This is a genomic window from Bacillus sp. USDA818B3_A (assembly GCF_009928415.1).
Taxonomy (GTDB): domain Bacteria; phylum Bacillota; class Bacilli; order Bacillales; family Cytobacillaceae; genus Neobacillus.
The window spans coordinates 188,565-246,235 of record NZ_JAABNN010000006.1 but is presented as its reverse complement, the minus strand read 5'-3'; the positions used below and the strand labels follow the sequence as shown (position 1 = coordinate 246,235).

58 protein-coding genes and 1 pseudogene (1 of these 59 only partly in view) are annotated in these 57,671 nt (G+C 36.7%); 41 read left to right on the top strand and 18 right to left on the bottom strand.

Annotation, left to right across the window (positions count from 1 at the left end; translation table 11 throughout):
- A protein-coding gene (fdhD, locus tag GXK58_RS13830; protein WP_160723717.1) for a formate dehydrogenase accessory sulfurtransferase FdhD crosses the window boundary here: on the top strand, positions 1-333 show its 3' end. The gene continues 462 nt to the left of window position 1, outside the view; only the last 333 of its 795 coding nucleotides appear in the window; its start codon lies beyond the left edge, outside the window; it ends in the stop codon at positions 331-333.
- A 91-nt stretch (positions 334-424) separates the two neighbouring features.
- Here the strand turns inward: fdhD and GXK58_RS13825 are convergent, their stop codons facing one another.
- On the bottom strand, positions 425-775 hold the full coding sequence (locus tag GXK58_RS13825) for a hypothetical protein (protein ID WP_160723716.1): 351 nt from the start codon (positions 773-775) through the stop codon (positions 425-427).
- On the bottom strand, positions 772-1,053 hold the full coding sequence (locus GXK58_RS13820) for a hypothetical protein (RefSeq protein WP_160723715.1): 282 nt from the start codon (positions 1,051-1,053) through the stop codon (positions 772-774). The genes GXK58_RS13825 and GXK58_RS13820 overlap by 4 nt, the downstream gene beginning before the upstream one ends.
- A gap of 215 nt (positions 1,054-1,268) precedes the next feature.
- Here GXK58_RS13820 and GXK58_RS13815 point away from each other — a divergent pair, with 215 nt between their 5' ends.
- The 3 genes from GXK58_RS13815 to GXK58_RS13805 all read left to right on the top strand — a co-directional run bounded on the left by GXK58_RS13815 (position 1,269) and on the right by GXK58_RS13805 (position 3,108).
- On the top strand, positions 1,269-1,490 hold the full coding sequence (locus tag GXK58_RS13815; RefSeq protein WP_160723714.1) for a hypothetical protein: 222 nt from the start codon (positions 1,269-1,271) through the stop codon (positions 1,488-1,490).
- 20 nt (positions 1,491-1,510) lie between these two features.
- Positions 1,511-2,212, top strand: coding sequence for a hypothetical protein (locus GXK58_RS13810; protein WP_160723713.1), 702 nt, complete (start codon positions 1,511-1,513; stop codon positions 2,210-2,212).
- A gap of 308 nt (positions 2,213-2,520) precedes the next feature.
- Positions 2,521-3,108 carry a hypothetical protein gene (locus GXK58_RS13805; protein WP_160723712.1) on the top strand — a complete coding sequence of 196 codons (588 nt, stop codon included), beginning with the start codon at positions 2,521-2,523 and terminating at the stop codon, positions 3,106-3,108.
- A 163-nt stretch (positions 3,109-3,271) separates the two neighbouring features.
- Here the strand turns inward: GXK58_RS13805 and GXK58_RS13800 are convergent, their stop codons facing one another.
- On the bottom strand, positions 3,272-3,778 hold the full coding sequence (locus tag GXK58_RS13800; RefSeq protein ID WP_237389664.1) for an NUDIX domain-containing protein: 507 nt from the start codon (positions 3,776-3,778) through the stop codon (positions 3,272-3,274).
- Between the two features lie 216 nt (positions 3,779-3,994).
- Between GXK58_RS13800 and GXK58_RS13795 the strand changes: the two genes are divergently transcribed.
- Positions 3,995-4,894, top strand: coding sequence for a DMT family transporter (locus GXK58_RS13795; RefSeq protein WP_160723710.1), 900 nt, complete (start codon positions 3,995-3,997; stop codon positions 4,892-4,894).
- Positions 4,895-5,077: 183 nt separating this feature from the next.
- On the opposite strand, the gene GXK58_RS13790 is transcribed toward GXK58_RS13795, so the two are convergent.
- Positions 5,078-5,950, bottom strand: a complete 873-nt coding sequence (locus GXK58_RS13790; protein WP_160723709.1) for an SPOR domain-containing protein — start codon at positions 5,948-5,950, stop codon at positions 5,078-5,080.
- 238 nt (positions 5,951-6,188) lie between these two features.
- Between GXK58_RS13790 and GXK58_RS13785 the strand changes: the two genes are divergently transcribed.
- Both GXK58_RS13785 and GXK58_RS27550 read left to right on the top strand, forming a co-directional pair.
- Positions 6,189-7,292 (top strand): GerAB/ArcD/ProY family transporter, encoded by a 1,104-nt coding sequence (locus GXK58_RS13785; protein WP_160723708.1) that lies wholly within the window; start codon positions 6,189-6,191, stop codon positions 7,290-7,292.
- The gene (locus GXK58_RS27550) at positions 7,292-7,423 is read left to right on the top strand and encodes a hypothetical protein (RefSeq protein WP_272928149.1); all 132 of its coding nucleotides are present in this window, start codon (positions 7,292-7,294) and stop codon (positions 7,421-7,423) included. The genes GXK58_RS13785 and GXK58_RS27550 overlap by 1 nt, the downstream gene beginning before the upstream one ends.
- Here the strand turns inward: GXK58_RS27550 and GXK58_RS13780 are convergent.
- From GXK58_RS13780 to GXK58_RS13755, 6 genes are all read right to left on the bottom strand, one after another.
- On the bottom strand, positions 7,420-8,586 hold the full coding sequence (locus tag GXK58_RS13780) for a Ger(x)C family spore germination protein (protein ID WP_160723707.1): 1,167 nt from the start codon (positions 8,584-8,586) through the stop codon (positions 7,420-7,422). The genes GXK58_RS27550 and GXK58_RS13780 overlap by 4 nt on opposite strands.
- Positions 8,583-10,274 carry a spore germination protein gene (locus GXK58_RS13775; RefSeq protein ID WP_160723706.1) on the bottom strand — a complete coding sequence of 564 codons (1,692 nt, stop codon included), beginning with the start codon at positions 10,272-10,274 and terminating at the stop codon, positions 8,583-8,585. Before GXK58_RS13775 ends, GXK58_RS13780 begins: the two co-directional genes overlap by 4 nt.
- A gap of 70 nt (positions 10,275-10,344) precedes the next feature.
- Positions 10,345-11,361 (bottom strand): hypothetical protein, encoded by a 1,017-nt coding sequence (locus GXK58_RS13770; RefSeq protein WP_160723705.1) that lies wholly within the window; start codon positions 11,359-11,361, stop codon positions 10,345-10,347.
- Between the two features lie 291 nt (positions 11,362-11,652).
- On the bottom strand, positions 11,653-12,609 hold the full coding sequence (locus tag GXK58_RS13765; protein WP_160723704.1) for an alpha/beta hydrolase: 957 nt from the start codon (positions 12,607-12,609) through the stop codon (positions 11,653-11,655).
- A 170-nt stretch (positions 12,610-12,779) separates the two neighbouring features.
- Entirely contained in the window at positions 12,780-13,355 is a 576-nt protein-coding gene (locus GXK58_RS13760; RefSeq protein ID WP_160723703.1) for a CBO0543 family protein, read from the bottom strand.
- Between the two features lie 279 nt (positions 13,356-13,634).
- The gene (locus tag GXK58_RS13755) at positions 13,635-13,835 is read right to left on the bottom strand and encodes a cold-shock protein (RefSeq protein WP_160723702.1); all 201 of its coding nucleotides are present in this window, start codon (positions 13,833-13,835) and stop codon (positions 13,635-13,637) included.
- A 239-nt stretch (positions 13,836-14,074) separates the two neighbouring features.
- Here GXK58_RS13755 and GXK58_RS13750 point away from each other — a divergent pair.
- Positions 14,075-14,533 (top strand): annotated as a pseudogene (locus tag GXK58_RS13750) (GNAT family N-acetyltransferase); the annotation flags it as partial.
- Positions 14,534-14,777: 244 nt separating this feature from the next.
- On the opposite strand, the gene GXK58_RS13745 reads toward GXK58_RS13750, so the two are convergent.
- Positions 14,778-14,972 (bottom strand): DUF2187 family protein, encoded by a 195-nt coding sequence (locus tag GXK58_RS13745; protein WP_160723700.1) that lies wholly within the window; start codon positions 14,970-14,972, stop codon positions 14,778-14,780.
- A gap of 437 nt (positions 14,973-15,409) precedes the next feature.
- Here GXK58_RS13745 and GXK58_RS13740 point away from each other — a divergent pair, with 437 nt between their 5' ends.
- A complete protein-coding gene (locus GXK58_RS13740) occupies positions 15,410-15,760 on the top strand; it encodes a VOC family protein (RefSeq protein WP_160723699.1) in 351 nt (116 codons plus the stop codon).
- An 88-nt stretch (positions 15,761-15,848) separates the two neighbouring features.
- Here the strand turns inward: GXK58_RS13740 and GXK58_RS13735 are convergent, their stop codons facing one another.
- Positions 15,849-16,925: an NAD(P)H-dependent flavin oxidoreductase gene (locus GXK58_RS13735; protein WP_160723698.1), complete on the bottom strand. Its 1,077-nt coding sequence runs from the start codon at positions 16,923-16,925 to the stop codon at positions 15,849-15,851.
- A gap of 229 nt (positions 16,926-17,154) precedes the next feature.
- Here GXK58_RS13735 and GXK58_RS13730 point away from each other — a divergent pair, with 229 nt between their 5' ends.
- From GXK58_RS13730 to GXK58_RS13695, 8 genes are all read left to right on the top strand, one after another.
- Complete coding sequence (locus GXK58_RS13730) at positions 17,155-17,523, top strand: ArsR/SmtB family transcription factor (protein ID WP_160723697.1); 369 nt, start codon at positions 17,155-17,157, stop codon at positions 17,521-17,523.
- Positions 17,516-19,651 carry a heavy metal translocating P-type ATPase gene (locus tag GXK58_RS13725; RefSeq protein ID WP_160723696.1) on the top strand — a complete coding sequence of 712 codons (2,136 nt, stop codon included), beginning with the start codon at positions 17,516-17,518 and terminating at the stop codon, positions 19,649-19,651. The genes GXK58_RS13730 and GXK58_RS13725 overlap by 8 nt, the downstream gene beginning before the upstream one ends.
- A gap of 211 nt (positions 19,652-19,862) precedes the next feature.
- Positions 19,863-19,988, top strand: coding sequence for a YjcZ family sporulation protein (locus GXK58_RS27710; RefSeq protein ID WP_160723761.1), 126 nt, complete (start codon positions 19,863-19,865; stop codon positions 19,986-19,988).
- Between the two features lie 340 nt (positions 19,989-20,328).
- Positions 20,329-20,676 carry a VOC family protein gene (locus GXK58_RS13715; RefSeq protein WP_160723760.1) on the top strand — a complete coding sequence of 116 codons (348 nt, stop codon included), beginning with the start codon at positions 20,329-20,331 and terminating at the stop codon, positions 20,674-20,676.
- Positions 20,677-20,785: 109 nt separating this feature from the next.
- Positions 20,786-21,346 (top strand): CBO0543 family protein, encoded by a 561-nt coding sequence (locus GXK58_RS13710; RefSeq protein WP_160723695.1) that lies wholly within the window; start codon positions 20,786-20,788, stop codon positions 21,344-21,346.
- Positions 21,347-21,545: 199 nt separating this feature from the next.
- The gene (locus GXK58_RS13705; protein ID WP_160723694.1) at positions 21,546-21,980 is read left to right on the top strand and encodes a GNAT family N-acetyltransferase; all 435 of its coding nucleotides are present in this window, start codon (positions 21,546-21,548) and stop codon (positions 21,978-21,980) included.
- A gap of 1,170 nt (positions 21,981-23,150) precedes the next feature.
- Positions 23,151-23,996, top strand: coding sequence for an STAS domain-containing protein (locus tag GXK58_RS13700; protein ID WP_160723693.1), 846 nt, complete (start codon positions 23,151-23,153; stop codon positions 23,994-23,996).
- Positions 23,997-24,236: 240 nt separating this feature from the next.
- Positions 24,237-25,286, top strand: a complete 1,050-nt coding sequence (locus tag GXK58_RS13695) for a DUF3231 family protein (RefSeq protein WP_237389663.1) — start codon at positions 24,237-24,239, stop codon at positions 25,284-25,286.
- Between the two features lie 233 nt (positions 25,287-25,519).
- Here the strand turns inward: GXK58_RS13695 and GXK58_RS13690 are convergent, their stop codons facing one another.
- Positions 25,520-26,104: a DUF3298 and DUF4163 domain-containing protein gene (locus GXK58_RS13690; protein ID WP_160723692.1), complete on the bottom strand. Its 585-nt coding sequence runs from the start codon at positions 26,102-26,104 to the stop codon at positions 25,520-25,522.
- A 246-nt stretch (positions 26,105-26,350) separates the two neighbouring features.
- Here GXK58_RS13690 and GXK58_RS13685 point away from each other — a divergent pair, with 246 nt between their 5' ends.
- The 4 genes from GXK58_RS13685 to GXK58_RS13670 all read left to right on the top strand — a co-directional run bounded on the left by GXK58_RS13685 (position 26,351) and on the right by GXK58_RS13670 (position 31,395).
- Positions 26,351-27,679, top strand: a complete 1,329-nt coding sequence (locus GXK58_RS13685; RefSeq protein ID WP_160723691.1) for a beta strand repeat-containing protein — start codon at positions 26,351-26,353, stop codon at positions 27,677-27,679.
- 545 nt (positions 27,680-28,224) lie between these two features.
- Complete coding sequence (locus GXK58_RS13680) at positions 28,225-28,653, top strand: hypothetical protein (protein WP_160723690.1); 429 nt, start codon at positions 28,225-28,227, stop codon at positions 28,651-28,653.
- 153 nt (positions 28,654-28,806) lie between these two features.
- Complete coding sequence (locus tag GXK58_RS13675) at positions 28,807-30,069, top strand: hypothetical protein (RefSeq protein WP_160723689.1); 1,263 nt, start codon at positions 28,807-28,809, stop codon at positions 30,067-30,069.
- 717 nt (positions 30,070-30,786) lie between these two features.
- On the top strand, positions 30,787-31,395 hold the full coding sequence (locus GXK58_RS13670; protein WP_160723688.1) for a transglutaminase-like domain-containing protein: 609 nt from the start codon (positions 30,787-30,789) through the stop codon (positions 31,393-31,395).
- 107 nt (positions 31,396-31,502) lie between these two features.
- Here GXK58_RS13670 and GXK58_RS13665 read toward each other — a convergent pair whose 3' ends face one another.
- The 3 genes from GXK58_RS13665 to GXK58_RS13655 all read right to left on the bottom strand — a co-directional run bounded on the left by GXK58_RS13665 (position 31,503) and on the right by GXK58_RS13655 (position 35,934).
- Positions 31,503-32,513 carry a phosphotransferase gene (locus GXK58_RS13665; protein WP_160723687.1) on the bottom strand — a complete coding sequence of 337 codons (1,011 nt, stop codon included), beginning with the start codon at positions 32,511-32,513 and terminating at the stop codon, positions 31,503-31,505.
- A gap of 649 nt (positions 32,514-33,162) precedes the next feature.
- The gene (locus tag GXK58_RS13660; RefSeq protein ID WP_442862475.1) at positions 33,163-34,446 is read right to left on the bottom strand and encodes an MFS transporter; all 1,284 of its coding nucleotides are present in this window, start codon (positions 34,444-34,446) and stop codon (positions 33,163-33,165) included.
- A 99-nt stretch (positions 34,447-34,545) separates the two neighbouring features.
- Positions 34,546-35,934, bottom strand: a complete 1,389-nt coding sequence (locus GXK58_RS13655; protein ID WP_160723685.1) for an aminotransferase-like domain-containing protein — start codon at positions 35,932-35,934, stop codon at positions 34,546-34,548.
- Positions 35,935-36,252: 318 nt separating this feature from the next.
- Between GXK58_RS13655 and GXK58_RS13650 the strand changes: the two genes are divergently transcribed.
- From GXK58_RS13650 to GXK58_RS13625, 6 genes are all read left to right on the top strand, one after another.
- Positions 36,253-36,633 carry a FixH family protein gene (locus tag GXK58_RS13650; protein ID WP_160723684.1) on the top strand — a complete coding sequence of 127 codons (381 nt, stop codon included), beginning with the start codon at positions 36,253-36,255 and terminating at the stop codon, positions 36,631-36,633.
- Positions 36,634-36,917: 284 nt separating this feature from the next.
- Positions 36,918-37,862, top strand: coding sequence for an ABC transporter ATP-binding protein (locus GXK58_RS13645; RefSeq protein WP_160723683.1), 945 nt, complete (start codon positions 36,918-36,920; stop codon positions 37,860-37,862).
- Positions 37,859-38,803 carry an ABC transporter permease gene (locus GXK58_RS13640; RefSeq protein ID WP_160723682.1) on the top strand — a complete coding sequence of 315 codons (945 nt, stop codon included), beginning with the start codon at positions 37,859-37,861 and terminating at the stop codon, positions 38,801-38,803. Before GXK58_RS13645 ends, GXK58_RS13640 begins: the two co-directional genes overlap by 4 nt.
- Before the next feature lie 320 nt (positions 38,804-39,123).
- Positions 39,124-39,504 (top strand): VOC family protein, encoded by a 381-nt coding sequence (locus GXK58_RS13635; protein WP_160723681.1) that lies wholly within the window; start codon positions 39,124-39,126, stop codon positions 39,502-39,504.
- Between the two features lie 100 nt (positions 39,505-39,604).
- Positions 39,605-40,534: a ribokinase gene (rbsK, locus tag GXK58_RS13630; RefSeq protein WP_160723680.1), complete on the top strand. Its 930-nt coding sequence runs from the start codon at positions 39,605-39,607 to the stop codon at positions 40,532-40,534.
- A 110-nt stretch (positions 40,535-40,644) separates the two neighbouring features.
- Entirely contained in the window at positions 40,645-41,223 is a 579-nt protein-coding gene (locus tag GXK58_RS13625) for an isochorismatase family protein (RefSeq protein ID WP_442862474.1), read from the top strand.
- 28 nt (positions 41,224-41,251) lie between these two features.
- Here GXK58_RS13625 and GXK58_RS13620 read toward each other — a convergent pair whose 3' ends face one another.
- A complete protein-coding gene (locus GXK58_RS13620) occupies positions 41,252-42,004 on the bottom strand; it encodes a YqcI/YcgG family protein (protein WP_237389662.1) in 753 nt (250 codons plus the stop codon).
- A 251-nt stretch (positions 42,005-42,255) separates the two neighbouring features.
- On the opposite strand from GXK58_RS13620, the gene GXK58_RS13615 reads away from it, so the two are divergent.
- The 8 genes from GXK58_RS13615 to GXK58_RS13580 all read left to right on the top strand — a co-directional run bounded on the left by GXK58_RS13615 (position 42,256) and on the right by GXK58_RS13580 (position 52,394).
- Positions 42,256-42,849 (top strand): hypothetical protein, encoded by a 594-nt coding sequence (locus tag GXK58_RS13615; protein ID WP_160723679.1) that lies wholly within the window; start codon positions 42,256-42,258, stop codon positions 42,847-42,849.
- Between the two features lie 161 nt (positions 42,850-43,010).
- Positions 43,011-43,349, top strand: a complete 339-nt coding sequence (locus GXK58_RS13610; RefSeq protein WP_160723678.1) for a PadR family transcriptional regulator — start codon at positions 43,011-43,013, stop codon at positions 43,347-43,349.
- Positions 43,346-44,335, top strand: a complete 990-nt coding sequence (locus tag GXK58_RS13605; RefSeq protein ID WP_160723677.1) for an HAAS signaling domain-containing protein — start codon at positions 43,346-43,348, stop codon at positions 44,333-44,335. The genes GXK58_RS13610 and GXK58_RS13605 overlap by 4 nt, the downstream gene beginning before the upstream one ends.
- Before the next feature lie 257 nt (positions 44,336-44,592).
- Positions 44,593-45,831 (top strand): Bcr/CflA family multidrug efflux MFS transporter, encoded by a 1,239-nt coding sequence (locus GXK58_RS13600; RefSeq protein ID WP_160723676.1) that lies wholly within the window; start codon positions 44,593-44,595, stop codon positions 45,829-45,831.
- A 419-nt stretch (positions 45,832-46,250) separates the two neighbouring features.
- Positions 46,251-48,974, top strand: coding sequence for a response regulator (locus GXK58_RS13595; RefSeq protein WP_160723675.1), 2,724 nt, complete (start codon positions 46,251-46,253; stop codon positions 48,972-48,974).
- A 12-nt stretch (positions 48,975-48,986) separates the two neighbouring features.
- Positions 48,987-49,832, top strand: coding sequence for a CheR family methyltransferase (locus tag GXK58_RS13590; RefSeq protein WP_160723674.1), 846 nt, complete (start codon positions 48,987-48,989; stop codon positions 49,830-49,832).
- A gap of 28 nt (positions 49,833-49,860) precedes the next feature.
- The gene (locus GXK58_RS13585) at positions 49,861-51,450 is read left to right on the top strand and encodes a response regulator (protein ID WP_442862477.1); all 1,590 of its coding nucleotides are present in this window, start codon (positions 49,861-49,863) and stop codon (positions 51,448-51,450) included.
- The gene (locus tag GXK58_RS13580; protein ID WP_160723673.1) at positions 51,447-52,394 is read left to right on the top strand and encodes a sugar ABC transporter substrate-binding protein; all 948 of its coding nucleotides are present in this window, start codon (positions 51,447-51,449) and stop codon (positions 52,392-52,394) included. The genes GXK58_RS13585 and GXK58_RS13580 overlap by 4 nt, the downstream gene beginning before the upstream one ends.
- Before the next feature lie 167 nt (positions 52,395-52,561).
- Here GXK58_RS13580 and GXK58_RS13575 read toward each other — a convergent pair whose 3' ends face one another.
- Positions 52,562-52,735 (bottom strand): hypothetical protein, encoded by a 174-nt coding sequence (locus GXK58_RS13575; RefSeq protein WP_160723672.1) that lies wholly within the window; start codon positions 52,733-52,735, stop codon positions 52,562-52,564.
- A 210-nt stretch (positions 52,736-52,945) separates the two neighbouring features.
- Here GXK58_RS13575 and GXK58_RS13570 point away from each other — a divergent pair, with 210 nt between their 5' ends.
- From GXK58_RS13570 to GXK58_RS13545, 6 genes are all read left to right on the top strand, one after another.
- On the top strand, positions 52,946-53,947 hold the full coding sequence (locus GXK58_RS13570; RefSeq protein ID WP_160723671.1) for a macro domain-containing protein: 1,002 nt from the start codon (positions 52,946-52,948) through the stop codon (positions 53,945-53,947).
- A gap of 77 nt (positions 53,948-54,024) precedes the next feature.
- Positions 54,025-54,675, top strand: a complete 651-nt coding sequence (locus GXK58_RS13565; protein ID WP_160723670.1) for a vWA domain-containing protein — start codon at positions 54,025-54,027, stop codon at positions 54,673-54,675.
- A gap of 67 nt (positions 54,676-54,742) precedes the next feature.
- Positions 54,743-55,102: a hydrolase gene (locus GXK58_RS13560; protein WP_160723669.1), complete on the top strand. Its 360-nt coding sequence runs from the start codon at positions 54,743-54,745 to the stop codon at positions 55,100-55,102.
- 211 nt (positions 55,103-55,313) lie between these two features.
- A complete protein-coding gene (locus GXK58_RS13555) occupies positions 55,314-55,967 on the top strand; it encodes a DsbA family oxidoreductase (RefSeq protein WP_272928153.1) in 654 nt (217 codons plus the stop codon).
- 311 nt (positions 55,968-56,278) lie between these two features.
- Positions 56,279-56,893, top strand: coding sequence for a hypothetical protein (locus GXK58_RS13550; protein WP_160723668.1), 615 nt, complete (start codon positions 56,279-56,281; stop codon positions 56,891-56,893).
- Positions 56,894-56,970: 77 nt separating this feature from the next.
- Complete coding sequence (locus GXK58_RS13545) at positions 56,971-57,438, top strand: DUF3291 domain-containing protein (RefSeq protein WP_160723667.1); 468 nt, start codon at positions 56,971-56,973, stop codon at positions 57,436-57,438.
- Positions 57,439-57,671 lie beyond the last annotated feature (233 nt).

The following is a 57,671-nucleotide window of genomic DNA, read 5'->3' as shown; positions in this document are numbered from 1 at the left end:
GGGGTACATAATGCCGCATTATGTACAAAAGACGGAATTGTTGTTACTAGGACTGATATTGGCAGGCATAATGCGCTGGATAAACTTTTCGGTTACTGCCTGATTCATCGAATTCCTTTAAGGGATAAAATCATTGCTTTTAGCGGACGAATCTCCTCAGAGGTTCTCCTTAAAGCAGCTAAGATTGGCGTTAGCATAATTCTTTCCAAATCGGCTCCTACTAATCTCGCCTTAGATTTAGCAGCGGAGCTTGGAATTACTGCGATAGGGTTTATTAGGGGAGGGGGATTCAATGTTTACACCCATCAGGACCGGATTCAAGGACTGGGTTAGAAATTTCATCAGAATCGTATATTTTTAAAAAAAGAATGAGCGAAAAAAAGAGTCTACAAGAATTGTAGGCTTTTTTACTCTCAAGAGTGTTTCATTTTTTATTCATCTTAATTATGGCTAATGTAACCGCTTCGATTAAACCTATAATAAAGATGACAAACAAATAAACAAACATTGTCAAAAAATAGGTTATATCCATCCAACTTTGATCACCAAAAACAATTTCATTCATCCAAGCAGAACTACAAAGCAGCCATGCAACGTAAGTAACATATAATTTTTGCCCCAATGCTGCTAAAGAAACGACAAAGAAACTAATAACCCAACCTGCAAAATACCACCACTCAGTGAGTGCTCTTTCTTGAGAAATGAATGCCCACATAAAGAACATGAATGCTAATGTAGGAGGGACGATATAGAGCAACAGATAGGATTTCTTCATTTTTTCACCCTCTTTTGCGGGGATGAAAAGGAACCATTAGATTTTCTGGTTCCATTGTTTCGAGCGATCATCCTAGTAAGTAAAAATCCAAGTAACACTCCGAGAATTCCACCAATAATTGCCCCGATTGGTCCAACGGCCTCATAACCGCGTAATCCAATAAAACGAATGTCTATAAAAAAGTTGCCCCCCAAATCCATTCCTATAAAAAAACCGATCATCATTCCCGTTAAAGCGCCCACGATTACACCAATAGCTCGTTTCATTCTTTTAACCAACCCAATATCACCTCGTGTGTTTAACTTGAATTTTCAATAATAGTTAATATAAGTATATTCTATAAAAGTGTAAAATTACACTTCCTATTCAAAAAAAGGCACTGTTTATTGAGCCTTTAATGCGAGCTCAAGTTCTTTTAAGAAAGGTCATTTAAGGTGTAATTAAACACAATATAATTGAAAATTGTGTTAATTTATTGATAGGAGGTGTTTAAATGAAAATAAAGAGTTTTATAGTGTCTTTTGGTTCTTTTTTATTAACAACTGCCTTACTTTATTTAGTTGGTTATACGTTTACTATTCCTTTGTTCATGTTGCATTACGAATATACAGATACAAATGGTTTCTTCGTTTCAACAGGTTCGTTGGTCCCTTTAATAATCGGTCTGGTAATTAGTTATATTGCGGAAAAAATTTATCTTTTTTTTAAACCATGAAAAGGAAATAGGTGGATACTATGTCAACCTTAACTGAATTTCTTCCTAGCTCATCCGGTTTTAAATTTGGGAACAGCTTTCGTCAGGTTCCATTAAAAAAAGTGAAAGTTCTGGGTTGGCAGATCCCAATCGGTGATGCATCGTATGGTCTTTGCGGCGGATTGATTTATGCGGTCATGGACTACTTTGAAGCAAAAATGCCGATTCCATCCAATTCGACGGCTCCTTCGTATGGTCCGTTGTTCGAATATATTGTTAATCGACAGATTGATAGCTTTCAGTTGCCCTTAGGTCTTATGAAATATATGGTATTGATGAACCCTTTCCTACCGGATTATGAAACCACGGCTAATAAAAAAGGTGCGGTACCTCACGGAAGGGCATGGAGAATGATTAATGAGGAATGGCCAGTAATAAAAAATGAATTGGATAATGGAAAGCTTTCACCTCTTGGTTTGGTAAGAGTTAAATCCCTTAATCCTTTTGAGATAAAGAGAAATCATCAAGTGCTTGCTTATGGGTATGACTTAAATGAACACAATCTGTCCATAAATATCTATGACCCTAATTTTCCAAATGATGATCAGCTAACGTTAACCATAAATATCGGAAAGACCGATTCCGTAACAAGTGTTGTTCATTCAAAATCAACTGAACCAATATATAGTTTCTTTAGGACAGAATACAAGTTTAAAAGGCCAGAAGATTTCAACTTGATATAAACCGCTCATTTATTTTTCAATGGACGTGTATAAAGCCTGGTCACAATGAGAGCAATAGCCATTATAGTAGATGGCTTTTTTTATTTTATAAAAAGGGACGATTTTCCACATATTTAAAATGTAAATTCAAGTTTATGTCGCTTGATATCTGAGTTATAATTGGTAGTAAGTTACCATAATATTTGAGCAGTTTGTTTGAAAATTTTTTATTCACTAAGGTACATGGTGGTAGAAGATAGCCTACTTTGGGTTTTATATATCGTGGGCATTGTTTACATAAGAATAACCAAGTAGAGGAGAAGAACACATTGTCAATGGAATTGTTATCAAAAAATACAGCAGGTATTGTTAGCGCTTTAATGAGGCAGCCCCAGTGGGATAAGCATGAATTGCAAGAAGGGATTAAAAAGGTACTAGTACAAATAAGAGAAAGTGCGGGTTCTGAGGAAGAGTATCTAGAGTCACTTTTAATAAATGTTACCTTTCAATATGCAAATACAAATACTGCCATCTCTTTTTTAATGCGGTGTATTGAAGAAGAAGAGTTTTTCTCTCATGAAAGTTTCCAATCTATTATGGTAAATGTTCCAAGGCAAGTCAAAGATTCAAATTTTTTAGCAGAAAATATGCCTAGGTTTAAGGAATTAGTTTATAAAGGCTCAACCATTGAAGAACAAGTAATCCATGCAGAAAGCTTTTTTTTCCATACTAAACTTGTTAACGACATGCTCGTTCAATTCATAGTGGCATTCCTGCAGCCGAATAATAGAGACTTTATGGTCAATTTCTTGGAATATTCTTCAAGGGTCGTCATTGATACTGTCATGCATTATTGCGAAACCTATTCTAATCAAATTCTAGACGAGCTTAATACGGATAAATTAACTCAAATTTAAGAAATATCAGCTAAAAAGATATGTTTATCCTGTTTTGTGATATTTCCGGCTTTTCTCTTTATCTTGAAACTTTATAAATGAAAAGAGATCATGACAGTTTGATCATGGTCTCTTTATAGAGGTAAAGATATTTGAGTCGGGTGTAGCAGCTTAGGGATTTTTATTAAACTTTAAAGAGAATACTATCTTTGATAGGTACTACTGGATTAATATCCTTCAATAGGCCTTTATTTTCTCCATGATAAGCAACTTGTATAAGCCATCGCGTGAAGGGAGCTACATTCATCGATTCTATTTCTTCTAAACTATAAAACCCTGCTTCATCGGACTCCACACCATCTGGTCTTGGAATTCCATCGATATATTCCATTGCAAAAGCAACATAAAGATTATGAATGTTACGTGGAAGATCCCGAACCGCAACAATTCCTTTTACTTTTGCTTTAATTCCTGATTCTTCCTCAACCTCACGGATAATCGTATCTTCAATCGTTTCCAATTGTTCTATATATCCGCCTGGATTCGTCCAGTATCCTTTTCCAGGATTATGCGCTCGTTTCACTAACAGGAACTTTTCATCCTTAATAACTAATGCTCCAACCCCAATGCTAAAGTCACCCCAGAATATAAAATCACAACGGGGACATGCCTTTCTCATTGTTCCGTCCATATCACGAAACTCCAGGCCAGTACCACATTTTAAACAGAAATTTGCTGACAAATTCGCCCATCCTTTCTTCTTCCAAACATCGTATAATAATCAATTTCGACATAATTCATTTATATCCTTTACCATAATCATTTTTTTACGAGAGAGCAAAACGATTGTTTTTTTTCATAAAATACGTATCATTGTTAAGGTACTTAACATCTAGGGGGGGCGACCATGAGTAAAATTTCGCGAACAAGAACGGTTTTATTACTTGCTTTTCTTGTTGTTGTGTGGGGGATCAATTGGCCGTTATCAAAAATGGCACTTACCTATTCACCTCCATTATTGTTCGCTGGCATAAGAACTTTACTAGGCGGGCTCGTCTTGCTGATTTTTGCATTACCAAGATATAAGCAGCTTCGTTTAAAGGAAACCTGGCATTTTTACATCATTTCAGCATTTTTAAACATTATTATGTTTTATGGTCTCCAAACAGTGGGGTTGGGCTATATGCCAGCCGGCCTATTTTCCGCCATTGTGTTTATCGAGCCAGTTTTGCTTGGGATTTTTTGTTGGATTTGGTTGGGAGAATCCATGTATGGATTAAAAATCATCGGTTTAATTCTTGGCTTTGCGGGAGTAGCTGTCATAAGCTCCGGAGGTTTTACCGGGGATATTTCGGTGATTGGCATTGTTCTTGCCATAGGTTCGGCGATTGGTTGGGGATTAGGGACCGTATTTGTAAAGAAAACCAGTAATCGTGTTGATTCCTTATGGATGGTGACCCTTCAATTAATTATTGGCGGAATCTTTTTATCTTGTGTGGGTTCAGGCTTTGAAAACTGGTCAAGTATTCAATGGACCTTACCATTTATATCTAATTTACTTTTTATTTCAATCTTTGTCATTGCTTTTGGATGGCTTACTTTCTTTACATTGGTAGGTTCGGGTGAAGCCAGTAAAGTTGGTTCTTATACTTTTCTCATTCCGTTAATTGCGATTATTTGCAGTTCTTTTCTGTTACATGAATCTATAACTATTAAATTGGTAATTGGACTTTTATTCATTGTTTTTAGTATTTGTCTTGTAAATATAAATCTTAAACCACAAAAGGTAAAAGCACAGATCCATTAATAGCAATCATTAGTTTATGCATGTAATCGTTTTAACAATGAAATTGGAATATAGTCAAAAAGGAATAGCCCTCTATGAAGGGGACTATTCCTTTTTAGGTTTAACGAGCTTAATTATTGAATCGATTATAATGATCCCTTTTTGCTTTAATAATCTTAGAACACTAGTTACCATTCATACTTATTATTTAGTTTTTCTCAAATCCAAATATTGCACGGTCTTTCCATCACGGTCAATCTGTACAATTAATTGATTTTTGTTAAATTTATATACGATTTGTTCACATTTGGCACTTTCATAGCAGGCAACGAACTTTACATCATTTGGGTCTCCATACAGCTTGAGGATTTCGCTTTTTTCAGTGGGAACGGAAGGTGTTTTTAAAAATTCCGGGTACACCTGCAACTGTTGAATGGAATCATTTGAAGCATTGAATGTTACACGAACACCAGCACCGTCATTTTTATAATAAAGAGACTTGGTATTCTTATCGTCCTGGGTTTTTGATGGCTGCCCGAAAGTTTGAACAAGCTGTTTGTAGGAAGAGCCTAACGTGATTCCATTAATATGAAGAGGCTTCTCAGTTAAAAGGAAAGTATCTTTTATCCCGTTAGTCTTTAGCTTCGTTTTCATTTTCTCCGCTTTTGATTTACTCGAAAAAGCCCCGGCCTGAACACGGTATAAGCTTTTACCGTTTATGACTTTCTTCACAACGACCGCTTCAATTCCTTTCTTTTTCAAAAGAGTTACACGCTTTTCTGCATTTGCTTTCTTGCTAAAAGAACCAGCGACGACGACATACAATGGTTTGGTTTGTTCCAAATCTGGTATGATTAATTCTTGACCAGCAATAATCTTGTTGCTTGTTAATTGGTTGTATTTCTTTAGTTCTTCTACGGAAATATTGTATTTTTTCGATATGCTGTATAAGGTTTCTCCTTTCTTGATCGTTATATAAATATCCTCAGCAGCAGCCTTGTCATTGCCGAAATAAAATACCGACCCCATCAACACCGTGCAAAGGACAACCTGCAAGATCCGTTTAACTATTTTCATTTATTATCACCTCATATAATTTGACGAGGTAATGACAAATTCGATTCTGATAAATAAGCCCAATTATGCTTGATAAGCAAAAAATGGGCATATTCATATTTCAAGACGAAGTTATATTAAGGTCATGATGCCAACGTTTAATCAAAAACTTCTTTGTCTAAAATAGTTTATTGAATGTTCTATTTCTTTTTCCTTCTTAGAATCATTTCTTATCAAAACTCGAGGTGGCAAAAAAAGAATGATTCAAATCACCAAAATTCAACTATTTATGCTCATTATGTTATTTGAAGTGGGAAGTACAACCCTTTTTGCACTAGGAATCGGTGCTAAACAGGATGCTTGGCTGGTGGTTTTACTAGCATTCTTTATCGGCACAGGTCTGATTTGGGTATATACACAATTCCCAAGAATTTGTCCTGAACAAGATTTTTCCGAAATACTTAATAAGGCTGTAGGGAGAAAATTAGCCATTCCATTGTTGTTCATTTACGCAGCTTATTTTTTGGACGGTGCCAGTTACAATTTTTATGAATTTGGGGCACTCATTAAAATGACGGCGCTGCCAATGACACCTATTCTTGTTATCCTTTATTTTTTTATGCTGGTATCGATCTATATCCTATCGTTAGGTTTTGAAGTTTTAGCAAGAACCGGAGAAATTTTATTGCCAGTTTTTATTATTTTTCTAGTGAGCATTTATATTTTTACCATGTTTTCAGGTCAATTTGATATCAATGGGTTACTTCCTATTTTAGGCAATGGAATGAAACCGCTTTTAGGGAAAACCCTATTCGACGTTGTGGTATTCCCTTTTGGGGAGCTCGTAGTTTTTATTATGTTTTGGCATTTTGTAAATAAGCAGGAGGGCATTCGAAAAATCACCTATCTAGCAGTGGTGCTTTCAACATTCTTAATTATCTTTTCACTCATTATCATGATTGCTATTTTGGGGCCAGATCTTACAGCAAATACGGAAATTCCATTATTGCAAACGATCCTATCTATTAACATCGCTAACTTCTTCACGAATTTAGACTTATTAGCCGTTTTAATTATGTTTATCGGCGGATTTTACAAAATGAGTTTGCATTTTTACGGCGGTGTCCTTGCTCTTACTTGGATATTTAAAATCAAAAATATAAGATGGGTGATTCTTGTTTTAGGACTGATCTTTCCGATTTTCAGTAATATGCGCTTTGAAAATTTACCCCATCACCGCTGGCTTGGTTTTGAGGTTCACACCAATATAATGGGTATGATCAACCTTATGAGCATCTTATTATTAATGGTTATTTTTCTAAAGAAAAAAGTAATCATCTCAGGAAAAGAGGAGAAAGAGTGATGGTAATCCTTGAATTAATCAGCAAAGCTGATCTACTAAGTAACTTCATAATAATAGGAAGTTCCATGTTTATTTTAATCTTTCTCTTGTTGATTGCTGTCCATCTGTTTACGTTAATGTTTAAGCGTTAATTTTTGGCTTGGAATGGTCCCCGCATTAATCCGGTAGAGTTGATTTTAAAATGAACATTGACCGTATAAGGGACTTCAGCAAACCGATCATTCCAATCTTTTTTTACTTCATTCCATACTTTTGGTTCTTCTTTGTTTAAAGCTCTTCCAAATCCAAATATATCAGAATGGAATTCTTTTTGTGCTTTTTCGATTGCTAATTTGATATCTTTTTCGATTTGCTTTTTCATTTTTTCTTCAGTCTTCTTCATATGTTCAAGTTTTTTTGTATTGTCTTCAAGTGATGTCATCACTTCCTGTTCGGTGATACTCCCTTCACCTTCCACGTTTATGGTAAATGAGATTTCTTTCCCTTTCACTGTTGGCTTAATGCTTGTGTTGGCATTTTTCACTTCAACCGATTCATATAGGTTTCCATTTACAGGGGAGGGGATGGATACCGCTCCCGATTCTACTTCACTTTTGCACCATCGATAGCCGATGGTCTGATGTTCATTTAAATAACCAACTAATTGATCCTTATTAAAAACAGCTCCACCGGACATTTTTATATGCTTTTTTGAAAATTTGTCTTTCTCAAGTTTTAACACCCCGACTACGGGTTCAATTCCGCTTCCAATCGATTCTTTATAAAAATTAAGCAGATTGATTTTGGCTCCTTTTAACTGGAATCTCGTGTCCTCAATCATATCTCTTATTCGGACGGCAGGGATGTTTTGAATCCCTCCTGTTTCTATTCCCAGAATTTCACCTGCTTGTGCATTTTTTGCAATACACACGAACACATAGCCCCGTATTTCCTTCCCGCGCTGAAAAAAGTCAAGTACTGGCAGAAGACCTTCTTTTGCCAGGTTTTCCCCGATTACGATCACTTTGGTGTGAGCGTAAAATCCTTTTCTGTCGAATTCTAGATTGGATTTCCGTATGGCTTCAAAAATGGTCTTTCCCGATGTAACCACTTTTTCAACGGGCTTTTCGGTACTGGGCATTTGAGTACTTATTGCCCCAGGTCTTAACATTTGTGTGGAAACAATAAATTCCCCGGTATCAGGATCTTTATCAACGGCAACACCCATTACGATTCCCAAATCCTTTAATTCCGTTCTGTCCCAGCAACCTGTCAATAGCAATAAGCAAGTACAACAGAAAACCGCCTTTTTCATGTTTGACCCTCTCCTTCATCTTTTTTGGGAATACTGGGCTTGTTTCCAAATCCGGATCTTTTCGTGTTCTCCCAAGTGATGGATTGCGGCCGTGAATTAAAAAGCCAAATCGGCAGGCGAATAATCGAATCCTTCCATTCACTCCAAATAATAGGCGCCTGAGGTGTTAAATAGGGAGTTCCAAAAGACCTAAGAGAACATATATGGCCCAGAATAATCATAAAACCCATTAATATCCCAAATAAACCCAATGCGCCTGCTAATATCAACAAAAGAATTCTCGATAAAATAATTGCGTCATTAAATGCAGGTACCACAAACCCGGCAATCCCTGTAATGGCGATAACGATTACCATGGCCGAGCTGACCAAACCTGCTTGAACGGCTCCTTCTCCAATAACTAAGGCCCCAACAATGCTAATCGCAGAACCTACAGGCCTAGGCATCCTTACTCCTGCCTCTCTCAGAAGTTGAAAGGTGATTTCCATTAACAAGGTTTCAATAAAAATGGGGAAGGGGACACGTTCTTCCCCGGCAGCCATTGTAGCCAGCAATAGTGAAGGAACCATTTCTTGATGATAAGTGGTAAGGGCGACATAAAAGGGCGTGGCCGCAACAGCAATAAATAGCGCTAATAATCTTAATAATCGAATGAGGGAGGATAAATAAGGCCGGGAGTAATAGTCCTCTCCTACTTGGAATCCCTCTATAAGTAGAAAGGGAACGGTCAAGACAAAGGGTGTACCATCACACAGTATCGCCACTCTGCCTTCTAGTAATTTTGAAGCAACTTTATCAGGTTTCTCGCTATTTCCCACAGTTGGAAAAATCGAAAAAGGGCTGTCCTCGATAAATTGTTCTACATATCCTGATTCCAATATGGAATCCACATTGATTTGCTCAAGCCGGGTACGTACCTCGTCCACAACCTTTTGATTGGCGATCCCTTCGATGTAGCCTATACGAATACTTGTCTTGGTCTGTTTGCCAAGCTTAATATTTTCAAACTTTAAATGGTGGTTGTTAATTTTTCTGCGAATTAATGCAGTATTGACCTTTAGCACTTCATTAAAACCTTCGCGAGATCCTCGTACACTTGATTCAGTATCAGGCTCGCTAACATTCCTTGTTTCGAAACCTTGAGTACTCATCGCGAGTGCTGAATCAAATCCATCTATAAAAAGGACCGTCTTTCCGGTCATGACACTGTCAATAACTTGATCTATCATTTTTAGCTCTTGAATATCAGCCGTGTGAAGAATCCTATTTCTTATTATGGTAAGTAAACTGCTTTGATCAAAGTGTTGAGATAAAGAGTTGGGCTCCATTAACGGCTTTAATATATTTAAATTGATATAATCTTCATTCACGATTCCATCTAAATAACAAATAAAAACCTTATATGATTTATGGTTCAAAAATTCAAACTCTCTATAAAGGATATCATCCGTTTTTCCAAAAACATGTTTTAATAAAGAAAGGTTTTCTGCTAATTTATTTTCAATATATTTTTCAGTTAAGATTACCTGCTCATTGGGCTTAGGGGTTAGATTTTGAGGAAGGATTTTTTTAAAAGATTGAAACAAGCTTCGCATAGGTTTTCCTCTTTCAGTTTTTAATGAATTCCTTTTTGTTATTATTTGTAAACAGATAGAAATCATTCTTTTGTCATCTGATACTATTTTCATTTTTCGAAACTCCTGTGCTGATCAGAGGAATGAAACCAAAAGTAATTTTTTTCGAAAAACAACCTCCCGCTTAAAAAGGGGAGGTTGCTTTGTTTTTTTGCGTATATTCTGTAGATGATTTTTTATATGTTTCTATCATAAATCTTAAACCTAACATTAATTCAATGATAAGAAGGAGGATAATGATCCACACACCCATATTTAAGATGGGATCGATCACAAAAGATCCGATAAATAAGTGGGTATGAAAGAGCGATGTAAAAGTATAAAACATGGCAAAGGTAAATATCCGGCTCCACTGTGTGACATCATAAATGAAAATTCCATTTTTAAAACCATAGTGTTTAATGCGTCTAAAGAAACGATACATTTCAATGGATTCCACTATTAAAAAAATAAGAAAGGCTGCTCTCCAAATATATCGAATACTATCCATATTGATAATGCCTGCGACTAAACAGGCGATCCCTGAAATGGATAGCGCACCATGTAAAATGCAGTTCGTATTGTTCCAATCCTCTTCAATCGACCAAGAGCTTTTTATGTATCTTTTAATAATAAAGAAAAAACAAATGATATAGAGACAAAACCCAATACTAAGTAGGGAGAGGTTTAGAATGGTTGGAAACCCTTTGAAAACTGTGTTAAATAACAGGACATTCGATTGTGTGCTAACGGTTGTTAGCAGTAAGATTCCGTGTACATTCCTGTAGGATTTGGTACGATAAATTTCAACTAACGTTTTTAAACTGATTGCGATATAAATCACCCATAAGACGATATTGGTCAAGGCAATGATTTCGGAAATATATCCCCATTTAGAAAATTGTTTAAAAAACAAAATTCCGCAGATTGATGTACCGGCAACCCATGTTCCCATCCCAAACCGGTTGATCGGATTGGAATAATGAATGTCTTTAAATTTCCCGTCAAATAAGGCAATGAAAAAAGATAGAATAAAAGCAAACCATATTGAAAGATTCATAATACTGAGCGTTTTTCCAAGACTGTGTTGAAATAAATCAGCTCCAAAATAGTTTAGCAGAACGCCCTGGGTAAAAATGCCGATTGCCATAACAATGGCCATGGTGGAGGTTCTAATATATACCTTTTTAAAAAAGAAAAATACAATAATGCAAATAAAAAGAAAAAACATGATCCATAAATAAAACATCATTATCACCGTATCAATAGTATTATTAAATTATCATACCATTATTATATCCTACGGTCCTCAAAATGGCTTTAATTACCTAATTTCCGGAAAGTTAGAATAAATAAATTTTCTTCAAATTGAAGTAAATTTTATATTTGAGAGTAAAAAGTAAAAAACCCTCACAAATCTACTGATTTATGAGAGTTTATTCATATTAATAGGTTAAGCCTTTACCATTGCGACTCTTTCGAAACAATTCTTAACCGCTTGTATATATTCATTTTTAGCACGAATGGATAGGGCAGCATCAGGGCTAATACTTTCAAACCCATGATAGGCTCCAGGGTATAAATGGAATTCGACATCCACACCCGCTTCAGCAAGTTTAGACACATAGGTTAGCGTTTCACTACGGAAAGGATCTAATTGACCCACACATGTGTACGTATATGGTAAATTACTATAATCCTCTGCACGAGCAGGGGCTGCATAGGAAGGGATATCGTCCGTTCCAAATAAATCACCTAAATACATTCTCCAGCCCGCGTCATTTGTCTTTTGATTCCAAACAAGACCTTCTTTAATTTCATTGCTGGAAGGAGTATTGTTTCGGTCATCAATCATTGGATAGAGTGGCATTTGGAAAGAGATAGATGGATATTGGCGATCACGTGCTAACAATGTTAATGCGGCTGTAAGACCGCCGCCAGCACTAGCTCCAGCAACACCAATTCGGTTTAAATCAATGTTTAATGACTCCGCATGATCGGCAATCCATTTTAATGCCGCATAACAATCCTCAATGGGAGCCGGATAAGGATGCTCTGGGGCTAAACGGTAATCAACAGAAACGACTGCACAGCCTGCTTCTTTAACGAAATTTGCACAAAGATCATCATCATCTTGTGCTGTCCCTATGATATAACCGCCGCCATGAATCCATAACAAAACAGGCAACGTTTCATTATTTAGTTTTGGGCGATAAATTCGTAAGGGGAGTGGATTAGCATCGGGACCTGCAATCACTTCATCGGTTAATGAAATGGACTCATCTACATTGGCAGGCACCCTCATTTGAGCCATACCCTCTCTAATAGCTGGCAAATACTCTGGCCGCAAATCAAGGTCTTGGAACATTTCTAATGCTGGCAGTAATTCTGGGTTTACTCGTTTTTTCATACTTAACACTCCCTTTTGTAATCGGTTTCAAAAAGTGAGTTATATTCTAAGTAGTATAATTGTGAAAATGCATCACAAATAAATTGTAAGTAGTTATGATAATATTGTCAACGGAATATTCTGAAAGTTTTTCAAGTTATTAAAAGGAGAGAAGGTTTTTTAAAACCTTCTTATTTATTCACTGTCTGCATTTTTAAATGTTCGAAAACCTTTGTAATTACATTTGCTATAAATAAAATAAGTATATAGTTAAGGAATAGATTAAAATAGCTCATGCCATGATTTAGTTTCATTATATTGATGGAAACTAATATAGGTTTTAAAATAAAGGAAAAAAACGCACTTAATAAGATTCCGTATAGATAAACATTCTTGTCGTGTTTTAAACACCATTGATATAACAACATAAAAGAGACAGGTACTAATGAAGCATCTAATGCAAAGTTAACTGGTAAGAGAGGTATTACTTGATAAGGATAGGATACATGGGCAGTTCTCATGGCGATCGAATCGGAGTAGTTGAACCAGACATGTATATTAAATCCATAAAATCCAATCTTAAATGCATTCCTTCTGTCAATCGTAAAGTAGAGTACAATAAGGGGCAGTACCAACATAATAAGGATTGCCCAGAATTGCCATGTCTCCCAAGTAGAGTAATCTTTCCAGTATTCGACCCACCTATTAACAACATGATCTTGTTCGGATAATATGTCATTGAATCTTTTATTTTGTTGATCAGTCATTTCATCACCTCAGCTAAAAATAGTATTAGCATTATACTGATAAATATTTAACATTGTGATAAAAGTTATAATCTTAACGAGCAAATAGGGGAGTGAGGGTAACGGTTTTTAAATAAAATTATTCTATTTACATAATATATGCTACAATGGTTCTACCATTTGATTTACTTTTGTTTTCATGTACCCTACTCATTTTGTGAGTAGGGTTTTTGTTTGTTTTTTTCTAGGGAATAAAAAAACAGACCCTAAAATAGAGTCTGTTTTAATAGATGGTTTAAATTAAGCTTTACGAACGTTAGCTGCTTGAGCTCCACGTTGACCTTGCTCAACATCAAAAGTCACTGATTGACCTTCTTCTAAAGTTTTGAAACCTTCACCTTGGATAGCTGAGAAATGTACGAATACGTCTTCTCCACCTTCACGCTCGATGAATCCAAAACCTTTTTCTGAGTTAAACCATTTTACTTTACCGTTTTCCATTTAAATATCCTCCTGCTGTGTGCTTTGCACACATTGTATTACTATCCTTGCACTCAGTGATCATCAAGACGAAAAGTTAACCTTATACTATCCTTTACACCGAACAAAAATAATTCTTTTAAATAGTAACATTTTAATAAAATATTTGCAAGTCTTCCAAAAAATTGAATTTCAAAATCATGCCTATAAATGGATTAAGTGTTAAGATATACAAAAAAAGAGAATTGGGAGGAGTACTTATGATAGAGATAAAGTATTTTGAGCATTCTGATTTCAAACAACTTATCAATTGGATTGATTCACCTGAATTTTTACTTCAATGGGGAGGTCCGGGGTTTGATCACCCCTTGAATGATACTCAATTAGAAAAGTACATTGAGAATGCCAATAATGAAAACGCAGAAACGATGGTATATAAAGTAGTTGATAATGAGACTAATAAAACTATTGGTCATATTTCATTGGGGAAAATTGATAGAAAAAACAAATCTGCACGAGTTGGAAAGGTGTTAGTCGGTGATAAAAACACAAGAGGTAAAGGAATAGGTCAGCAAATGATTAAGGAAATTCTTAAAATCGCATTTGATGAACTTCACCTCCATCGAGTAAGTCTTGGGGTATTTGACTTTAATGATCCTGCGATATCCTGTTATGAAAAAGCAGGATTTATAAAAGAGGGTTTACTTCGAGATTCAAGATAAAATGGTGATGAATACTGGAGTTTATGGGAGATGAGTATTTTAGAAAACGAATGGTTAAAAACCAAAAATGCTTAGTCCATTCTATGAACTGGAGGTAGCTGAGGCACCTTTTATTTTCATATAATAAAGGTAGTTTAATGAGTAAAAAGCCTTTATCAATAAACTTGGAAATTATCGATAAAGGCGTTTCTATCCATTGCTTATTGGCGCTTAAATTAATTTAAACTATTACCCAAGCTTTTTATTGTAATTGTAATGCTGCTTTTTTAATAACTTGGTAGTTTTTATGGTTGATAACGGTTACATTGTTTTCGTAAAAAATATCCGTAGGATTTATATGTATTTTTATTATTACGGAGTTTTCATAAACCTTTTCTACAATCCCGATAATTCCTTTTTTTGATCTAATCTGATCATTTACCTCTGCAATATTCATGATCGTTCACCCTTTTTTAACTATAATTTACAGAAAATTACCTAATATTGCAACCCTTTATTTAAATAAAGGATAAAAATACGGCGAAAAACACACTTGTAACTTATTAATATGAGTAACTGAGTAGTTGCTCTCCATGTAGTATCATAAGCAAGGAAAGAAGGAATCCCTTTAATTTCAATAGAATATATACACATCAAGTAGAATGACCTAGGCGAAAGAAATGAATGGGTCATTTTTGAACAATCTGCTCATTCTCCTAATTATGTGGAACTAGAGAAATTTGCACAAAAAGTGATAGAAACAGTCGATAATTATTAACTGCGAAGAATGGTGGTTAATATAAATAGGCTGAATTTCTATAATAGGCAGGAACGCCTTTTAACTAAGGTTAGTTGATCAAGGAAGAACGACATAGTTATTTATTGGAGGTATGTATGAATCCTATACTAAATCAAATCGGTACAGTTTTTATTCCTGTAAGAAATATAGAAGAGGCACGTAATTGGTATTGTGACATACTTGGTTTAGCATCAGAAGGCGAAATATTATTTGGGCATTTGTTTATCGTACCTATGAATGGAACAGGGATCGTATTAGATAGCAAAATTTATTCAGATGAAAATATTTTCAAAGCCCCACTATTTCATTTTAATACTAATAATATAGAGATTGCTTACGAGTATATGAGGGAAAAGAATGTAGAAGTAACAACAGGAATAGAGAATAATCATTGGTTTAATTTTAAAGACCCTGATGGCAATCATTTGATGGTGTGTGAGTGTTAAACCTTATTAAGCTAAGATTTCTTAGTTAACAAATTAAAAGAGTCTAATTGGTTAGACTCTTTTAAAATGCTAAATTTTTACTATACTTCTACCTCAATATTAAACCATTAGCTTCTGAAATTATATTTTTTATTAATGATTCAACGGTTTGACTTTTAGCTAAACTGGGACTTTGACCAGACCAAAGTGACATGAACTCTTGATTATTCTGTGCAGCGGAAGTTTTTCTAATATCTTGGGTTAACGTATTTTGGACTGGGAAATCTGGTAAAAGCGTTTCGTGCTTTTGCATTTCTAAAATAAATTGATTTTTAATTCCTCTTGCCGATTTACCAGAAAATGAACGAGTTAAAACCATTTGATCTTCGTTAGAATGAAGTATTGCGTCTTTATGAACCTTATGTGCTCCACTTTCAACGCAAGTCAAGAAAGCAGTGCCCATTTGTACGCCCATCGCCCCTAAGCAAATGGAAGCCATTAGACCTCGACCATCCATAATTCCACCAGCAGCAACAACAGGGATGCTTACTTTGTCTGCGACCTGTGGAATTAAAGACATTAAGCCTATCAAGCTGTCCTGTGATCTATTGATAAAGTTCCCTCGATGCCCGCCAGCTTCACTGCCTTGTGCAACAACTATATCCATTCCTGCTTTTTCATTTTCAACTGCTTCTTCAACTGTAGTGGCTGTCCCCATCAGAATAATGTTCGATTGTTTTAGTTCAGCAATCAGGTTTTTAGAAGGAATGCCAAATGTGAAAGAACAAATAGGAACCTTTTCTTCTATTACAACCTTAATTTGTTCAATGAATTTTTCAAGTACATCATTGAAATTAGGAAGTTTAAAGTTATCTGATTGGTGCAAATTTAATTGCTGACGAATGGGGTTTAAGAACTGATTAGCCGATTTCATTTCATTCTCTGAAACTTTGAATTCGTTAGGTACAAATAGATTTACACCAAAAGGGAAAGTTGTTAACTGCTTTATTTCTCTAATTTGTTCTCTTAATTGAACAGGGGTCATATAGCCTGCTCCTATCATTCCTAGACCACCGCCATTTGACACCTCAGCCACTAATTTCGATGTAGTTACTCCGCCAGCCATAGGAGCTTGTATAATAGGATATTTAATTTTCAACCGTTCTGTCATTTCATTATTTAACATCTTTACACCCCTGATTTTCTTTAAATTTAAAAATTTGTATTTCAAAAGAAATATAATAAATTAAGCATATCCTATTCTTGGTACATTGGATAATAAAATACATATATACTTCATTTAACCACCATAAAACTAAAAATTTTTATAACATTCAAATAATCATTTGAACATTTCATTGAATCAACATATACTAATAATCAAATAAACATTTGAATAAAGAGTGGTGAAAAAAATGAAACACGATGATGTATGTGAAGTGACCTGCGTTGATAATGAGAAGGTAAAACGAGTACAAGAGTCCGTTTCTAAGCAAAATACAATGGCGGTTTCTCAATTATTTAAAGCCCTATCTGATGACACCAGAATTAAAATTGCCTACGCCTTAAGCGAGGAAGATGAGTTATGTGTCTGTGATGTTGCCAATATTGTAGGCAGTACAACAGCTACAGCGTCCCATCATTTGAGACTTTTACGAAATTTAGGATTGGCTAAATATCGAAAAGAAGGCAAATTGGTTTATTACTCTCTAGATGATGAACATGTAAGACAACTAATTCAAATTGCATTTGAACATCAAAAGGAGGTGAAAACAAATGAGTGATGCCCTTGAAAAATCGGTTGAAAAAACGGTGTACCGGGTTCAGGGATTCACCTGAGCTGGATGTGCCACAAAGTTCGAAAAGAACGTACAACACCTGGATGGTGTTGTTAATGCAAGTGTTAACTTTGGTGCCTCGAAACTGACGGTCTATGGAGAATCAACAATAGAGGAATTAGAAAAGGCGGGGGCCTTTGAACATATAAAAGTCATTCCTGAAAAACAACGGTTTGAAGAAAAGAAAGAACCGTTCATAAAAAGACATTCTTATGTTATTGCTTCATTTGTTTTCCTGGTAATTGGATGGATTTCTGCACAAATGGCTGGTGAAGAAAACATCTCTACGAATTTAGCTTATGCTGCTGCTATTTTAGTCGGAGGCTTTGGATTATTTAAGACGGGGATAATGAACTTATTCCGCCTAGAATTTGATATGAGAACCCTTATGACGATTGCAGTTATAGGAGCAGCAATTATCGGTGAGTGGGGAGAGGGAGCAACGGTTGTCATCCTATTTGCGATCAGTGAGGTTCTAGAGTCTTACTCGATGGATAAAGCTAGACAATCGATTCGCTCCTTAATGGATATTGCTCCAAAAGAAGCCTTGATTCGGAGGGGCGATAAAGAGTTTACAGTAGAAGTAGAGGATATTCGGATAGGTGATATTCTAATCGTAAAACCAGGACAGAAGATTGCGATGGACGGGATTGTTGTTAAGGGTATATCTTCAGTAAATCAGGCTGCGATTACAGGCGAATCTGTTCCAATCTCTAAAATGATTGATGATGAGGTATTTGCTGGGACTCTTAACGAAGAAGGTCTCCTTGAAGTTAAAGTGACTAAGCATGTGGACGATACGACTATTGCTAAAATCATTCATCTTGTGGAAGAGGCTCAAGCAGAACGGGCTCCGTCTCAAGCATTTGTAGATCGCTTTGCAAAGTATTATACGCCTGTCATCATGTTGATTTCGTTATTAGTGGCTGTAATCCCTCCACTGTTGTTTGATGCTGATTGGAGTAAATGGGTATATCAAGGTCTAGCTGTTCTTGTTGTTGGTTGTCCTTGTGCACTTGTTATTTCCACTCCTGTTTCGATTGTGACCGCCATTGGAAATGCTGCACGAAATGGAGTTCTGATTAAAGGCGGTATTCATTTAGAGGAAATGGGAGCGATTAAAGCGATTGCCTTTGATAAAACAGGAACTTTAACTCATGGTATTCCTGTGGTTACAGAATATCTGCCGCAACCCGATACTAAACCGAATGAATTGCTAACTATTATTGCTGCTCTGGAAAATGGCTCACAACATCCACTTGCCTCAGCCATAATAAAAAAAGCTGAAGAGGAAGAATTACCTTATCGAGATCTTACGATTGATGATTTAACTTCAATTACAGGTAAGGGGATTAAGGGTAAATACAAAGGGAAAATGTATTTTGTCGGCAGTCCTCATTTATTCGAAGAGATGTTATCCGATGGGATTCCATCAAACATAAATGCAATGATATCCGAACTACAAAACAATGGAAAAACTGTTATGGTGGCTGGTTCTGATTCAGCAATTTTTGCATTAATTGCAGTAGCTGACGAAGTAAGAGGAAACTGCAAATCAGTGATCCAAAAACTTCACTCGTTGGGAATTGAGAAAACGATTATGTTAACAGGTGATAATAAAGGAACTGCAAACGCGATTGCCAAGCAGGTAGGAGTTTCCGATATGAAAGCTGACCTTTTACCTCAAGATAAGCTGGCCTATATTAAAGAAATGAGAAATAATTATGGTCGAGTTGCCATGGTCGGAGACGGTGTGAATGATGCTCCAGCTCTTGCTGCCTCTTCTGTCGGAGTTGCCATGGGAGGAGCTGGAACGGATACTGCACTTGAGACAGCTGATATTGCTTTAATGGCAGATGATTTAGGGAAGTTACCATTTACGGTGAAACTAAGCAGAAAAGCCTTATTTATCATCAAACAAAATATCACGTTTTCGGTGGGAATTAAACTTGTCGCCTTGTTACTAGTCATTCCAGGTTGGTTAACGTTATGGATTGCGATTTTTGCTGATATGGGAGCCACATTAATCGTTACACTTAACAGCTTACGACTTCTCCGAGTGAAAGATAAATAATCAAAAGAGCTTTCCTTCTGGAGAGCTCTTCTAAGTCATGCCCATTTGTATTATAGACGGGCTCCAATTTCCTCTCTGAGTGTACTATATAGAGTAATGTCATATTAGCTCTTTATACATTCGAAAGGAAGTGTAAAAAATGGAAAATGCCTTACCGATTTCTAACGCCTTACCGGTCATGGGTAGCGCAAATGTTGTTCCCCAACCTCTAATGTCTTGCTCCTATGCAGCTCCTGTTTATGCAAATTGTTTTCCTACTCATGGGTGCGGTGAGTTTGTACTCATAGTAGTATTGTTTATTTTATTAATCATTGTTGGTGCTGTTTGTTTCTGTTAAAAGATGTGAATGTATCTATTAAATAATCCTCATCTTTACTACAGATGAGGATTATTTTTCCTGAACGAGTGAATACTGCTCTCACTCGTAAGACAGAATAACATACGGCCGGCGTTTCGTGAGGGACAATCAATGCTAGAGAATTCTATTGAACCACAAACAACGGGGTAACTTGTTAGGTACATATATTTGTATTGAATAAGAGCGAAATAAAATAAGGAAGGCCGCTTTTTCCTTTTTCACAAAATGGTTGTGTGAAGAAGGTATTTATTTTTATTTCTTGAATATCTAATTTAATTGTAAAAATCATTGCATTAAGGAAGTGAGGCAGTTAATTATGATGATAAAAGGTGTCGGTGGAATATTTTGGAGGACAAAAAATATAGATGCAATAAAAAAATGGTACAGTACAGTGTTGAATATTGAAATAGATAATTGGAATGGGACTATTATTAAATCCCATTCAGAAAATGAAACGATCTTTTCTTTCTTTACGGAAGATGACAGTTATTTCCCAACGGAACAGCAAGTGATGTTAAATTTCCAAGTTTATGATCTAGACGAGACAATTAAGCATCTTGAACAAGTTGGTGTACCTCTTGAAAAGGAAAAAGAGGTTAGTGAATTTGGTAAGTTTATTTGGATTAAAGATCCTGAAGGTAGATTGGTTGAGCTATGGGAGAAATAGCAGGTAAAGCCTTTTTCTTTTTCGAGTAACTGGCTAGTTTAGTGATGTTACATCATAAATTATAATGAAGAAAGTGGGAATGATAAAAAAAAAGAAGGAGTTCCTCATCATGATAAGTCCACCTGAGAATATAAAAAAATTAATTAATGAGCAATACAAAACAATTGATGATGCTCATTCTAGATTAACTGAAATTTGGCAAAAGGATATTCTATTCTCTTTCGGGTGGATGACCACCTTGCTTTTCACGATTGTTCCGTGGATCGTGTGGTTTATTTTCAGGAAGAAAGAGAGTTCAACCCGCTTAATGTTAGGTGGGTTGTGGGCCATGCTTGTATCTTCATGGTTGGATTACGTTGGGGTCACTCTGGGACTTTGGAGATACTATAATAAATTAATTCCGTTAATTCCAGACTATATTGCATGGGATTTTGCACTTATGCCAGTTACGATTATGTTCTTTTTACAAATTAAACCTCAGGTTAGTCCAATCATTAAAGGGTTAATCTTTGCAGGCATGACGGCATTTCTTGCCGAACCTCTTTTTTTATGGTTAGGTTATTATAAATATCCTGGATGGAACTCCATTTTTTCATTTCCATTCTTTATTGTCATTTATCTTATAGCTCATAAATTGACTCATAGTTCAGCAACGAAACCCCTAATATAATGTAATAATTAGCACTATTGTTTAATTGGATCGTAGCAGATTTTTATTTAATGGCATATGTTTTTATAATCATTACGATTGGTACAATTTTTAGATGACACAAGAGTTTCCTCGGGTTTCATTAACGGGACCACTGTAAATAAAAAGACTAAAATTCTTATTAGATATAAATATGATGATAAATATTGGAGTAGAATGAATGGGAATAAGAAAAGCGAATGTTGAGGATTGTAAGCAAATCTCTTTGTTATTGAACCAGTTGGACTATCCAGATACGGAACCTTTTTTAAAAGAAAAAGTTGAAATCCTTCTAATGGACCCTAATGAGGTGTTATTAGTGTTTGAGGAAGATAGAAGTGTTATTGCATTTATCTCGGTCCATTTTATACCTCAATTAGCTGTAAAAGGAGATTTCGCAAGGATAAGTTATTTTGCAGTTGATAAAAACATTAGAAGTATGGGGATCGGACGTAAGATTGAAGAATATTGTACTGACTTAGCCATAAAAAGAAATTGCGATAGAATCGAAGTGCATTGTCATTCAAGGAGAAAAGATGCACATAAGTTTTATACGCGACAAGGGTTTACTGAATCCCCAAAATACTTTATTAAAATGTTACCTCAATCTGACTAATAGCATAATAAAGTGAAAGGACTTTTCATTCGGTCCTTTTTTGTTTTCTAAAATTGGGGAATTTAGGTGGAAGGATAGGACTAATCCACCCAGAAACAATACGACGGCGGTATCAAACTCTAAATAGGAGTTTAATCCACTATAATTTCAAAAACGATTAATAGCCCCTACATTAAAACAATAAGTAAGGGCATTTTTAGAATGGATTTAATTCGAAGCGTTGGAAACTACTATTATTATCATTATTGTTAACACAAAATAACCAAATCCAATTTCCTTATTTTTGTCCTTCAATAATTTACATAGCAAGCTTTCAATCAACTGGTTAAGAATTAGTAAAGCAATAAATAAAGGAACAAGTATTAATGGGTTATTTCTTACGAGATTATAATCGAAAAATTGAATTGCCGAGAAAGTAAAAATATAAGATATTAATCCACTAATATTTTTGGAACTCCGTTTAAAAAGCCAGCTAAGAAACTGTTTTATTTGATTCAAATACAAACCCCATTTCGACTATTCTGAATAGATAGTTGTATGTATTTTTTATTGTAACTTATTTCCAAGAGGAAGGATATAGCATTCTGTCATCGCCTGCTTTCCATGACGTAACTCCTATTAATCTAACTGAGCAGTTTTTTAATAAGACTTTGGAAATGTATGGTAAAATAAAAAATATGGAGAGTGGGGGTGGCACTTATAAAGGTACTGTTAGAGTTGATACGAATAGTGTTTTTATTTGTATTTCTCGGAGGAATACTAAGTGCATTTATTAAGTCTGTGTACTCAAAATTAGGGACAAACATAGACAACTATGGCTGGATGGGACTAATAGCGGTTCTTATTCTATTATTTGTACTGTATAGGAATAAATATCAGTTTAGTGGTTGGTACATGGGTAAAGGAAGAGAAAAACTCTCTGTTAAAGGATCAAAAGTGCTTATTTCCATTTCAATAATATTTTTGTTGTTTCCTCCGATTCTAAGTTTCCTCTTTAACTAACGAATGCAAGACTTTAAAAGATCTGGCGACTTTTTTTGCTCCTTCAAGTAACGTGGTCAGGAAAGTTTAATATTTAGGAGTATACAGGGAAGACATACGTGTTTAGATAAGTTAAAATTTATATATTATTATGTATATTATATTGAATGAATGGAGGGGGTATTTAGGTTGCATAGAAATAAAGAATTACACTCGTTTCTATTGGCTAAGGCAAGAGATCTTACAGATGAATGGTATAATTCTCTAGATAAAAGTGATCCTTCAGGAGTATATGCCTCAGATGACCCCAATGTAATCAATAAATTAAAAAAACAAAATTATGATTTCCATTTACATCTGTGTGAGGTTTTTATTAAAGAGGAAACATCATTCCTGGAAGAATTTAAAAAATGGATCCTCTCGATTGCTCAAGATCCAGAGCATTTAAACACACCAATCCATTTTATGTTAAGAGAATTTTTTAGAGTGCGTGAACAGTATCTTGATTATGTTAAAGAATTTGTTGCTTTACATTTAGGTGAGTTTAACAATGAGGTGATAGATAGCTGGAATCGAGTGATTTTAAAAGCATTTGATAAGGTCACGTTGGGTTTTGTCGAAGAGCATCAATACTATTTACAACAAAAACTATCTGCTCAACAGGAACTTATCCAGGAGTTAAGTTCTCCGGTTATTAGTCTTAACAACGAGGTAGCATTGCTTCCTCTTGTGGGCGAAATAGATACAAGACGGGCTAAGTTAATGCTTGATAATACATTGGACCAGTGTAACAATCTAAGAGTAAATTTTCTAGTTATTGATTTATCAGGCGTTCCGATCATTGATACAATGGTAGCACATCAAATTTTTCAACTGATAAAAGGATTGGAATTAATGGGGGTTACATCTGCCCTTACCGGAGTTAGACCTGAGATTGCACAAACAGCGGTACAGTTAGGACTCGAATTTAATGGTATTTCCACCTATTCTACTTTGCGCCAGGCTCTGAATTCGATGTCTATTATCAAAAGATAACATTTGTTTTTTTGTTAGAAGATTAGCTGCCAGAAAACGGTAGCTTTTTTATTTAGATTAAAAAAGGGAACTGCGGCGTTGACTATTGTTCTTAATCTTTCGGGGGGAGAGTAGTTAAAGAAAATGACTTTTTCTTTAGCGCTTTTTTATTACCAATAAAAGTAAAAAGAGAGATTTGTTTGAATTAAAATTCTTAAAATGGTAATCATAAGCGAAAATGCGGGAAAAGGAGATTGGGTTATGACCACCGAAAAAGATTTAAATCCAATGAATGTGATGAAACCACTAAATATAGCTCCCAAAATCTTAGATGAGACCCAACCGTTGTCGAGTTTTGAAATGGGAAAACTTTGGGCTACCTATATGGGAAACAGTATGTCTATACAAATCTTAAGTTATTTTCTTCAGCATTGCGAAGATGAAAATATTAAGACTTTATTGGAAAATGGTTTAGCCTTATCAAAGGATTTCACGCAGAGGATAGAAGGCTTTTTCAAAAAAGATAATTTTCCTATCCCAGTTGGATTTACTAAAGATGACGTAAATCTTGGTGCCCCCCGTTTATACGCAGATGAATTTTACGTTCACTACTTAAAATATGCTTCAAAGGCAGGCATGAGTCTCTATGCAGTAGCAGTTCCATTAATTATGAGGGAGGACATAAGGGAGTTTTTTATTTATTGTAATCAATGTACAACCGTCTTTTTAGGACAAATTAATAATATACTAACGGAAAAAAGATTGATTGCTGAACCTCCTATTATACCTACACCCAATGGGAATGAAAAAATTGATAAACAAAGTTATTTAAATGGTTTTTTTGGTGATGTCCGACCATTACAGGCATTAGAACTCATACATCTTTGGGATAACATCGAGAATAACGTAACAAGTATGGCATTATTACTGGGATTTCATCAGAACGTGCAAGATCAAAAGATCAAGGCCTTGTTTAAACGTGGTTTAGATATGACTGATAAAGCAGTAAAGCAATATAAAGAAAAACTGCATGTCGAGCACATTCAATCACCGTCGTACCTAGACCATTTGGTTAAAACATCTACATTTCCACCTTTTTCCGATAGGATCATGTTATTCCATAAAGTGGACATGTTTGCAATGAAGATAAGAGCATTTGGAAACTCAATGGCGGTTACGGCTAGAAGAGATATAAATGTCTTGTATGGAAGAACCCTTCTAAACATTGGCTTATTTGTTGATGACGGCATGAATATCTTGATTGATAAAAGTTGGGTGGTATCCCCTCCAAACGCGTATGACAGGGATTAAAATTTTCTAGGGTTAACTGAATTTATGAGGAAAGAAGGCAGCGCTCTCATTCTTGTATTTAATACATAAAGTTTTTGGTATCGGTACACGTTTTTTAAGCCGATGAAGCAAAAAAGCTGCAGTCTATTAGAGGCTGCAGTTTTCTTATGAGAAAAGATAAATAATGACCATAAAACCCGTTAAACTGTAGTAGATGTTTATCTATTTTCTGCTAACCGTCCCAGTGGTCCATTTTAAACTATTATATCCCAAATCTCATATACAGAGATCGGAAACATCGGGAAGCCAAAGGCATATGGTGTGATGTCATATAGCTGAAAATAAATGACCAATGCTTTGTCAGCGACGTAAAAGTCTTGATCAGGTTTGATTTGGGTGAAACTTCCTAGAATAGGAATATCACGTTGTTTAATTTGCTCGTGTACCATGTTTGACAGCTTTTTAATGTAGTCACTTCCGGCCTTAAACAAATCCTCCAGTTTACACAGTTTTTTATTTCTTAAGTCGAACGTCAGACCTTTCAGATAGGTCATTCCATGAGCAGCATGGTCATGATAGGCATAATTGGAGAGAGTAAGACTTAATACGTCTCGCTGGTTATTCTTTATTTCATATGAACCTAGCATTTCAACTATTGTGGATGGCATATCCCCGGCTTCTTTGTCGATTAGGGCTTGAACTTGATGGACAATTGTCTGATTAAGATTTCTTTCTAGCCGTTTATCCTGTAAGTTCAACACTAGCGGGTAAAAAACCTCCATTTTTGAACCTCTTCGGATCGTATAGGACTTGATGTCGACAGGTAACGAAATAGGCATTTTTCTCCGTCCTTTTTCATTCATCCTATTCGTGGAACAGGAAGGTGTGATACGCCTTGCGCTTGTGATTGTTATTTTAACCTTCAGAAATAATTCTGAAGGAAAGTAGTGATGCTTACGCCTTTTTTAAGAAAGTACAGTCGAAGATTGTCACATATAACTTCTTCTTAAATATGATAATAATGGACAAGTCCTTTAAGAGAGATATCAGGACATGTCTAAGATTAACGAAAGGGGAAGGATCATATGGCAATAATTACGGTCACTAACACAAATGATAGCGGCCCAGGTTCACTTCGGAATGCGGTTAGTGAAGCCAATTCTGGTGACACCATACTTTTTGCTGTCTCTGGTACCATCACATTATTCAGTCTGCCAATAGATATTTCTAAACCTTTAACTATACGAGGCCCTGGTGTAACACTTAGCGGAAGTACGAATATCGAAAGTAGGACTCGTATTTTTAAAGTCAGCAATGCAGCAACTATATTAACTATTAGCGATTTAACCTTCGAAAATGGTATGGATAATACGGGTTTAGGCGGCGGTGCAATCCTTAATGATGGTGCGATCATGAATGTCGTTAGGTGCACATTCTTAAACAACCGTTCATCTACTTCTGGAGGTGCAATAGCTAACCGGAATGCAGGTAGAGTTACTATTTCAAATAGCATGTTTGCTGGTAACATCGCTAATTTTGGCGGGGCAATTGGGAATTTTTCTCCACCTGTCAGTAGAATCACAATTTCAAATACTACATTCTTTAACAACAGCGCTGTAGCTGGGAACGGTGGGGCTATTGCGAATGATGGCGTAGCTGACATATCTAATAGTATGTTCTCTGAAAATAGTGCTTTTGGTGAAGGTGGGGCGTTTGCTAATATCGGCACACTTACTGTTTTGAGAAGTACGTTTACTAGCAATAATGCTCCGAATGGTGGAGCTATATCCAATTTTAGTATCGGTATAGTTACAATTTCAAATAGTAATTTCTCTGGCAACTTTGTTACTGTCGATGGTGGAGCTATATCAAATAGGGATTCTGGTGAAACTACGGTTACAAATAGCACGTTTACTAACAACAGTGCTCCAAATAGTGTTGGTGGAGCTATAACGAATAAGAATTCTGGTAGATTAACAGTTTCAAATACTACTTTCACTGGCAACAACGCTAATTTTGGTGGGGCAATAGGGAGTTTTTCTGGTACAGTCACTATTACAAATGCTACGTTCTCTAACAACAGTGCTACACGTAACGGCGGGGCTATAACAAATGATGGTACACTTGTTGTAACGAGGGTTACGTTTTCTGCCAACAGTGCTATATTTGGTAATGGCGGGGCTATATCAACCAGTCGCATAGCTACGATTGAAAGAAGTAATTTTATTGAGAACAGTGCTTTGAATGGTGTTGGCGGTGGGGTATTTAATAGTGGCAATATAACCATTGACAGATCTAACTTCACTGAGAATTCCGCTGCGAGTGGTGGGGCTATAGCAAATACTGGTACCATCAATCTTACGCCTAATAATACGTTTTCCAACAACAGTGAACCGCAGATAACAGGTGTATAGAGGCGCATAACGACTAACTCAGCTGGTGATGAATCTAATAAAAATCAATAATATTTTAGTGCCCATTCTGAAAAAGGATGGGCTCTGTACGTTGGAAGGACGCTTAAGTGATTTCAAGGTTCTAATAATTTTAACATTAATGAGGGAAACATAATTCAAAAGGTGTTTCAGTTATACGTTTAATTAGTAAAGAAAAGAATATTAACAAATAAGGTAAAGAACGGTAGAAAGAAGGTGTTAGTATTTTTAAAATTGCATTCCTTCCGAGTATTCCATGTACCTTTTTTTATTTATGGCAAACAATAAATTAAGGGAAATTTGTATGAAAAATAACGGTGCTTTAAGTGGCATCGTATTTTTTACGCTAACAAATTATGATAAATGGCTCTTGTTACTATTAGACAACGTATTATAAATTTAATACGACGTTAAGTATTGACCAAAAGTACATTAAAACAATTTTCTAGTAAGGTTTCAATCAATTGAAGGAAGATTAGGTTTTCTTGTGCATGATGAAATTATTTTTTTTGAAAGGGTATAGAAAAATGCTGCATATATGGGATATTGAGAAGATTATTATTGATACACTACAAGAGCTAAAATTAAATATAAATGTTGAATTCAGTAATACCCTCACTGCACCAATGAGTTATAACGCATCGACAAGAACGATAAAGTTTAACTACTTACAGATTAATGGCTATAACGCTCAAATTAATTTTAAAATTAAAGAGACAGATGAAAATTTTGTGAAAATTATACTCTATCATGTTCTGGGTTATTATTTAGAATTCAGGAAAAATCCAAAAGTTTTAAGGATTCTTCTTTATGGTGGTGAAGAAGAAAAGGTACAGCTTAAAGCAGAAATCGATGAGAATTCTTGGAATCTAGGGAGAACCTTCGTACCCGAGAATCTATTAAAGGCCTATGATCAAGTACGTGAATTGGATAAATTTCTGTTAAAGTCTGAATAAATCCCTAGAGACACAGAAGGTACGCAAAATAAGACACCATTTAATCGGCTTCCCAAATTAGGGAAGTCTATTTTTAAATATCTTGCCACCGAATAACCTAGGTAATTGTTGGTAAGATTATAAAATGACATCAAGTCCAAGGAGAACGTTACTATGCCGCACCAGAAGTTTCAGTCAGCTAACATAAAACCCCGCTATTCCAAAGGACAAATTTCAGTATTTGGGACCAACTCGGTATATCCACGTCCTCCTTGGATATCAGCATGGTGGTCGGCGGCTTTTCCTGGGTTTGGGCACATGTTTATAGGTAAATACCTGCATGGGTTTATACTTATCCTCTGGGAGCTGGTGGTAAACAACCTTTCCCATTTAAACATGGCGATTGCCTTATCTTTTCATGGCAGGTTTGAGGAGGCAAAGGCTATATTAAATCAGGACTTGGTTCTGCTTTATGTGGCTGTATACATATTTAGCATCTGGGACAGTTACCGCTGTGCGGTTGAAATCAAGAAAAGTCACATTCTGGCCGAGATTGAAGATGCACCTATCACACCTTCAGATATTAGCTTTTTTGATGTAGTCATTCTTGATAAAAAGAATCCCTTGGTAGGATTACTCTGGTCTGTTTTTACTCCTGGCTTGGGGCAATTATATGCTGGCAGTACGATTGTTGGCACATTTGTGTTAGCTTGGTGGATATTTGTTTGTTATAAGGCGGTGGCCGTTCGTACCTGGCTTTATTCATTCCTTGGGGATTTCGATAAAGCAAGTACAATAGTGGACTGGCAGTGGTTCCTTTTTTTGCCTTCGATGTACGCTTTTGCCATCTACCAGTCGTACGTAGCGGTAACAGAAAACAATACACTATTTGATATTGAACAAATACGGTTTCTTAGAGTGAGGGATGAAAACTTGACCCAACCTATCAAAACGGAAGACAATTCAACAAAGATAATCGCTACATTTGACCATTCTCCCTTTGTGGAAATGGTTATTCATGATCTAGAGAAATTGGGAGTGCCATCGCAGAATATTGTGGCATTACCTCTAGAGAACCTTGATTCAGAAGCACATATTTTGGATACTATCCATCGGGTCGATGGCAGAAGCATTTTGGATGGAGCCATGATGGTCGGGACCATCTTTGCGGTTCTGGGAACTATATATGGATTCGTATGGAACTGGGGACCAGTCATTTGGGGATTAATCGGTTTTGTAGGAGGGTTCCTCTTGGGATTGATCATCGAATTGGCGGTCAATAAAAAGAAATTAAAAGTTTTAGGAAACCGTAAAAGTGAAGTTATTATAGAAGTAACATGTAATTCTGGTCTTCAAGACCAACTGATTAAAGCTCTTAAATTACGGAGGGCACTAGGTTTCGTCATTATGCCTCAACGATCAACCTCTAATCTATAACTTAATGTAGAGTATAAATGGAGTGGACCAATTGGTTCACTCTTTATTATAAGGTGTCTTATGATTCTATTAAGAGATTCAAAAGTAAATAACATCTTTTTAAAAAGAAAGACATTTCAGAGGTGTCATTTCATTCAGAGTGCACCATTAGGAAAAAATTAGAGAACTTATGAATACAATATTCAAAACAGGGTACTTAACTAGTAAGAAGAAGTGAATGGTAATTTAGCTAATGAAGCCTTTCATAAGGAGGAAATTAGTATGTTCGATTTCATGGTAGGATTCATCCGAGGAATGACGATTATGTGTCCGTTTTGGTTCATATTTTTATTAGCCGCTACAGGTAAAAAACAAAGGTATGCTGATACTTAAATCGATATGAATTATATTATTGGCGTTTAAAAATTAAACAATAAAAAGCGTTACTCCTCTTGGGGTAACGCTTTTTATTGAAGTGAAATTTCAAATAAAAGCTATTGATATTACTGTAAATTATAAATTTCGATATATATTATTACGTGGAGGTTTGGAACATGAAAGCAATTCAAGTTGAAGAAATTGTTGACATGAGAAATTAGTTTTTACTGATGTTGAGAAAGTAGCAGTAGCAAAGGGAGAGTTGTGTGTTCGATTTTGCTTCGATACTATTGTTATTGAAGATGATTATTTTTCAGTGATAGAAGTAATTTATGGATTTTATTGAGGGGAGAAGAGGTTATGATTTTGTTTGGTGAGTCGGAAAAACTAGAAGACTATTTACTCGAATTAACCGAAGTTAATTTTTCTAATCCAATTATAAAAAAGAAAGCAGATGAACTTTTTAACCCATCACAAACGGAGATTGAAAAAGCAAGAATAGCTTTTGAATTTGTTCGTGATGAAATTGCTCATTCTTGGGATATTCAATCGAAGCGAGTTACATGTAATGCTTCGGAAGTATTAGACTTTAAAGAGGGGATTTGCTATGCCAAATCCCACCTATTAGCGTCTTTGTTGCGTTCACAGGGAATACCAACAGGTTTTTGTTATCAAAGACTAATGTTATTTGATACTCCCGAAAAAGGGTATTGTATTCATGCTTTAAATGCTATCTACCTTAAATCACTTAATAAATGGATTAGGGTTGATGCTCGTGGTAATAAAGAGGGAATTGATGCCCAATTTTCAATTGAAGAAGAAATATTAGCTTTTCCCATTAATGAAGAACTTGATGAAAAGGATTATCCAGTTATCTATGCTAATCCTCATCCAAAAATTACAGCTGTTTTAAAAGAACATACAAATGTCTTAGAAATGTATAAACATCACTTGCCAGAGAGTTTGTAGTTGTGTGACGTTCAGGCAGCATTTGTTTAATATCCGAAACGACCAAAAAGCTGAAAAAATGCAAGAAATTATTTATTTTTTGCATCTTTTCAGCTTTTTATTTTTATCTATTTTTCACAGCAATTACTGAACTTATCTTGATTTATGGCAATCCATGAAACTCTTTGTGCAGCCTTACGAATATACTTTTTAACCGTATCAATAGAGTCAACCCCGTCCCAATAACGGCCGAGAAAATGGATAAACACATCTAAACTTCGCAGCTGAATGAGGAGAGGAAGGGCATGAATTTCTTCTTCTGTCGGCGTAATTATGGTGCCATATCCTGTTAGGAAAGCAGTAATCTTTTTTAAAATAATGGTTTCATCCTCTTCAACATCAATAAAATCAGACAAGGAAACCGCAGCTTCCATCACCCGTAAATCATGGGTAACAAATTCAAAATCAAGAATGGCGGAAATTTTTCCATCCCTACCCGAAAGAATATTGGAAGCATTTAAATCTCCATGGACGAGCTGGTGAGGGAGCCTTTTTAAAAATGGGACTCTGGCTTGAAAAGAAACTAGTTGTTTGTAAATTGTTATTAATTCTTGAGTTAATTCCACAAAGTCCTCTGGTGGATGGAGGGAAAATTCCTGAATCTGATCCAGTGAACATCTTGGGTGTGTACTATCCATATCATAATATGGTTTGTATACTGGCAGTTGATTTACATGGACCTCGGCAAGTTTTGCAGAAAGTTCACCAGTCACCTTACCGAATGAGTAAATTTGATCTAAGTCCTCCAGGGAAGGATTCATCCCATCAATAAATTTAAATAATCCTGCAAGAAATCCTGAACTGTTTTTGACAATGGTTTTCCCTTCTTTTGTTTTCATTGGTACGGGTACGGAAAAGGGAAGGGGCTCCTTCATTAATGCTAGTAATACAGCATGTTCATAGTTCACTTTATCTTCATCTTGATGTGTTTCGTAGATTCTCAGTACGTATTTCTCATTGTTTGCCACAATAAATACGGTTGTATTGTTTTCCCCGCTTGGTCCGGGAACCATCTCCCAGTTCTCATTCGGGAAGTACAAAGGTGCTATTTCTTCAATAACTGATAAACTTTTATTCATCTTATTCAAGTATCCTTTTTAAACAGAAGTCTATCACGTAAAGGAAAAAGAGGAAAGTAATTTTGAGTGGATAGTGGTCTTTGTTTGTAAACCACAAATGGTTAATTCATTTTCTAATTCTAAAATAATCGCACATCCCAACAAATGCTGAAGAAAAGCGCGATACATAAGTTCTGCTAAAGGACAGATGTCCCCATTCGAACGAGGAATTTGTCCGATAGAGAATTTACTATTGGACAAATTTTTCTAATAATTGTTGATATTGTCTTATAGTATCGTTCTATTGGACAGTGGTACAGTGAAACTCAAGCATACTGTCTAATAGAGTCTTTCTAAAGGACAGGATTCATTGATTGTAAGTAAAAGTTGTCCAATAGAGCTCAGAATATTGGACAACTTTTTTCTATTAGCAGTTGATTTTGTCTAATAGAATCGTTCTATTGGACAGTAGAACGGTAAGACTAAAGGGTAATGTCTAATAGAAAACCTATAACAAGAATAGCGGGGAAATTCCCTCTTTTAGCCCCCATATTTAGCCATAGAACAGTAATGAAATATAAACTGACCTAAAAGAATCGTTATTCAATGATCTTTTAGGTCAGTCCCTTAACATTTTGATTAATAGAGCAAGCTTATAATTCAACTTGGCTTATTTTTTACCTCCAAGAGACCATATCACCACAGGAATGAGTAATAAGGATAAAATTCCTCCAGTCAAAGATAAGGTTAGATAACTTGAACCTGCCACGATTACCCCAGACAACGCTCCGCCAGCAGCTCCTGACAACGCAATCAAAACATCCACGGTACCTTGCGTTTTAGCGCGTGTGGTTGTTTCTGTTGAATCAACAATAAGTGCAGTCCCGCTTATTAAACCAAAATTCCATCCTAATCCAAGTAAAGAAAGAGCAATAACTAGAAGAATCATAGAATCTCCTTGTGCAATTGCTGCGATTAGACCTGCGAGAAACAAGGTTGTTCCGGAAGCAACAGCCATTGTAGTACGCCCCAACTTATCAACAAGGAAACCTGTAACCAGTGAAGGGAGATACATGGCACCTATATGAAATCCAATTACAAGACCAACTGCACCTAAACCATGTCCATGATGCATCATATGAACGGGTGTCATGGTCATAATAGCTACCATTACAATTTGAGTAAGAACCATAATTGTTGCACCAACGATTATGCCCCTTTTGTTTTCTGTATGTTCAGTTATTGCCACAAGTCCTTTATCACTACGTTCTTGGTTGGTCGCTTCTATCGTTCTTGCAATAACTAACGGGTCTGGACGAAGCATGATGAAAAGGACAAGACCTGCTAAGATATAGGCTGCAGCTCCTAAAATGAAAGGACCTGCAAGTGATGGAACACCAATAGAAATAGCGAAATTCCCCATCACATTGACTAAATTTGGACCGGCAACCGCACCAAATGTGGTAAAAACCATTGTAATACTAATCGCTGTGGCCCGCTGTTTACTATTCGCTAAGTCCGTACCTGCATAACGTGCTTGTAAATTTGTTGCCGACCCTGCCCCATATACAAGCAGCGAAGCAAATAACAGTAAAACACTATTGATAATTGCTGAAATGATGACTCCTATTGCTCCAAGTCCACCAATCAGAAAACCCGCTGTCAGACCTGTACGGCGCCCAAACGCCTGTGAAAGTCTCCCCACAAATAGAGCTGCTCCTGCTGACCCGAAAGTAAGTAAAGCGGAAGGAACCCCAGCTAACGCATCCGTTCCAAGCATTTGCTGGGCAAGAAGTGCCCCGACAGTCACTCCTGCTGCTAACCCTGCACCACCAAATATTTGTGAAATACTTACAACGAATAATGTCCGCTTGTATAACGTTTTTTGTTTTTCTGAAGAATGAATGTAGCTTTGTAACCAAGCTGATTGAACGTCTACCGCTTTTTCACTCATAATCATTCCTACCTTTCCAGTAAATTACCTCCAACTATTTGAATTATCATAACACGCACAAAAAAACCATACAATAATATAATTGTATGGCAAACAATATTAGGTAAGACTGTCCAGCAAACGTTTAAGAATCATCAATCCTTGCTCAAGCTCTTCAAGTGTTTTTGGTGCACATACCGAAACCCTGATTGCTCTTTCAGGTGAACTATTTCCTACGACAAAACGTTCAGCCGCATATACTTGTACACCCTGACTGGCCGCTTTTGTTTCAAATTCAGCACCAGATATCTCGCCTGGTAATAGCAGCCAACGAAAGATTCCTGTTTCATCACCTAAACATGTATAGTCACCCAAATATCGATTGACGATTTGGTTTCTGCGAATGGTTTGTTCCTGATGACTTTCAATTAAGGCTTCAAACTGATTCGAAACAATCGTACGTGCTGTCAGTTCAGCTAACAGCGGGGAAACGGTTATATTTAAATTATAAAGTGCCTTTGAAATTGCTTCCTTATATTGACTCGGTACTGCTATATACGCTAGCCTTAAGCCTGGTGCTAGTGATTTCGATAAACTTGCTATATAAATGACCTGTTCTGGAGCAAATGACGCGAGTGCTGTCAGTGGTTTTTTGCCCAGAAGATGGTACGATGCATCTTCAATAACGAACTGATTATACTTTTTGGCAATGTCTGCAATCTTTTTCCGAGTCTCAACCGACATAAAGGAAGCCGTTGGATTATGATAATCTGGAATCAAATAAATGCCTTTAATATTTTCATTTTTGCAGGCATATTCAAAGGCCATCGGACTCATTTCATAGTTTTCACATTTTATCGGGACGAGTTGCACATGAAGCATTGCAGCGACCGTTTTTAAGCCAGGGTAGGTATGCTGGTCAACGCCCATGCGATCGCCAGGCTTGCAAAGACTTGCCAATATAGCCGCAATCGCATTTTGACCTCCATTTGCAAATAAAATGTGATCAAAGGTTGTTTCAAACCCGGCTCTACGGATTAGCTTTATAGCTGCATCCTTTTGCCAAAGGCTTTCGCCTGCCCGGCCATAACCAAACCATTTTTCATAATCCGTCTCTTGCACCATACTTTTTAGCTGGAGCAGCAGTGGCTCGTATGAAGCATTATCTGGAAGGGTTGCTCCCATTTCAATTAAATGTTTCGGCTTAGTATCTTCTAGTAAATATGCATTCGATAACGCATCAAAGGAAACAAATGTGCCACTTCCAACTGATGCACTTAACAAGCCCTTTAATTCACACACTTTAAAGGCTTTTGAAATGGTGCTTAAATTTAAATCTAAATAATCAGCCAGTTCTCTTTGGGGAGGAAGTTTTGTTCCAGGCAGCAAAACTCCTTTTAGTATATCTTGTTCCAATTGCCTTGCGAGTGCCTGGTAAATAGGCTTTTCAGTTTTAACAATCGATGGCTTCCAACTCATCGGATAGTTTTCAAAAGAATTAATCGGCATAATACGCATTCCTTTTTCACACAATTATTTGATTGTGCCGTTAGTTGGTAAAAAGCAGCTTTACAGTATTAATCTACCTTATTTTTCGGTAAAATCAAAGTACAAAGAACCTGAAAGCGCACAGGATTCACTTCAGTTTTTTGCTTATATGTCTTTGAGGTAATAAACCTATTGTTGTATAATGTAGAAAATTGTAGGAGCAGCTTACATAATATTTATGTCATTGAGAGTACTACATAAGAACAATAATAGATGTACCTTATCCAATGTATGATTCGATTCGAATACAAGTATAATTAAAAGAAAGGATGGGGTGAGTTGAACAACAAAGTTATCCGTTTAATTATTTGCCTATTATTTGTTTTGTTAGCAGGCTGCAGTGCAAATAGCTATGACCTTAAACTATCTACACCGAAATCATTTACCCCAGGGCAAACGACTCCTATTCAACTAAAAATCCTGGATCAGAATGGTAAAGCAGTTGAAGGGGCAAAGGTTGCAGCCATACTGGATATGAATGGAATGAGTCATGGAGATCTTTCAGTGGCGATGCAGGAAACAGAAAATGGGGTCTATGTGGGTAACGTTAAATTTGAAATGGAAGGAGATTATACGGCAATTATTCAAATTGACAAAAACGGTGAAAAAACGAAGACAGAAAAAAGATTTTCGATAGTCTACAATAACGATGCCCAATAGTTTTAGAAAATATTTGTTGTCTTCACCACATTATTTTTCAGCATAATGGCTAAAAGAGTGGACAAAGACTTGGTAAAAATTACCAAGTCTTTGTTTTGCTTTTATTTTGGCGGATCTGAATTCTTCGAATCATAAAAGCTATTCCGATAAAATATCAATGAATTATCCCTCGAATTAAACAATTAATAATAATTTGGAACTTTTTGGTTTATTTTTCGTATATAATGTTAGGCAAGTCTTTAAGAGCCTTAGCGATTTATTTTTACAAGAAAGAGGAGGAACAAATGGCGGTAAATACTTTGGAAGTACAATCGTTAACGAAAGTCATAGGGAAGAAGAAGATCGTAGATGATGTCAGCTTCAGTGTGAAAAAAGGGGAAATCTTTGGCCTTTTAGGACCGAATGGAGCAGGGAAAACAACCATTATCCGTATGATTGTCAGCTTGATCAAGCGGACAGATGGAGCGGTGATAGTAAATGGGAATAATCTCGACGGACAATTTAAGAAGACAATGGCTGAAATTGGGGCGATCGTTGAAAATCCGGAATTTTACAAGTATATGAGCGGCTACAAAAATTTAAAGCATTATGCGAATATGGCCATTAAAGAGGTGTCCCAAGAACGTATCCTGGAAGTTGCTAGATTAGTAAAATTAGAAGATGCCATTCACCAAAAGGTGAAGACCTATTCACTTGGAATGAGGCAAAGGCTGGGGGTGGCCCAGGCACTATTACATAACCCATCACTGCTTATTCTCGATGAACCGACAAATGGTTTGGATCCTCAAGGAATCAGAGAATTCAGAGATTACCTGCATACACTTGCAAAAGAGGGAATTTCCGTATTGGTATCCTCCCATCTTTTAGCTGAAATGCAGCTCATGTGTGATCGTTTTGCCATAATTGAAAAAGGTAAACTAATACATATTTCCTCTATGAAAGAAACGATGGAGGAAGACGAAAAGACAGAAGTTATTTTTGAGGTGAGCAGCAGCAAACAAGCAGTTGAACTGTTGAAAGGACCATTTGCCGATGCAGGAATTAAAGTCATAGGAGACGACCAATTCTCAGTTAATGTAGAAAAAGCTCAGATTAGTATCATTAATAAGCTATTAATCTCTAAGGATATAGATGTCTATGGGATTAGCAAGGTAACCGTTTCACTAGAAGACCGTTTCTTAGAAATTACAAACAAGGATGTCAGGGAGAGTGGAGGTGTCGTCCAATGATTGCATTAATTCGTAATGAACTAATGAAATTGTTTCAAAGGAAATCGAGCTGGATTTATCTAATCATCCTCGTACTCGCCGTCATTGTTGGAGGGATCATCTATAATAAAGTATCAGGTGAACCCGATCCGAATTGGCGGTCTGAGATGAAAGCTCAAGTTGCTGAGTTGCAGCAGAATGAAAAAACTGCTCCAGAGGAAGAAAAACAGTTTATTACTAGTGAAATTGAACAAAAACAGAAATACCTGGATGAAAACGTAAACCCTAATGCCGTTAGTAATTGGCATTTTATGAATAATGTTGTATTTGGTATGACGACTTTGGTGACTTTGCTGGCTGTTATTGTCTGCAGTGCCAGCGTGTCAGCGGAATTTGCAGATGGCACGATTAAGCAGCTATTAATCAGGCCTCATCAGAGATGGGCAATCCTCCTATCCAAATACCTTTCATTAATCATTTATTCGCTTACTCTTTTAGCGACACTTATTTTTGCTGGTTATCTTGTCGGTTTGATTACATTTGGTAATGGTGACTTTTCAGCGAAGATTTTTGAGATGGCTCTCGACGGACAGAAGGCAGCAGAAGTCGGCCCACAGTTCTTCCTTAAGATTGCCTACTACCTTCCAAGTTTGTTGGTTATAACGGCTATTGCCTTTATGCTTTCTACTTTATTTAAAAGTCAGGCATTGGCGGTGGGAATAGGGATTTTTGTTCTGTTTATTTCTTCCACTCTGGGTGGATTAATTGTCCTTCTTGCAGAAAAATACGAATGGGCAAAGTTTTTAATTTTTCCACATCTCGATTTAACCATTTATGCTTTGCAAGACAAGATTTTGGGGGATATTACACTTCCGATATCACTGACAATCTTAGCCGTGTATTATGTTATTTTTATGTTCCTGACTTTCGTATTTTTCCAGAAGCGGGATATTAGTATATAAGAGAATAGACAAGGGCTTAAGTTTTGACAAAATTAATTTTAGCAATATTATTGGAGACCAATTCTCATATGAATTGGTCCCTAGCGAACTAGGGGAAGAATTCGAATGATCATTAGATCTATTGAAGTTAAGGATGCAGAAAACTATAGATAAGTTAAAAAAGGATTCTTATTCTAAAAAGCGAATTTAAAATTATGGACGATAACATCTATGTTTTTTTATATGGATACATTTTGTTATCTTTTTGATTTAGAGGTCTTAAAAAGAGAAAGACTTAGTAGTAATGGCTGTATTTTAACAATTAAGGGAGTGGAAGAAATATGTTTACTAAAGTCGGTCAAATTATGTTGTATGTGAATAACCAAGATGAGTCACTGAAATTTTGGACAGACCAGTTAGGTTTTACTGTAGTATCCGAAGAAAATATGGGGCAAGGAATGAGATGGATCGAAATTGCTCCAAAAGAGGGGGCAGAAACAAACATCATTCTTCACAATAAGGAATTTGTAGCTAAAATGTCTCCTGAATTAAATCTTGCTACTCCTTCTCTAATGTTCTTCACTGAGAATCTAGAACAATTACATAGTGACTTGTTAAAGAAAAACATTACAGTCGGGGAAATTGTTAATATGCCATCTGGAAGAGTATTTAACTTTGCAGATAATGAAGATAATTACTTTGCTGTAATGGAAAGAAATTAAATTTCATTAAATGCTATAGTCACATATAGATGAAAGCCTCATATTTAAAATGAAGTTACTTGAATAAAATTTTTATTTTTGTTTAGAAGGCGGTAGAAACATGAGTAAAATCATTGTTATCGGCAGCATGAATATGGATATTGTTAATCATGTCGAAAAACAGCCGCAGCCAGGTGAGACAATCAAGGGATGGGGAATCGCTTATCATCCTGGTGGCAAAGGAGCTAATCAGGCAGTCGCTGCGGCACGTTCCGGGGGAAAAGTAATTATGGCAGGAGCAGTTGGAACGGATTCTTTTGCTGATAAGCTAATTAGCTCACTCCAGGATGAAGGAATCGGCACAGATTTTATATCAAAAAAGGACAGCTCATCTGGGATTGCTTTTATAACCGTTGATTCATGCGGGGAGAACACCATTATTCTATCAGAAGGATCTAATGGTCAATTCATGCCTGAAGATTTGGATCAAATTATGCAGGTATTGGATAGCTGTGATATCATTCTTCTTCAAAATGAAATCCCTTGGCAGACAACAGAATATGCAATCCAAGCTGCTCAGAGCAAAGGTGTACGCGTTTTTTTAAATCCTGCTCCCGCGGTAAAGGTACCAAAAAAGCTGTTTCCATTCCTTGATACACTGATTTTAAATGAAACAGAAGCAGAAGCCATTACAGAGACCCCGGTTACCAATATTAATCAAGCTCAAAACGCAGCACATCAGCTAAACGAATGGGGTATCAAGGAAGTGATTATTACGCTCGGAAAAAAGGGGGCCCTTTACCGTAATATAGAAGGACTGGATATTTTTACAGAGTCCTATTCCGTAGATGCAGTAGATACGACTTCGGCTGGAGATACATTTATTGGTGCTTATGTTGTCGAAAGAAGCTTGGAAACTCCTATCCAATCTTGTCTTAAATATGCCACAGCGGCAGCAGCTTTGTCAGTAACGGTACAAGGTGCTCAAACTTCCATTCCCAGAAGAGAAAGGATTCTAACATTCTTGAAGTCGTTTGGTTCATATTCTTAGAACTGATGTACTGCCAATTGATCACCTAGAAATAACCCACAAATTTTCCGACTAAATTTCATCGTTCGACCCAAAAATAAGGAGAAACCAAGAACCTGGAGGACGATTTCTTGAACCAATTGTTAGAACTGCCCGCCCTGCTCATCCTCGACGTTCAAAACGGCTTTGATGATCCATTTTGGGGGGAACGGAACAATCCCGAGGCTGAACAGAACATTGCGATTCTGCAAACAGAATGGAGAAAGAGGAAAGGACATATCATTTACACCAAACATCTGTCCTTGCTGCCGGCCTCTCCTTTACATTATAAAAACAAACAAGGTACGGAGTTTAAATATAGTATAAAGCCGCTGCCAAACGAAACCGTGTATACGAAAAATGTCAATAGTGGCTTTATTGGTACAGAATTAGAAACCTATCTCAAAGCGCACCAAGTTAACGCAGTCATCATCACAGGCTTGTCTACTCAGCATTGTGTTTCAACAACTACCCGAATGAGTGCAAACCTTGGATACCGAACATTTTTAGTAGAGGATGCCATTGCGGCATTTGGCATTACAGACCATAAAGGTATATATCACAGTGCCGCATCTATTCAAGAACATGAGTTAGCCATGCTGCAAAAAGAATTTGCTACGATCGTAACGACTAAAGATATTCTTAACCAGCTCAACCAAATAGAAATCTAAAGCGCAGGGGGTAATACTCCTGCGCTGTTTATTTTTTTAGTTTTAATAGTTCCAGCATCCGATGGTAAGGACATTTTGCTATTGAAGTATCATCATCACGCAGAAAATACTGTCTCCATTCAAAATTATCTTCTGCACCATAACTATTTAAATCAGGATGGATCGGAACCGTATCATAGTTTGCCAGCCTTTTTCGGACGCTAGCTTTAATACTCTTCGCAAAACTCTCCTTTTTATTAAATTCCTGCAGTACCCACCGAGGGGTGATGGCCAGCATCATTACGTCAAAATGCCGGCTTTGTCGGTTGACATGTGCAGGAGTTGCGCAATACATAAAATATTTTTCCCCATTAAAACAAAACTCCCAGATTGGATTGTGAGGGTCTTTCGGTATATCAGCCGGCCATTCAGCAGAGTCGAGTGCCGTCAAGCCGCTCAGTTGTTTCCAAAATAACTGCTCATAATCCTCCACTGTATAGGCATCCTTGATATCCCTAGGTGTTTGATAAAAAATAATTAGTGAGGTAAAGGAACCGAAATTTCTTGATTCGCTTGAAAACTGACTCATTAGTTCAGCAAGTTCATATAAAGTTTCGGTATGCCGCGGGTCTCCAATAAACCCATAACGTAATTGGTTTTTAGAGAAACCAATGGTTGCAGGTATACAAGGGAAAGGCTGATTTTTATCACTCATCTTCGCTGAAAAATTCTCTAATGCAGTCCGTTCCCAATCGTCAAGCAGCTCCCGATTTAGGTGGGAATCCAAGTATAATTCTCGCACGTTGTTCACCTCCGGTTGTTACTCAATGTATTCAATGTCCTATGAAAATGAGAGATGTCCGTGGACAAATGGGCAGTTCTCCTGGATAGTAAAAATTCCTTAGAACTATGCATGAATTACTTCTCCAAGAATACATGTTAGAGATGGCACCCATATCAAAACTGTACAACAAAACACCTGAAAACCTCTCTATGTGTCAGGTAACAGCCGGATTATGTTAGGGGATATTATTTACTTCGGGAGGAGATCTGTTGAAGTTGTTACGAAAAGGAGTGGATTTTTTTTGGAAGACTCATGAGATATCGGTTGCGGAGTATCAAAGAAATACAAAGATGGTACTTGGCAGTCTTTTAGGAGTCATAGCGGCCATTTTACAGTCTGCAGGGTTAATTGGCGGTTTCGGTTATGCGTTTAGCATGATGGCAACTGGGCCCATTGCGTTAGCCACCATCATCTCTGCTCAGTTTGGCATGCTTACGTATATAGTTACCGCATTATTACTGCTGATGATCCAGCCCTCCGAGGTATTGGTCTTTCTGTTTACAACCGGTCTATTGGGGGTTGCATTAGGATTAGGCTTTAAATGGACTAGGCGAATCATTTCCGTTGCCTTGGCAGGAGGATTGGCATTATCTATAGGAATCCTTTTGCTGCTCGTTGTGTTCCATTTTCCGGTACTAGGTCCATCCCTCTCAAAGAATGTAAACGTTCAAACCATCTTAGCGGTAACAAGTTTCAGTCTCATCTATAGTTGGATTTGGATGAGAGTAAGCTTGGCAGGAATGAGACAAATAAATAAACGAGTCATGCGCAAGGTTTTGTTTGAAAAGAACGATTCCACTTAGAGCTCTCCATCCCAAATGGAGGGTTTTTTTAGTGGAAATATACGTATACATAGATTTCTAGAATTAAAATTTATAATGCTGGTGTAACAAAAATAGTGTATGAGACATAGTATGAACTACATAGTGTATAACATACAGCAATAGACGAAACGAGGTGTATGATGAGTACTTTACTGAATTCATTAATGACAGAGCTTAGAAGGGGTACCTTGACATTAGCTGTACTAAGTCAATTGCGTACTCCGCAATATGGATATTCACTTGTACAGCTATTTGAAAATTCAAGCATTACTATTGACCAAAGCACCTTATACCCCCTGCTGCGCCGTCTAGAGAAACAAGGTCTTGTTACGAGCACTTGGGATACATCTGAGAGCAGGCCCCGAAAGTACTATGTTTTAAGTGAATTTGGATTAGAGATTTTTACACAGCTCAAAGAGGAATGGCTAAAAAATTCAAGAGAACTTTACGAGTTGTTAAAAGGAGAGGAAAAGGAATGAATTTAATTGATGTTTATATTCAGGAAGTGACTCGAAGACTCCCGGAAAAAAACCGCGCGGACATTGCCCTTGAATTACAATCCACGATTGAGGATATGCTGCCAGATGGCTATGGGGAAGAAGATGTAAAGTCTGTTCTTCAAAAAATGGGGAATCCTGCTGTTCTTGCAAGTGGATATCGAGATCAGCCCATGCATCTCATTGGTCCGCGATACTTTGATGTATATACTTCATTATTGAAAATGGTTTTACCAATTGCAGGTTTGGTTGCTTTCATCGCCGTGATTGCCGAATATATAAATGGGGTTAACGGTGCAGAAGCGATCATCAATGTTGTTCTAGATATAATAGGTTTGGGAGTTTGGAGAATTCTAGAGGTAGTGATTCAGACATTTTTCTGGTTCACAGTAGTTTTTGCTGTTATAGAACGAGTGGATAAAGACAAAGATAACCAGCCTTTATCTACAGCCTTAAAAAAATGGACACCTGAAGATTTAAAAAATATCACTTATATACCAAAGAAAAAAGTAATATCAAAATTTGAGGTGTTTTTCGGATTATTATGGACTGCCATATGGGCTTCACTATACTTCTTTGCTTACCAGCTAATCGGAATATATGAAAGCGGGGAAGACGGATTAACACTAGTTGCACCAGCATTCAACCAAGAAATATTATTTCAATATTGGCCAATAGTTGCAGTTTTAATAGCATTTGAGATTGCACTCACACTATATAAATTTATAAAAGGTCAATGGACTAGGAAATTGGCCATCCTCAATTCAATCCATGAATTCATTGCAACTGTTATTCTTTCCTATATCCTACTAACCCCCAACATACTAACTCCAGAATTTATAAATTACAAAACAGGTTTTGAAAATTTAGATACATGGTTTATTGAGGTAATAATAATCATCTTTGCTATTGCTGCCGTGATTAATATAATTGACGGGTTCCGTAAAGCCAGATTATTCGTGAAGTAATAATGAAGGTTTATAATCGGCTTACCATTTATGGATAATATTTCAAAAACATAGTTTTAATATTATTAATCAGGGGGACGTATTAAATAAGCCGTCCCCCCTGTGTTTTTGGTCGAAAATTGATATCGTTTCCAAAAAATATATTTGTTTACCCTTGAGCAAGGTTCAGGTTATAATAAATTTTATTAATTTAGGTTTTCGAAATAATTGTAAAAAAGATTTCATAATAAAATATTTTTTAAGAAAGGCGATGGACATTGAACAAACCTAATGGAAAAAAACGAATACAGCTGGCCATACTTTTAGGATCACTTGGGCTATTAGGACCCTTTACAATTGATACGTATTTACCTTCTTTTCCAACGATTGTAAAAGATTATGAAACTACTGCATCACTCGTACAAATCAGTTTAACCTCCTGTTTATTAGGCCTAGGATTAGGACAATTAGTTATCGGCCCGATGAGTGATGTAAAAGGACGCAGGCAGCCATTAATTATATTTATCATTTTGTACTTACTTGCTTCCATAACCTGTGCGCTCTCACCCAATATTTATTTCCTTATTATTGCTCGCTTGGTTCAGGGCTTTGCAGCAGCAGGAGGACTTGTAATCTCTAGAGCCATTGTTCGAGATCTCTATAGTGGTAGAGAACTCACCAAGTTCTTTACAATGATGGTGTTAGTAGGTAACCTCGGACCGATCGTTGCACCGGTTGCAGGTGGGGGAATACTAGCGTTTACTAATTGGCATGGAGTGTTTATTGCTCTTGCCATAATTGGTGCGATATTGCTCTTCGTTGTTGCCATCAAATTAGAGGAATCGTTGCCAGAAGAAAAACGAATTCCAAGCAATTTACCTCAAATCATGAAAAACTTTGGTTCTTTATTTAAGGACCGGACATTTATGGGTTATGCACTGACTTCAGGTTTTACTACGGCTGGAATTTTTGCCTATGTATCTGGGATTCCATTTGTCTATCAGAATATATATGGCGTCACCCCGCAACAGTTTAGTTTATTATTCGGGGTAAACGGATTGGCCTTAATTATTGGAAGCCAGCTCGTCGGCCGCTTGGCAGACGTGGTTTCAGAAAAGACTTTCTTAAAAATAGGGTTAGGTATCGCAAACATCTCTGGTTTATTGTTGCTAATCGCTCTATTTTTAAAAGCTCCGCTTTTAGCGGTTGCGATTCCAATTTTCTTTTTTGTATCGTCAATTAGTATTATTGGAACAACTTCCTTTGCATTAGCGATCGAAACCCAAGGACATATTGCCGGAAGTGCTTCTGCCTTATTAGGATTACTGCCGTTTGTACTTGGTTCTGTAACAGCTCCACTAGTTGGAATAGCAGGGGCCTATACTGGCGTTCCAATGGGCGTCCTTATCTTTTGTTCTAGTTTCTTAGCTTTCCTTTCCTATTTTGTTTTGGTGCGGAAAGCTTCACTAAGGTTACAAGCTTCTAATTCATTTGCTAAGTTGTCTAAACAAAAATAAACCATCCCTGTGTTTAAAGGTTATACGTTAAAATAGAATGAAGGAGAACACATGTCGATGAACAACGATTGTGTTCTCCTTCTTTATTTACTATCTATAAGATAGAATTTTTTTCGTTAATCGTTTGTCTGATATTTAGATTAGAGTAAAGTTTGAAATCCATAAATCCCATTAAAGGTACTTTTTTAGAAATATTGTTTATGATAAACTAACAAAGTCTATAATTGAATTTGTTTTTCATATAATAATATTTTGGTGCAATAAACAGATAGTATTTAAAAGAAATACCTCTGAAGTACCAAATACATATTTCATTCTTCATTTACGTTTGTTTTTTGGTATTTTTTATTTTTTCAATCTTCATTTTATTTTTTAATTCATCATCAAAATACAGAACCTAGCAGGAGAAGGAAGTAGATATGAAATTTAGAACAAAGCTTTATGGTGGATTAGTCCTTATGTTACTTTTTAACATTATTTTTCTTGTTGTATTAATGAAGATGATCAATCAACAGACAGTCGTTATGACAACACTCGTCTCCAATCTAGACGAGAGAAAGTTGATGGCGTCAAAACTGGAGTTTGAAATTAGTAACATGGGGAGGGAGCTAAATGAGATTGCATCCTCTCCAATAGATCAGGTACTTCCACAGGTAGTGAATGAATGGGAGAAATCAAGGTTAACTATTCGTTCCTCGCTTGAAACACTTGGAAAAATGGATAACCGACAAGAAACTCAGGACTTAATCGATAAATTTAATACGATTTACAAAACGTATGAAGAAGTCGGTAACCAGATGATTATCTTACAAAAAACGGATAGAAACGCTAATTTCGACAAGCTTATTTGGGGAGATGCTAAGCGCGATCGGGTCCGGCTTGAGCAGATTTCGGATTTGTTATATACCCTGCAGGAACAGGAAAAGAAAGATCAACTCTTACGAACAAGGCAAACGTATAATTTGGAATTAAAAATGATTTATGCCTTTGTTGGGATTGGCTTTCTAATCGGCCTGATTGTTGCCGTTTGGATCATTAAGGGGTTAACCAGAAATTTGCAGCGGGTTGCTTCTGTCATGAGCAATGTGGCTCTATATCATGGGGCACAGTTTCCACGAATTGGCGTAGCCACGAAAGATGAAATTGGCGCAATTTCAATTGCCTATAATCGAATGGCTCAAACATTAGAAGAGAAAGCGGTCCATGAAAAGGCATTGATTGAAAAAGCAGAGGAACATAGCTGGCTCAAATCAAAAGAGGCCGAAATCACTTCCATGTATACTTCTGTTGAAGATTTTAAAACTTTATCCAAACTTTTTATCCATCATATCACACCGATGGTAGATGCCCAGTATGGGGTTTTCTATATGAAGGAGCGTAACCAAGAGGAGCAACGTCTAGTAAGTATGGCTTCTTATGCCTTTAATCAGGATTCGGGTACATCAAGAAGTTTTCATTTTGGTGAGGGGCTTGTGGGGCAGTGTGCGGCAGAAATGAAACCGATTATCATTTCTGAAATACCTGACCATTATGTAAAAATAGCATCAGGTGTGGGTGAAGCGGCTCCTAAAAATATTTATATTCTACCGGCTGAATTTGAAGGAGAGGTTTTAGCTGTTCTTGAGGTTGCCTCATTTAAACCATTTACTGCGGTTCAACAAGAGCTTCTCCATGAGGTGATGTCTCATATCGGCATCACGATCAATAGTATAGGAAACCGAATGCAGGTCAAAAACTTATTGCAAGAATCTCAAGCTATGACCGAAGAGCTGCAAAGTCAATCAGAAGAGCTGCAGCAGCAGCAAGAAGAACTAAGGATTATAAATGAAGAGCTCGAGGTCCAGTATAACAATTCTGAACAGAAAAAAGAGGAATTAGAGAAATTCAGTATTGCCCTTGAGGAAAAAGCACAAGAACTGGCCCTTACCTCCCAGTATAAATCCGAATTTCTTGCGAATATGTCTCATGAGCTGCGTACCCCTCTGAACAGTTTATTAATTCTTGCACAAATGCTTTTGGAAAAAAAGAATGAGAATTTAACCGAGCAGCAATTGGAATACATCCATACCATCTATTCATCTGGAAATGATTTGCTTCATTTAATCAATGAGGTTTTAGATTTGGCAAAAGTCGAGGCTGGAAAAATAGACGTGGTCCGCGGGGATATATCTCTGGAGAAAATCACTACTTTTGCTGAACGGTATTTTAACCCTTTAGCTCGTCAAAAGGGTTTGGAGTTTTCAATCCTAATAGATGAGGATGTACCGGGGTTCATTTATACGGATGAACATCGACTGAATCAAATTCTGAAAAACCTTTTATCCAATGCCTTCAAGTTTACTGACAAAGGCTGCGTTTCGTTCCTTATTAAAAAGGTTGTTCGAAACTTGTCAGACCCATTTATCAGTTTTACCATTTCTGATACAGGAATCGGTATTTCAAAAACGAAGCAGCAATTAATTTTTAATGCTTTTATACAAGCAGACGGAACCACCAGTCGAAAATATGGAGGGACAGGCTTAGGTTTATCGATTAGCCGCGAACTGGCCCACATTCTTGGGGGCTTCATCGATTTATCAAGTGAAGAAGGTGCAGGAAGTTCCTTTACACTTTATCTGCCAATGGATCAAATGAAACCATATGAAACTAGTCTATTGGCAGAAACGGCCGCAGCCCTTCAAGATGAAGAAAACCCCTCCCTAAATCGGGGAGTGGTGGAGCTGGATACCAGATTGAAGGCTGAAGAAACAAGCGGAGAATTCCCCTTAATGAATGGGAAGAAAATTCTCATAGTAGATGATGATATGCGGAACATTTATGCTTTATCCTCTGCACTTGAAGAATGCGAAATAGACGTACTTTTTGCAGAAAATGGCAGAGAGGGGATTGAAGTATTACAGGGAAATCCTGATATTGATTTGATTTTGATGGATATCATGATGCCTGAAATGGATGGATTTGAGGCGATGCGCCACATTCGCACCAAGCCGGAATTTCAAGATTTACCCATTATTGCATTAACAGCTAAGGCGATGAAACATAACCGTGAACAATGTATTAATGCGGGCGCTTCAGATTACATTAGCAAACCCATTGACTTAGATCAGCTCTACTCATTGATACAGGTTTGGCTATATAGATAGGTGGGAGGGACCATGTCCAATATCAATCAAATCTCGTACGTGCAGCCACTTCAGAAATTGGAGATCGAGTTATTACTAGAAGCCATTTATCGCCATTATGGATATGATTTTCGAAACTATTCCGCTCCCTTTCTTGAAAGAAGAATTTTGAATCGGATGGCTGCAGAAAACCTAAGAACGGTCTCAGGATTACAGGAAAAAATTTTACACGAACCACTTTTCATGGAGAGGTTTTTTTATGATTTCTCGATTAATGTAACAGAGATGTTTAGAGATCCCTCTTTTTTTAGGACCTTTCGAAATAAAGTCATACCAAGTGTAAGAGAATACCCAGCGATACGAATTTGGCATGTTGGCTGCGGTTCTGGAGAAGAAGTTTATTCGATGGCAATCCTGCTCCATGAAGAAGGAATATTAGAGAAAACAAAGATTTATGCGACTGATATCAATCCTATTAATTTAGAAAAAGCGAAACAAGGGTTTTTCCCGCTTGAAAAAATGAAGCTTTATACAACCAACTACATTCAATCCGGGGGAGAGAAGGCTTTTTCGGAGTATTATTCCGTAAAAAATGAACAAGTCGTGTTTGATTCTTTTTTAAAAAGAAATATTGAATTTTTCCAGCACAATTTGGTTACAGATCACTCATTTAACGAGTTTCATATTATTATTTGCCGGAACGTGATGATTTATTTTAATAAAGGATTGCAAAATCATGTTCATCAATTATTGTACGAAAGTCTATTTTATTCAGGTTTTTTAGGGCTTGGAAAACGAGAGGAGATACGTTTTACCGATTATGCAAAATACTATGAAGTACTCCATTCAGAAGAAAAACTTTACCGAAAAAACAAATAAACCAGACACAGAGCAGATCAATATTTTAATGGTGGACGATCTCAAAGAAAATTTAATCGCCTTGGATGCTGTTCTTTCTTCACCCAACTATCGCCTAGTTAAGGCCAGGTCGGGAGAAGAAGCATTAAAATACATTTTAAAACAAGATTTTGCTGTTATCTTACTGGATGTTCAAATGCCAGGACTAAATGGTTTCGAGACGGCAAAGCTGATTAAAGCAAGAAAAAAGTCCAAGAATATTCCGATTATCTTCATAACTGCCATTAGTCAAGATATGGAACATGTACTTCGGGGGTATTCTGTAGGTGCCATTGATTATATATTTAAACCGTTTAACCCAGAGACGTTAAAACGGAAAGTGGAACAATTTGTTAAAATTTATCAAAGTCATTCAGAGAATTTAAAGCAAGTTCGAGTGAAAAATTCAATGGAATTCTTAAAAAATCAACAATTCGATTTTCTTAAAGAAGTGGTGGAAGAGCGAACATTAGACTTATTGTCTACGAATGAAAAACTGAGAGAAGAAATTAAGGAGCGGAAAAAAGTAGCGGATGACCTCTATGTTTCCCATGAACGCTTTAAAAAAATATTCAAAGCAAGTCCGTCCTTAATGGCGATTCGTTCCATCCATAACGGAAGATTCATAGATGTGAACCAGGCATGGCTCTATTTTACTGGTTATCAATATGAAGATGTAAAGAATCAAGTGTTCGACTGGGCCCTTTTTACGTGCATAGATGGACATAAGGTCGATTTGACGGATTCCGAATGGAATGAGAGGTTGAGCAATCTAAAGGTGACGTACCAATCTAAAAATGGTGAAAGGCGTTACGGTTTGTTATCAACTGAAATTATTGACATTCAAGATGAGTCATGTGTTCTGATCTTGGTCAATGATATTACGGATAGAGAACGTTTAGAAAAGGAAATGCTTCGTTTCGACAGATTAAATCTAATTGGCGAGATGGCTGCTGGAATTGCCCATGAAATCCGTAATCCCATGACCACTGTCCATGGTTTTTTGCAAATGTGGAAAACAAACAAACAGCCGCTATCACCTGAATTCATTGATGTAATGCTGGATGAACTAGACAGGGCTAATAGCATTATTAAAGAGTTTTTAACCCTTGCGAAAAATAAGGCAAGTAATAAAACCAAACAATCATTAAACCAAGTCATCGAACCCATTCTTCCGTTAATTAATGCAGAAGCGATTTTAGCCGGGAAAAGAATTCAGCCTCATTTGGCGCCGTGTCCTGAACTGCTCTTAGACGAAAAAGAAATTCGCCAGCTGTTCTTGAATCTCGTTTTAAATGGACTTGAGGCGATGGATGCGGGCGGAGCTTTAACTGTTAGGACCTGCTATGAAGAAGACATGGTTGTTTTAGAAGTAAAGGATAGTGGAAATGGAATATCACCAGATATTCTTGACAAAATTGGAACACCTTTTTTTACAACTAAGGAGCAGGGGACCGGAATGGGACTGGCTGTTTGTTATAGTATTGCAGAAAGGCATCATGCAAAAATAAAGGTACAGACAGGGCAGGAAGGAACGTGCTTTTCGGTTTGTTTTCATCGTTCGAATCAAAAACAGTCACTAAGTGGTGAGAAACCGTGAAGAAAAAAAGGTTGATTCTACTTGTTTCTGTAGTCTTAATCTGTGGTTTTATTGATTATTTCTACGAAGTGTTTGCGGCAGAAAAGCCGACCGTTGCTGTTGTTTTAAAGGAATCAGAGTCGGAGTATTGGAAGATCATGGCATCTGGATTTGAAAAGGGATTTAAAAACTTTGGAGTGAATGGAAAAATTTATGCTCCAGATGGAAATGATGGAAATCAATATGCTATTTTGCAAAAGGTATTAAAAGATAAACCAGATGTACTTATTTATTCTCCTAACAATCCACAAGCATCGATTCCGATATTAAAGGAATTTAAGAAGAAGCATATTCCGGTGCTGCTGGTTGACACGGACGTCAAGTGGAGCGGTCAAACATCTTTTATTGGAACCGATAACCCTATATTAGGTGAAAAAGCAGGGGAGCTCTTATCTTCGATGCTTCAGCCTGGTGACAAGGCAGCACTTATAGGCTGGGTATCAAATGATACCATTAGCAAGGATCGGGTTCAAGGAGCAAAAGAGGCTTTACATAAAGTTGGCATTGAGACGGTTGGAGACGATATACCGGCTGGTACTTACAATGACAGTGCTATTCCAGTTATCGCTAAAGTATTGAAGAATCATCCGGATATTAAAGGCGTCTTTGCTTCCAATGATAGTATAGCTTTAGAAGTCATCGAATATTTAAAAGGAAAAGGGCTAAACATTCCTGTAGTAGGCGCGGATGGAATTATTGATATGCTTAAATATATCCAAAATGGAACATCGAGGGGATCTGTAGCACAGAATCCCTATGATATGGGCTATGTTAGTGTTGAAAATGCTGTAAAAACTTTAAAGGGGCAAAGTGTAGAAAAGAAGATTAACAGTGATGTCGATATTATTACGACAGATAATGCTAAAAGCAAAATAGATTTTATCCATGAATTATTAAAAAACTAGAAGGTTTAAGTACTTATTCAAATAGTCCAATTGTATTTATCTTTTAAAAAAATAAAAGGAGAACACATTTCCATTTGGAATGAATGTGTTCTCCTTTATTGATCTACTATTAAACTAATTAAAATCATAATGGTAGGAGTTTTCCTTTCAATATATTTTAATCTAGGTTAATCCGTATATCTCACACCTTTTAAGATCATATCGACCTTCACTTTCGTTTCTTGGACCAAATTTTTCCGGAATTCCTTTGCTTTTTTGAAAGCTTCCATCATTCCTGATGCAATAATCTTAATTTCTCTCTTTCCCACTGGTTCTTCTAAAACAAAAATATATTCTTTCATGCTGTTTCACCTTTCAAGTTGTAATTTTAATATAATTATATACGATATTGAAAGCGATTGCTAGATAAATTTGTTAACGTTTTCAAAAATTTAATAGGTAAATATATACTATTTAATTCATCAATTGATGATGTGGAAGAACGTGACCATGAGGCTTTAAATTATAGTATAGTAATAATAATTAGATATTAGAGAGCGGGGTACAAAACTATGACATTAGAACTTGTTCGCCATGATATTACCAAAATGAACGCAGATATAATTGTGAATGCTGCTAATACAAGCTTAAAGATGGGCGGTGGTGTATGTGGCGCGATTTTCCAGGCTGCAGGTGTACGGGAGTTACAAGAGGCATGCAATCAGATCGGCGGCTGCAAGACGGGAGAAGCTGTAATAACGGATGGATTTCAGTTGAAGGCCAAATTTATCATTCATACACCTGGCCCTATTTGGCAAGGTGGAACCAAGCAAGAAGCAAAAATTTTAAAGGCATCTTACGAAAATTCATTGAAGCTTGCCAAACAGCATCGATGTGAATCGATTGCCTTTCCATTAATTTCGACAGGCATCTATGGATATCCAAAGGAAGAGGCATTACAGATTGCAGTCGCTGCGATAAGTTCCTTTTTAATGAATCATGACATGCTTGTTTATCTAGTCGTTTTTGATAAAAATTCTTTTAAGTTAAGTACGAAATTATTTACCTCTATTCATCAATATATTGATGAGCATTATGTAGAAGAAGCGGAAGTCCAGTTTACCCGTCTTAGAGAAGAACCCTATTTGTTTGAACAAGAACAGGAAGTGAAAGTTCTTCGGCCGGACGTGTTTAAAGAAGCGGACTATAGCTTAGTCGATCTCATCGAGCAGCTTGATGAATCTTTTTCTGACCGGCTGTTCCGGTTCATTGATGAAAAAGGGTTGACCGATGTGGAGACGTATAAAAGGGCCAATATGGACAGACGGCTGTTCTCCAAAATTCGAAATGAAGCCGATTATACTCCCAAAAAGAAAACCGCGGTTGCTCTTGCCATTGCACTCCAATTAAGCTTAGAGGAAACGGATGAGCTGCTGGAGGCGGCTGGGTATACCTTGTCACATAGCAGTAAATTTGATGTCATTGTTGAGTTCTTTATTCAACAAGCTAATTACAATATCCATGAAATCAACGAGGCTTTGTTTGCTTTCGAGCAGCCATTACTCGGAGCTTAAAAATGTCGCTTTTCAAGCGACCAAATCGGCTTCAACGAGTGTTATCCTTGGTTTATCAAAAACAAGAGGATGATATCATGAAAAAGAACCTAACCGAATTAGTGTTTATTTTAGATAAAAGCGGCTCAATGGCAGGACTTGAATCTGATACGATTGGCGGATTCAATGCAATGCTTAAGAAACAGCAAAAAGCGGAAGGGACTGCGAGCATAACGACCGTATTGTTCGATCACAGAATTGAAGTTTTACATGATCGAATCAATGTAAAAGGCCTTTCTCCACTTACTGATAAAGATTATGAAGTAGGAGGTACAACCGCGTTATTAGATGCGATAGGATTTACTATTCAAAAAATCGTAAATGTCCAAAAAAGAACGAGTGAAGAGGAACGGGCCGATAAGGTAATGTTCGTCATTACAACGGACGGAATGGAAAACGCCAGCCGTGAATTTACAGCGGACAAAATTAAAAAGATGGTCCAGCACCAGAAAATGAAATTTGACTGGGAATTTTTGTTCCTCGGAGCCAATATTGACGCCATTTCAATAGCAGAAGGCTTTGGAATCGATGAGGACTTTGCTGTTGATTACCATGCAGATGAACTCGGGACTCAAGTCAATTATGAAGCGGTCAGTGAAGCTGTAACAAATCTCAGAAACGGCAAAAAGCTTGATCGAAATTGGAAAAAGGGGATTGAGAGGGATTATAATCAGCGGTTAAATCATTAAAAGGTCTCACCTCGTTTTGAACTAGTTTGGTTGTGGTAAACAAACAAAAAGGAGAGGAGAGGGACGCATGGCTGAACCAAGACAAAGCTATTATATTAATATTCAATCTCATGAGATCTTTAGTGAACCAAATGTAGAGGAATGGGATTTTAAGATTGAAGCAACCACAAGTCAAGCAGCTGTTCTAGAACGATTGTTTGATAAAACCGATGAAACGGATTGGGAAAGTTATTTCCGAGCCCACGTTCCATATCTCGAATATCACCATCAGCCCCAAAATAAAGAATATGATTTGCGAATGTTGCTGATCTATAAATTCCTTTATTATTTGGGAGATGAAAAAACTCGCGGTCATATTTGCGAGATGGGAATATTAAATGAAGAGGAAGTACAAGAACAATCTATACTTGGGTATCGAGAATTTTGAATAAAACAGCAGAGTGCATTTCGACTAGAATGACTCTGCTGTTTTATTTGATTAAAAAATGGAATGTATCGTTGATAATAAAACTTTAGATGAGTACATTGTTGGTAAAATATTTTCTTCCTTCGTATACTATAGAAGAATACCAAACTGGAGGGATTAAACCATGATGCAAATCGAGATGTGGACAGATTTTGCTTGACCATTTTGCTATATTGGCAAAAGGCGTCTGGAAGATGCCATTAATCAGATTGACCATCCAATTGAAGTGACTTATAGATGCTTTGAACTGGATCCTGCAAAGGAACGAGATGTTAAGGAAAATATTTACGAAAGCCTAGCCAAGAAATATGGTATGAGTATTGCCCAAGCAAAGGCCAATACTCAAAACATGGTCCAAATGGCAAAGGAAGCTGGATTAGATTATCATATGGATACACTCGTTCAAACCAATACCTTCGACGCTCACCGTTTAACGATGTATGCCAAAACAAAAGGATTAATGAAAGAGATGACCGAACGGATCTTACGTGCTCATTTCACTGAATCCAAGCATATCGGTGATCATAAGACTTTAACGGAATTGGCAGTCGAAGTAGGGTTAGACCGGCAAGCTGTAGAAAAAATGCTAGCTAGTGATGAGATGGCAGATGCCGTTCGTGCTGATGAGCAAACTGCTCAACAGTATCGGATCACAGGTGTACCATTTTATCTTATTAATAAAAAATACGCCCTTACGGGTGCCCAGCCAACCCAGGTGTTTGTACAGGCATTAGAGAAAATTATTGCAGAGGACCAAATTGTTGTTCTAAACAATAACGAAGGTCTCGCATGTGATGACGGTGGCTGTGAAATCCCTAAAAAGTAACAGGCGTGTTAAAATAAAGTACTACTTCCAAATAAGAACTGGTCTTCGGTTGCCTAAAATAGGGACCCGGGGACTAGTTCTTTTTGTTTGCAAATGGAAAAATTCATGAGGATGTTTAGTCGTTAAAAATATTAAAAACATTTAAAAACACTGTAAGAAATTCACAAAACCTACATATAAAGAAATGAATGACTAATTAACATGGTAGTGCCGTCAAAAAAGTGAATGAAAAGTTTCGAGTTTTTGCAGGAGGTGAATTGGGATAAATTAGTTTGACGAAAGATACTAAGATCCTTTTTGGGGGGCTAAAAATGAATCCACAAACAAAAGAGACTGGAAGAACTAGCATACCAATTCGGTTGACAAGGATAGCGAGTAAATTAGGAATCGGCTTTTTTTCAGCTGTCATTACCGGGTTTCTTTCCGGTTTATTATTACGATTCATCATGAAAATCATTGCGGTCGTTTTTCCTGAAATGGCTGGAGGATTTACCTTCCAAGGCACATTTGCCTTGGTGATATTAGGGATTGGGTTTTCTTTAGCAAATAGTATGATATTTATGGGTATTCACGATTTATTGCCAAAGAAGTGGATAGGTAAAGGGTTGGTTTATGGGTGTTTTAATTTATGTGTTTATGGTATTCCGTTCTTTTTATCAAATCCAGATCAGGATTTATTTGGACCGCAGGCCCCTTTAGGAATTACTTTATTCTCAATTCTTTTCATAATAGGAGGCCTCTTACTAGCCATGTCGGTTCATTTTGTTACCATTTGGATTGAACAATCTAATGGCAGAAGAAAATCCACGTATGTTTTTTTCGTGCTTCTTATTATTCCAGCTATTGTTATGTCATATGGTATTATCTATGAAATTATTTATGATCTGCTGCCTGCAGTGAAGTCTAATATTAAGTTATTTATCTAGTTTATATGTCTATTAAAACACTTTGCTCCCTCAATATCTATTTAAGTCTTAAAAAACTGTATCATGGAGGGCTTTTTATGGCATTTGTGTCCATCTATACTGTTGGCAGGCTAAACAACCCATATAATCATCCGGCCTCTCGTGAATTTTTTGAAGTGGGCACGGAAGTTTTTCGCCAGGCAACTAAATCTGGACAGCTTCTAGAGGCGTTTCCATCTGATGAAGTTCCTTTTCCCGAGGAAGCTATAAACGGGAACGGTTACCCTATTCTTACATTAACAGTATGGAAAAGCCTTGAATCCTTATATCATTTTACTTATTCAGGTAAGCATAAGCAAGCGTTGCGAGATCGGAGCAAATGGATGGAACCTTATCAAGAGAAACACTTTTCGTATGTAGTGTGGTGGACAGATAATCTAAAGGGTGTCTCATGGGAGGAAGCTTTCAAGAGATACCAGTATTATATTCAGAATGGCCCGACTCCATTTGCATTTGATTTTAAGCACGCTTTCGATGAAAAAGGGGAACCGTGCATGGTGAAGTAGGAGGGGTTCATCGTGCAAGATTACATGCATCGTTAACTAGGAATCCCCCAATGAATAAAGAAGTTAGGCATGTTCACAAAATAGCAAACAAGTAAGCTTTGCTTTAATGATTGACTATTTAAATACCTAATTACACTATTTTTTAGTTTTCAGTTGACAATAAGGTCTATTGTCTACCCAGTTAAAATATTTTTGTGGTCTTCGGTAGTCAATCAGGTTAAAAGAAAACAAAA

Excerpts from the sequence above, each read along its gene's own strand:
- GXK58_RS13825 (WP_160723716.1), bottom strand. The coding sequence starts at position 775 with ATGAAGAAATCCTATCTGTTGCTCTATATCGTCCCTCCTACATTAGCA.
- GXK58_RS13815 (WP_160723714.1), top strand. The coding sequence starts at position 1,269 with ATGAAAATAAAGAGTTTTATAGTGTCTTTTGGTTCTTTTTTATTAACA.
- GXK58_RS13810 (WP_160723713.1), top strand. The coding sequence starts at position 1,511 with ATGTCAACCTTAACTGAATTTCTTCCTAGCTCATCCGGTTTTAAATTT.
- GXK58_RS13800 (WP_237389664.1), bottom strand. The coding sequence starts at position 3,778 with ATGGACGGAACAATGAGAAAGGCATGTCCCCGTTGTGATTTTATATTC.
- GXK58_RS13795 (WP_160723710.1), top strand. The coding sequence starts at position 3,995 with ATGAGTAAAATTTCGCGAACAAGAACGGTTTTATTACTTGCTTTTCTT.
- GXK58_RS13790 (WP_160723709.1), bottom strand. The coding sequence starts at position 5,950 with ATGAAAATAGTTAAACGGATCTTGCAGGTTGTCCTTTGCACGGTGTTG.
- GXK58_RS13785 (WP_160723708.1), top strand. The coding sequence starts at position 6,189 with ATGATTCAAATCACCAAAATTCAACTATTTATGCTCATTATGTTATTT.
- GXK58_RS27550 (WP_272928149.1), top strand. The coding sequence starts at position 7,292 with ATGGTAATCCTTGAATTAATCAGCAAAGCTGATCTACTAAGTAACTTC.
- GXK58_RS13780 (WP_160723707.1), bottom strand. The coding sequence starts at position 8,586 with ATGAAAAAGGCGGTTTTCTGTTGTACTTGCTTATTGCTATTGACAGGT.
- GXK58_RS13775 (WP_160723706.1), bottom strand. The coding sequence starts at position 10,274 with ATGAAAATAGTATCAGATGACAAAAGAATGATTTCTATCTGTTTACAA.
- GXK58_RS13770 (WP_160723705.1), bottom strand. The coding sequence starts at position 11,361 with ATGGCCATTGTTATGGCAATCGGCATTTTTACCCAGGGCGTTCTGCTA.
- GXK58_RS13765 (WP_160723704.1), bottom strand. The coding sequence starts at position 12,609 with ATGAAAAAACGAGTAAACCCAGAATTACTGCCAGCATTAGAAATGTTC.
- GXK58_RS13760 (WP_160723703.1), bottom strand. The coding sequence starts at position 13,355 with ATGACTGATCAACAAAATAAAAGATTCAATGACATATTATCCGAACAA.
- GXK58_RS13755 (WP_160723702.1), bottom strand. The coding sequence starts at position 13,835 with ATGGAAAACGGTAAAGTAAAATGGTTTAACTCAGAAAAAGGTTTTGGA.
- GXK58_RS13745 (WP_160723700.1), bottom strand. The coding sequence starts at position 14,972 with ATGAATATTGCAGAGGTAAATGATCAGATTAGATCAAAAAAAGGAATT.
- GXK58_RS13740 (WP_160723699.1), top strand. The coding sequence starts at position 15,410 with ATGAATCCTATACTAAATCAAATCGGTACAGTTTTTATTCCTGTAAGA.
- GXK58_RS13735 (WP_160723698.1), bottom strand. The coding sequence starts at position 16,925 with ATGTTAAATAATGAAATGACAGAACGGTTGAAAATTAAATATCCTATT.
- GXK58_RS13730 (WP_160723697.1), top strand. The coding sequence starts at position 17,155 with ATGAAACACGATGATGTATGTGAAGTGACCTGCGTTGATAATGAGAAG.
- GXK58_RS27710 (WP_160723761.1), top strand. The coding sequence starts at position 19,863 with ATGTCTTGCTCCTATGCAGCTCCTGTTTATGCAAATTGTTTTCCTACT.
- GXK58_RS13715 (WP_160723760.1), top strand. The coding sequence starts at position 20,329 with ATGATAAAAGGTGTCGGTGGAATATTTTGGAGGACAAAAAATATAGAT.
- GXK58_RS13710 (WP_160723695.1), top strand. The coding sequence starts at position 20,786 with ATGATAAGTCCACCTGAGAATATAAAAAAATTAATTAATGAGCAATAC.
- GXK58_RS13705 (WP_160723694.1), top strand. The coding sequence starts at position 21,546 with ATGGGAATAAGAAAAGCGAATGTTGAGGATTGTAAGCAAATCTCTTTG.
- GXK58_RS13695 (WP_237389663.1), top strand. The coding sequence starts at position 24,237 with ATGACCACCGAAAAAGATTTAAATCCAATGAATGTGATGAAACCACTA.
- GXK58_RS13690 (WP_160723692.1), bottom strand. The coding sequence starts at position 26,104 with ATGCCTATTTCGTTACCTGTCGACATCAAGTCCTATACGATCCGAAGA.
- GXK58_RS13685 (WP_160723691.1), top strand. The coding sequence starts at position 26,351 with ATGGCAATAATTACGGTCACTAACACAAATGATAGCGGCCCAGGTTCA.
- GXK58_RS13680 (WP_160723690.1), top strand. The coding sequence starts at position 28,225 with ATGCTGCATATATGGGATATTGAGAAGATTATTATTGATACACTACAA.
- GXK58_RS13675 (WP_160723689.1), top strand. The coding sequence starts at position 28,807 with ATGCCGCACCAGAAGTTTCAGTCAGCTAACATAAAACCCCGCTATTCC.
- GXK58_RS13670 (WP_160723688.1), top strand. The coding sequence starts at position 30,787 with ATGATTTTGTTTGGTGAGTCGGAAAAACTAGAAGACTATTTACTCGAA.
- GXK58_RS13665 (WP_160723687.1), bottom strand. The coding sequence starts at position 32,513 with ATGAATAAAAGTTTATCAGTTATTGAAGAAATAGCACCTTTGTACTTC.
- GXK58_RS13660 (WP_442862475.1), bottom strand. The coding sequence starts at position 34,446 with ATGAGTGAAAAAGCGGTAGACGTTCAATCAGCTTGGTTACAAAGCTAC.
- GXK58_RS13655 (WP_160723685.1), bottom strand. The coding sequence starts at position 35,934 with ATGCCGATTAATTCTTTTGAAAACTATCCGATGAGTTGGAAGCCATCG.
- GXK58_RS13645 (WP_160723683.1), top strand. The coding sequence starts at position 36,918 with ATGGCGGTAAATACTTTGGAAGTACAATCGTTAACGAAAGTCATAGGG.
- GXK58_RS13640 (WP_160723682.1), top strand. The coding sequence starts at position 37,859 with ATGATTGCATTAATTCGTAATGAACTAATGAAATTGTTTCAAAGGAAA.
- GXK58_RS13635 (WP_160723681.1), top strand. The coding sequence starts at position 39,124 with ATGTTTACTAAAGTCGGTCAAATTATGTTGTATGTGAATAACCAAGAT.
- rbsK (WP_160723680.1), top strand. The coding sequence starts at position 39,605 with ATGAGTAAAATCATTGTTATCGGCAGCATGAATATGGATATTGTTAAT.
- GXK58_RS13610 (WP_160723678.1), top strand. The coding sequence starts at position 43,011 with ATGAGTACTTTACTGAATTCATTAATGACAGAGCTTAGAAGGGGTACC.
- GXK58_RS13605 (WP_160723677.1), top strand. The coding sequence starts at position 43,346 with ATGAATTTAATTGATGTTTATATTCAGGAAGTGACTCGAAGACTCCCG.
- GXK58_RS13595 (WP_160723675.1), top strand. The coding sequence starts at position 46,251 with ATGAAATTTAGAACAAAGCTTTATGGTGGATTAGTCCTTATGTTACTT.
- GXK58_RS13590 (WP_160723674.1), top strand. The coding sequence starts at position 48,987 with ATGTCCAATATCAATCAAATCTCGTACGTGCAGCCACTTCAGAAATTG.
- GXK58_RS13585 (WP_442862477.1), top strand. The coding sequence starts at position 49,861 with ATGGTGGACGATCTCAAAGAAAATTTAATCGCCTTGGATGCTGTTCTT.
- GXK58_RS13575 (WP_160723672.1), bottom strand. The coding sequence starts at position 52,735 with ATGAAAGAATATATTTTTGTTTTAGAAGAACCAGTGGGAAAGAGAGAA.
- GXK58_RS13570 (WP_160723671.1), top strand. The coding sequence starts at position 52,946 with ATGACATTAGAACTTGTTCGCCATGATATTACCAAAATGAACGCAGAT.
- GXK58_RS13565 (WP_160723670.1), top strand. The coding sequence starts at position 54,025 with ATGAAAAAGAACCTAACCGAATTAGTGTTTATTTTAGATAAAAGCGGC.
- GXK58_RS13560 (WP_160723669.1), top strand. The coding sequence starts at position 54,743 with ATGGCTGAACCAAGACAAAGCTATTATATTAATATTCAATCTCATGAG.
- GXK58_RS13550 (WP_160723668.1), top strand. The coding sequence starts at position 56,279 with ATGAATCCACAAACAAAAGAGACTGGAAGAACTAGCATACCAATTCGG.
- GXK58_RS13545 (WP_160723667.1), top strand. The coding sequence starts at position 56,971 with ATGGCATTTGTGTCCATCTATACTGTTGGCAGGCTAAACAACCCATAT.